The 56,160-nt window shown below is 47.1% G+C and carries 49 protein-coding genes and 1 tRNA gene; 26 read left to right on the top strand and 24 right to left on the bottom strand.

Translation table 11 applies throughout. The features are described from left to right. From BM607_RS22205 to rimK, 4 genes are all read left to right on the top strand, one after another. Window positions 1-1,220, top strand: a 1,220-nt coding sequence (locus tag BM607_RS22205; protein WP_249269611.1) for a PAS domain-containing sensor histidine kinase, incomplete at its 5' end; no start/stop codon positions are given. Next, window positions 1,217-1,651 carry a response regulator gene (locus BM607_RS17830; RefSeq protein ID WP_006079986.1) on the top strand — a complete coding sequence of 145 codons (435 nt, stop codon included), beginning with the start codon at window positions 1,217-1,219 and terminating at the stop codon, window positions 1,649-1,651. The genes BM607_RS22205 and BM607_RS17830, both read left to right, overlap by 4 nt. 9 nt (window positions 1,652-1,660) lie before the next feature. Continuing rightward, entirely contained in the window at window positions 1,661-3,394 is a 1,734-nt protein-coding gene (locus BM607_RS17825; RefSeq protein ID WP_071940002.1) for a GGDEF domain-containing response regulator, read from the top strand. A gap of 162 nt (window positions 3,395-3,556) precedes the next feature. Next, entirely contained in the window at window positions 3,557-4,462 is a 906-nt protein-coding gene (rimK, locus tag BM607_RS17820) for a 30S ribosomal protein S6--L-glutamate ligase (RefSeq protein ID WP_006079988.1), read from the top strand. Window positions 4,463-4,583: 121 nt separating this feature from the next. On the opposite strand, the gene BM607_RS17815 is transcribed toward rimK, so the two are convergent. The 4 genes from BM607_RS17815 to BM607_RS17795 form a co-directional block, all read right to left on the bottom strand. Beyond that, window positions 4,584-5,276, bottom strand: coding sequence for a TorF family putative porin (locus tag BM607_RS17815; protein ID WP_006079989.1), 693 nt, complete (start codon window positions 5,274-5,276; stop codon window positions 4,584-4,586). A 290-nt stretch (window positions 5,277-5,566) separates the two neighbouring features. After that, entirely contained in the window at window positions 5,567-5,839 is a 273-nt protein-coding gene (locus BM607_RS17805; protein WP_006079990.1) for an HU family DNA-binding protein, read from the bottom strand. 159 nt (window positions 5,840-5,998) lie between these two features. After that, the gene (locus BM607_RS17800) at window positions 5,999-6,796 is read right to left on the bottom strand and encodes a response regulator (protein ID WP_071940001.1); all 798 of its coding nucleotides are present in this window, start codon (window positions 6,794-6,796) and stop codon (window positions 5,999-6,001) included. An 83-nt stretch (window positions 6,797-6,879) separates the two neighbouring features. Continuing rightward, on the bottom strand, window positions 6,880-7,260 hold the full coding sequence (locus BM607_RS17795) for a hypothetical protein (RefSeq protein ID WP_071940000.1): 381 nt from the start codon (window positions 7,258-7,260) through the stop codon (window positions 6,880-6,882). 127 nt (window positions 7,261-7,387) lie between these two features. Between BM607_RS17795 and BM607_RS17790 the strand changes: the two genes are divergently transcribed. Further along, on the top strand, window positions 7,388-7,897 hold the full coding sequence (locus tag BM607_RS17790; protein ID WP_006079993.1) for a DUF4240 domain-containing protein: 510 nt from the start codon (window positions 7,388-7,390) through the stop codon (window positions 7,895-7,897). Between the two features lie 13 nt (window positions 7,898-7,910). Here BM607_RS17790 and BM607_RS17785 read toward each other — a convergent pair whose 3' ends face one another. Beyond that, window positions 7,911-8,225, bottom strand: a complete 315-nt coding sequence (locus BM607_RS17785; RefSeq protein ID WP_071939999.1) for a hypothetical protein — start codon at window positions 8,223-8,225, stop codon at window positions 7,911-7,913. 135 nt (window positions 8,226-8,360) lie between these two features. After that, on the bottom strand, window positions 8,361-8,669 hold the full coding sequence (locus BM607_RS17780; protein ID WP_012090285.1) for a hypothetical protein: 309 nt from the start codon (window positions 8,667-8,669) through the stop codon (window positions 8,361-8,363). Window positions 8,670-8,946: 277 nt separating this feature from the next. Between BM607_RS17780 and BM607_RS17775 the strand changes: the two genes are divergently transcribed. Continuing rightward, window positions 8,947-9,471 carry a DUF3016 domain-containing protein gene (locus BM607_RS17775; RefSeq protein ID WP_012090284.1) on the top strand — a complete coding sequence of 175 codons (525 nt, stop codon included), beginning with the start codon at window positions 8,947-8,949 and terminating at the stop codon, window positions 9,469-9,471. A gap of 45 nt (window positions 9,472-9,516) precedes the next feature. On the opposite strand, the gene BM607_RS17770 is transcribed toward BM607_RS17775, so the two are convergent. Together BM607_RS17770 and BM607_RS17765 are read right to left on the bottom strand one after the other, a co-directional pair. Continuing rightward, window positions 9,517-11,274, bottom strand: coding sequence for a GGDEF domain-containing protein (locus BM607_RS17770; protein WP_071939998.1), 1,758 nt, complete (start codon window positions 11,272-11,274; stop codon window positions 9,517-9,519). A gap of 160 nt (window positions 11,275-11,434) precedes the next feature. Further along, window positions 11,435-11,743: a hypothetical protein gene (locus BM607_RS17765; RefSeq protein ID WP_006079998.1), complete on the bottom strand. Its 309-nt coding sequence runs from the start codon at window positions 11,741-11,743 to the stop codon at window positions 11,435-11,437. Between the two features lie 48 nt (window positions 11,744-11,791). Between BM607_RS17765 and BM607_RS17760 the strand changes: the two genes are divergently transcribed. Then, window positions 11,792-12,694: a TraB/GumN family protein gene (locus BM607_RS17760; RefSeq protein WP_071939997.1), complete on the top strand. Its 903-nt coding sequence runs from the start codon at window positions 11,792-11,794 to the stop codon at window positions 12,692-12,694. A gap of 34 nt (window positions 12,695-12,728) precedes the next feature. Here the strand turns inward: BM607_RS17760 and BM607_RS17755 are convergent, their stop codons facing one another. Beyond that, complete coding sequence (locus BM607_RS17755) at window positions 12,729-13,502, bottom strand: methyltransferase domain-containing protein (protein ID WP_071939996.1); 774 nt, start codon at window positions 13,500-13,502, stop codon at window positions 12,729-12,731. A 415-nt stretch (window positions 13,503-13,917) separates the two neighbouring features. Between BM607_RS17755 and BM607_RS17750 the strand changes: the two genes are divergently transcribed. Further along, window positions 13,918-14,748, top strand: coding sequence for a MaoC/PaaZ C-terminal domain-containing protein (locus BM607_RS17750; RefSeq protein ID WP_011845701.1), 831 nt, complete (start codon window positions 13,918-13,920; stop codon window positions 14,746-14,748). Window positions 14,749-14,828: 80 nt separating this feature from the next. Here the strand turns inward: BM607_RS17750 and BM607_RS17745 are convergent, their stop codons facing one another. Continuing rightward, on the bottom strand, window positions 14,829-15,719 hold the full coding sequence (locus BM607_RS17745) for an aldo/keto reductase (RefSeq protein ID WP_071939995.1): 891 nt from the start codon (window positions 15,717-15,719) through the stop codon (window positions 14,829-14,831). A gap of 204 nt (window positions 15,720-15,923) precedes the next feature. On the opposite strand from BM607_RS17745, the gene BM607_RS17740 reads away from it, so the two are divergent. Beyond that, on the top strand, window positions 15,924-17,696 hold the full coding sequence (locus BM607_RS17740; protein ID WP_071939994.1) for a formate--tetrahydrofolate ligase: 1,773 nt from the start codon (window positions 15,924-15,926) through the stop codon (window positions 17,694-17,696). A gap of 153 nt (window positions 17,697-17,849) precedes the next feature. Here the strand turns inward: BM607_RS17740 and BM607_RS17735 are convergent, their stop codons facing one another. Then, entirely contained in the window at window positions 17,850-19,499 is a 1,650-nt protein-coding gene (locus BM607_RS17735; protein ID WP_071939993.1) for a mechanosensitive ion channel family protein, read from the bottom strand. A gap of 245 nt (window positions 19,500-19,744) precedes the next feature. On the opposite strand from BM607_RS17735, the gene BM607_RS17730 reads away from it, so the two are divergent. Next, window positions 19,745-20,074 (top strand): hypothetical protein, encoded by a 330-nt coding sequence (locus BM607_RS17730; protein WP_071939992.1) that lies wholly within the window; start codon window positions 19,745-19,747, stop codon window positions 20,072-20,074. A 120-nt stretch (window positions 20,075-20,194) separates the two neighbouring features. On the opposite strand, the gene BM607_RS22260 is transcribed toward BM607_RS17730, so the two are convergent. Continuing rightward, window positions 20,195-20,320, bottom strand: a complete 126-nt coding sequence (locus BM607_RS22260; RefSeq protein ID WP_086010635.1) for a hypothetical protein — start codon at window positions 20,318-20,320, stop codon at window positions 20,195-20,197. 290 nt (window positions 20,321-20,610) lie between these two features. On the opposite strand from BM607_RS22260, the gene BM607_RS17720 reads away from it, so the two are divergent. From BM607_RS17720 to rraB, 6 genes are all read left to right on the top strand, one after another. Beyond that, a complete protein-coding gene (locus BM607_RS17720; RefSeq protein WP_006084230.1) occupies window positions 20,611-20,901 on the top strand; it encodes a hypothetical protein in 291 nt (96 codons plus the stop codon). A gap of 82 nt (window positions 20,902-20,983) precedes the next feature. Further along, window positions 20,984-22,168, top strand: coding sequence for a hypothetical protein (locus BM607_RS17715; RefSeq protein ID WP_071939991.1), 1,185 nt, complete (start codon window positions 20,984-20,986; stop codon window positions 22,166-22,168). Continuing rightward, on the top strand, window positions 22,152-23,060 hold the full coding sequence (locus tag BM607_RS17710) for a zinc ABC transporter substrate-binding protein (RefSeq protein WP_071939990.1): 909 nt from the start codon (window positions 22,152-22,154) through the stop codon (window positions 23,058-23,060). The genes BM607_RS17715 and BM607_RS17710 overlap by 17 nt, the downstream gene beginning before the upstream one ends. A 4-nt stretch (window positions 23,061-23,064) precedes the next feature. Beyond that, window positions 23,065-23,865 (top strand): metal ABC transporter permease, encoded by an 801-nt coding sequence (locus tag BM607_RS17705; RefSeq protein ID WP_071939989.1) that lies wholly within the window; start codon window positions 23,065-23,067, stop codon window positions 23,863-23,865. A 161-nt stretch (window positions 23,866-24,026) separates the two neighbouring features. Beyond that, window positions 24,027-24,770, top strand: a complete 744-nt coding sequence (locus BM607_RS17700) for a 1-acylglycerol-3-phosphate O-acyltransferase (RefSeq protein WP_012090274.1) — start codon at window positions 24,027-24,029, stop codon at window positions 24,768-24,770. A gap of 306 nt (window positions 24,771-25,076) precedes the next feature. Then, on the top strand, window positions 25,077-25,490 hold the full coding sequence (gene rraB / locus BM607_RS17690; protein WP_071939988.1) for a ribonuclease E inhibitor RraB: 414 nt from the start codon (window positions 25,077-25,079) through the stop codon (window positions 25,488-25,490). Window positions 25,491-25,569: 79 nt separating this feature from the next. Here the strand turns inward: rraB and BM607_RS17685 are convergent, their stop codons facing one another. Both BM607_RS17685 and BM607_RS17680 read right to left on the bottom strand, forming a co-directional pair. Continuing rightward, a complete protein-coding gene (locus BM607_RS17685) occupies window positions 25,570-26,556 on the bottom strand; it encodes a sensor domain-containing diguanylate cyclase (RefSeq protein WP_006080017.1) in 987 nt (328 codons plus the stop codon). 18 nt (window positions 26,557-26,574) lie between these two features. After that, window positions 26,575-27,570, bottom strand: a complete 996-nt coding sequence (locus BM607_RS17680; RefSeq protein ID WP_006080020.1) for a response regulator — start codon at window positions 27,568-27,570, stop codon at window positions 26,575-26,577. Window positions 27,571-28,112: 542 nt separating this feature from the next. On the opposite strand from BM607_RS17680, the gene BM607_RS17675 reads away from it, so the two are divergent. After that, window positions 28,113-28,919 (top strand): crotonase/enoyl-CoA hydratase family protein, encoded by an 807-nt coding sequence (locus BM607_RS17675; RefSeq protein ID WP_071939987.1) that lies wholly within the window; start codon window positions 28,113-28,115, stop codon window positions 28,917-28,919. A 35-nt stretch (window positions 28,920-28,954) separates the two neighbouring features. Here the strand turns inward: BM607_RS17675 and BM607_RS17670 are convergent, their stop codons facing one another. Both BM607_RS17670 and rapA read right to left on the bottom strand, forming a co-directional pair. Further along, a complete protein-coding gene (locus BM607_RS17670; RefSeq protein ID WP_012090269.1) occupies window positions 28,955-29,857 on the bottom strand; it encodes a DUF3530 family protein in 903 nt (300 codons plus the stop codon). Between the two features lie 257 nt (window positions 29,858-30,114). Next, window positions 30,115-33,021, bottom strand: coding sequence for an RNA polymerase-associated protein RapA (rapA, locus tag BM607_RS17665; protein ID WP_071939986.1), 2,907 nt, complete (start codon window positions 33,019-33,021; stop codon window positions 30,115-30,117). 406 nt (window positions 33,022-33,427) lie between these two features. Here rapA and BM607_RS17660 point away from each other — a divergent pair, with 406 nt between their 5' ends. The 3 genes from BM607_RS17660 to BM607_RS17650 all read left to right on the top strand — a co-directional run bounded on the left by BM607_RS17660 (window position 33,428) and on the right by BM607_RS17650 (window position 41,300). Beyond that, window positions 33,428-34,822, top strand: a complete 1,395-nt coding sequence (locus BM607_RS17660; protein WP_006080025.1) for a PhoH family protein — start codon at window positions 33,428-33,430, stop codon at window positions 34,820-34,822. Window positions 34,823-35,037: 215 nt separating this feature from the next. Continuing rightward, entirely contained in the window at window positions 35,038-38,754 is a 3,717-nt protein-coding gene (locus BM607_RS17655; protein ID WP_006084221.1) for a response regulator, read from the top strand. Between the two features lie 137 nt (window positions 38,755-38,891). After that, on the top strand, window positions 38,892-41,300 hold the full coding sequence (locus tag BM607_RS17650; protein WP_071939985.1) for a zinc-dependent metalloprotease: 2,409 nt from the start codon (window positions 38,892-38,894) through the stop codon (window positions 41,298-41,300). A 20-nt stretch (window positions 41,301-41,320) separates the two neighbouring features. Here the strand turns inward: BM607_RS17650 and BM607_RS17645 are convergent, their stop codons facing one another. Beyond that, the gene (locus BM607_RS17645; protein ID WP_011845712.1) at window positions 41,321-43,129 is read right to left on the bottom strand and encodes a protein kinase; all 1,809 of its coding nucleotides are present in this window, start codon (window positions 43,127-43,129) and stop codon (window positions 41,321-41,323) included. Window positions 43,130-43,378: 249 nt separating this feature from the next. Here BM607_RS17645 and BM607_RS17640 point away from each other — a divergent pair, with 249 nt between their 5' ends. Continuing rightward, entirely contained in the window at window positions 43,379-43,720 is a 342-nt protein-coding gene (locus BM607_RS17640) for a hypothetical protein (RefSeq protein WP_006080029.1), read from the top strand. 102 nt (window positions 43,721-43,822) lie between these two features. Continuing rightward, complete coding sequence (locus BM607_RS17635; RefSeq protein ID WP_071939984.1) at window positions 43,823-44,479, top strand: thiopurine S-methyltransferase; 657 nt, start codon at window positions 43,823-43,825, stop codon at window positions 44,477-44,479. A gap of 253 nt (window positions 44,480-44,732) precedes the next feature. On the opposite strand, the gene BM607_RS17630 is transcribed toward BM607_RS17635, so the two are convergent. Continuing rightward, window positions 44,733-44,924, bottom strand: coding sequence for a bacterioferritin-associated ferredoxin (locus tag BM607_RS17630; RefSeq protein WP_006080031.1), 192 nt, complete (start codon window positions 44,922-44,924; stop codon window positions 44,733-44,735). A gap of 261 nt (window positions 44,925-45,185) precedes the next feature. Here BM607_RS17630 and BM607_RS17625 point away from each other — a divergent pair, with 261 nt between their 5' ends. After that, complete coding sequence (locus BM607_RS17625; protein WP_071939983.1) at window positions 45,186-46,760, top strand: PAS domain-containing methyl-accepting chemotaxis protein; 1,575 nt, start codon at window positions 45,186-45,188, stop codon at window positions 46,758-46,760. Window positions 46,761-46,864: 104 nt separating this feature from the next. On the opposite strand, the gene BM607_RS17620 is transcribed toward BM607_RS17625, so the two are convergent. Then, a complete protein-coding gene (locus BM607_RS17620) occupies window positions 46,865-47,800 on the bottom strand; it encodes a D-2-hydroxyacid dehydrogenase (RefSeq protein ID WP_006080035.1) in 936 nt (311 codons plus the stop codon). Between the two features lie 94 nt (window positions 47,801-47,894). Between BM607_RS17620 and BM607_RS17615 the strand changes: the two genes are divergently transcribed. Continuing rightward, window positions 47,895-48,227 carry a DUF3392 domain-containing protein gene (locus tag BM607_RS17615; RefSeq protein WP_006080036.1) on the top strand — a complete coding sequence of 111 codons (333 nt, stop codon included), beginning with the start codon at window positions 47,895-47,897 and terminating at the stop codon, window positions 48,225-48,227. A gap of 20 nt (window positions 48,228-48,247) precedes the next feature. Here BM607_RS17615 and BM607_RS17610 read toward each other — a convergent pair whose 3' ends face one another. The 5 genes from BM607_RS17610 to rsgA all read right to left on the bottom strand — a co-directional run bounded on the left by BM607_RS17610 (window position 48,248) and on the right by rsgA (window position 55,150). After that, the gene (locus BM607_RS17610) at window positions 48,248-48,970 is read right to left on the bottom strand and encodes a glycerophosphodiester phosphodiesterase family protein (protein WP_071939982.1); all 723 of its coding nucleotides are present in this window, start codon (window positions 48,968-48,970) and stop codon (window positions 48,248-48,250) included. Between the two features lie 14 nt (window positions 48,971-48,984). After that, window positions 48,985-52,188 (bottom strand): mechanosensitive ion channel domain-containing protein, encoded by a 3,204-nt coding sequence (locus tag BM607_RS17605; protein ID WP_071940050.1) that lies wholly within the window; start codon window positions 52,186-52,188, stop codon window positions 48,985-48,987. 68 nt (window positions 52,189-52,256) lie between these two features. Further along, window positions 52,257-53,138, bottom strand: coding sequence for a DMT family transporter (locus BM607_RS17600; RefSeq protein ID WP_071939981.1), 882 nt, complete (start codon window positions 53,136-53,138; stop codon window positions 52,257-52,259). Window positions 53,139-53,144: 6 nt separating this feature from the next. Next, the gene (gene asd / locus BM607_RS17595) at window positions 53,145-54,023 is read right to left on the bottom strand and encodes an archaetidylserine decarboxylase (RefSeq protein WP_011845719.1); all 879 of its coding nucleotides are present in this window, start codon (window positions 54,021-54,023) and stop codon (window positions 53,145-53,147) included. A 62-nt stretch (window positions 54,024-54,085) separates the two neighbouring features. Next, window positions 54,086-55,150: a small ribosomal subunit biogenesis GTPase RsgA gene (gene rsgA / locus BM607_RS17590; protein ID WP_006080042.1), complete on the bottom strand. Its 1,065-nt coding sequence runs from the start codon at window positions 55,148-55,150 to the stop codon at window positions 54,086-54,088. 112 nt (window positions 55,151-55,262) lie between these two features. On the opposite strand from rsgA, the gene orn reads away from it, so the two are divergent. Together orn and BM607_RS17580 are read left to right on the top strand one after the other, a co-directional pair. Next, a complete protein-coding gene (gene orn, locus BM607_RS17585; RefSeq protein WP_071939980.1) occupies window positions 55,263-55,808 on the top strand; it encodes an oligoribonuclease in 546 nt (181 codons plus the stop codon). Window positions 55,809-56,078: 270 nt separating this feature from the next. Continuing rightward, window positions 56,079-56,154: transfer RNA gene (locus BM607_RS17580), tRNA-Gly, on the top strand. Window positions 56,155-56,160: the final 6 nt, after the last annotated feature.

Below are 56,160 nucleotides of genomic sequence, written 5' to 3'. Positions count from 1 at the left end.
GATCGGAAGAGACCCAAGGTATCTGGCTGCAATTTATCGGTTGTGCATTCATTTTGGCGTTGTTTTATTCTGTGCTAATCATGGCGCGTAATCGATATAAAGAGTCATTGCTTACCTCTGAGCTAATCGCGAATGAAAAACGCTTTAGACTCGTCATTGAAGCCTCTCCAAGCGCACTATTTATGGTCGATAAGGCAGGGGTTATTACGTTAGTGAACACCCATGCCGAACGCTTATTTGGTTATGCCAGAGACGAGTTACTCGGCCGCTCTATCAATATGTTATTGCCAGACGCGCTGAGGGATGCGCATCAGCAGCACATGAATAATTACTTAGTGCAGCCCATTGCGAAAAATATGTCGATGCGGGATGACTTATTTGGCTGTTGTAAAGATGGCAGTCGACTCGCGATAGAAGTGGGGCTGACACCTATTCATTTCAGTAATGGCATTTTCATTCTCGCGACGATTAACAATGTGTCTGAACGTAAGCGCATTGAAGTCCAGCGTGCAGAACACATGCAAGAGCTTGAGCGGATTAATCAAGAACTCGACCGCTTTGCCTATATCGCCTCCCATGATTTGAAATCTCCACTACGGGGTATCGAGCAGTTAACATCTTGGTTAGCAGAGGATTTATCCGATAACACCAATGAAAACGTGCAGAAATATCTCGGGCTGATCCAAAGTCGTATTCATCGCATGGTGTTATTGCTCGATGGGCTATTGATGTTTTCCCGTATTGGCCGTGTCGATACTGAAACCACCGAGGTCAACAGTCGGCAACTGGCTGAAGACATGTTTGCGCTCGTCGCGCCGCCACAGGGGTTTGAATTAGTTCTAAAAGGGGAGTTTCCAAATTTCCATACTGTACGCGCACTGTTGGAATTGGTGATACGAAATTTAATCAGCAATGCCATTAAACACCATGACTTAGGCACAGGTGTGATCACTGTCTTATGTGAGGCCGCGGATAAACATTATCTCTTCAGTGTGATAGACGATGGCCCAGGTATCTCAAGTGCCTATCAGAATAAAGTCTTCGAAATGTTTCAAACACTTAAGCCTAGGGATGAAGTCGAAGGCAGTGGTTTAGGGTTATCACTTGTGAAGAAAACAGTTGAAAGTTTAGGTGGGAATATTCAACTCAAATCGCAGGGCAGAGGCTGTTGTTTTTACTTTACTTGGCCTAAGAAAATAGTGAAAAAGGAGCTTCTATGAGAGCAGCAGATCAATATCAACAGGTCACCATTTTATTAGTTGATGACGATGATGTGGATTACATGGCCGTGCAGCGGGCGATGAGGCAACTTAGGTTACTCAATCCCTTAGTGCGAGCACGGGATGGCATTGAGGCACTCGCAATTCTCACCAGCTTAGACACGATTAAAGGCCCGTATCTTATTTTGCTCGACCTTAATATGCCAAGAATGAATGGCTTTGAGTTTCTTGAGCGGATACGTTCAGATCCTTCACTTTCATCATCTGTCGTTTTTATGCTCACGACGTCGAGTACCGATGAAGATAGAATGAAAGCCTATAGCCATCATGTGGCTGGCTACATGGTTAAAACTGACATAAAGGACGGTTTTAACAATATTTTTAATATGCTTGAAGGTTACTGGCGAATAGTCGAGCTCCCATCCGCATAAGGTGAGTATATGGATTTACTACTGATCGATGATGATGAAGTCGATAGAACGGCAATTATCCGAGCACTTAGGCAGTCAAAGTTGACGTTTAATGTGATCGAAGCCAATTGTGCATTTGATGGTTTGAATCTTGCCTTAGAACGTCATTTCGACGGCATTCTATTGGATTATTTATTGCCCGATGCCAATGGGTTAGAAGTGTTAATTAAGCTCAATGCCATGACGCAAGATCAGACTGTGGTCGTGATGCTCAGTCGCTATGAAGATGAGAAACTGGCCCAGCGCTGCATTGAATTAGGTGCGCAGGATTTTCTGCTTAAGGATGAGGTAAACTCGCGGATCTTAACCCGTGCGATTCGCTACGCGAAACAAAGATCTTCAATGGCATTGGCGTTACGGAATAGCCATCAAAAACTAAAAGAGTTGGCCGAGCACGACTCGCTCACTAAGCTGGTTAATCGCTATGGTTTTGAACTGTGTCTTAATCGAGCGATCGCAAGGGCGAAACGCTGTCACGACTATTTAGCGGTTATCTTACTAGATCTCGATGATTTCAAAGCGATTAACGACACATTAGGCCACCAAACGGGTGATGTGCTGTTACTCAAAGTGGCGGCTCGATTAAGTGAAGTGCTGCGAGATGGTGACATTATTGCCCGTTTAGGTGGTGACGAATTTGTCGTACTCGTGACAGATAACGATTATAAATATTTCCCCATGATAGTGGCCAATCGACTGCTCAAAGTATTTGAGGATGAATTTTGCCTCGGTGATAACGATGTGCTTATCGGTGCCAGTATCGGTGTGGCTTTTTATAATGAAGCGGCTTCGAACAGTTCTGAGCTGATGAAATGCGCCGATATCGCCATGTATCGCGCTAAAAAGATGGGCCGAAACCAGATCCAGTTTTATTCCGAAGCCTTAGATAAAGAGGTGCGTTACCGTAATCATATCGAATCAAGTTTGCGTATGGCCTTAAAAAGAAATGAATTTAAGGTCCATTATCAAGCACAGGTTAATGCGAAAACCCATCAGATGGTGGGGATGGAAGCCCTTATCCGATGGCAGCACCCAGTGGATGGTATTATCGCTCCAGATCAATTTTTGCCTATAGCCGAAGAAATTGGATTAATGGATGACATTGATGATTGGGTACTTGAACAAGCCTGTACCCAGGCACAGGTTTGGTTAACCCAATTACAGCCCCTAGGCCAAGAATTCACTATCGCAGTAAACCTTTCAGCCTCTCAAATTGGAAATGAGAACCTGTTTGATAAAATTGTGCATACACTGACGAAGACAGGCCTGCCTGCTGGAGCATTAGAGCTTGAAATTACAGAAAATTGCCTTATTGAAGATCCCCATGAACATGCCAAAGTGCTCGATAGAATCGCCGGATTAGGGGTGCGTTTTGCCCTCGATGACTTCGGGACGGGTTTTTCGTCATTAGAACACATCAAACTGTTTCCGATCAGCGTGCTGAAAATCGATAAAAGCTTTGTCGCTTCCTACGATAAGGATGAAAAAGACACCCGATTACTCGCTGCTTTACTCAACTTTGCCTATGGGTTTAATGTTATTTCTGTGGCGGAGGGTGTTGAAACGTTAGAGCAAGCAGAGTTTTGTACTGCTCGCCATTGCACTGTTTTACAAGGGTATTTATTCTCGCGCCCCTTAGATGCCGCGGCGTTTGAGGCCAAGTATATTCTGCCACTACTAACCCAAACTCAGCTCCCAGTGTGAGAGGTCTCGAACTATTTCAATAGCATAGTGATTTCGTCTGGTGAGGAATATTTTCTTGCTTTACACTGAGCAATAGACAAATATCAGCCCCCTTTTTCTGTCGCTGTGCTTTTAGTGCCGCAGAATGGTTTATTCACTCATGCTTAAGTTGGTCACTCAGCAATGAAAATAGGTATTTTATCCCAATTCCCCCAGTTGTATTCGACACAACGTTTAGTGGAGGCTTGTCAAAGCCGCGGACATGAAGCGGTTGTGATCAATACACTGAACTGCTACATGAATATTAATTCCATCAAACCTAGCATTCATTATGAAGGTACTGAATTAGTTGGCTTTGATGCAATCATTCCGCGTATTCATGCCAGTGTGACTTTTTATGGTTGTGCCGTTGTTCGTCAGTTCGAAATGATGGGCGTGTATGCGGCGAATGATTCAATCTCTATTGCGCGTTCTCGGGACAAATTGCGGGCGCTGCAATTGCTCTCCCGTAAAGGGATTGGCATGCCAGTGACAGGCTTTGCCAATAAGCCGAATGACATCCCCGATCTCATCAATATGGTGGGCGGTGCTCCGTTAGTCATTAAGTTACTCGAAGGTACTCAAGGGATTGGCGTGGTATTAGCCGAGACGAAAACGGCTGCTGAGAGCGTGATAGAAGCATTCTTGGGGCTGAAAGCGAATATCTTAGTGCAGGAATACATTAAAGAATCCAATGGCAGTGATATTCGTTGTTTTGTTGTCGGTGACAAGGTCATCGCCTCCATGAAGCGCCAAGGACCCGAGGGAGATTTTCGTTCTAATCTGCATTTAGGTGGCTGTGGTGAGGTGGTTAAAATCACTGCTGTGGAACGTAAGATGGCGATTGCGGCGGTGAAAGCGATGGGATTGGTGGTCGCTGGGGTGGATATTTTACGCTCTAACCGTGGCCCTTTGATCCTTGAGGTGAATTCGGCGCCAGGCATTGAAGGGATTGAACAAACCACTGGGATTTCGGTAACTGAGCCCATTGTTGAATATATCGAGAAAATGGTCGCAGCCCGTAAAACCAACAGACCCATCATTGCCTAATGGATGATTGCGCTAAAACAACGCCACCGTTTAAGGTGGCGTTTTTTATGCTTAGAGCTTAGATGTTAGGCCTTAGGCCTTAGACGTAAGACGTAAGACGTAAGACCCTAAATATTAGACCTTAGAGATCAAAGCTGTAGGAATAGCCGAGTACTAGTTTGGCATCATCATCGGTGAGGTCGGTATCAGAAACCATAAATGACACTGTGCCCATGCTGGTATCTGCGCTGAGTGTGACGTTATAGTCGGCGTAGTTATCTTCGCCAAACCAAGATTGCACAACATCACCGCTTGAGTAGCCATAGTGTACTGATAAGCTGAGTTTTTCAGTGAGAGGCACAGAGACAGTTGCGGCAAGATAGCTGAGATCTTTATTATCTAACGGATCGGCGGCGACATCGTCACCGGCATTGATGACATGGGAGTATCCCAGTTCAAGCCACTTCCAAGTCACTGCAGCATGGAGTTCACCAAAATCAATGCTGCCAGGAGCGTCTGGATAGGCGTAGTAGAGGTAGCCAAAGTCGTAGCTGATGTCTTCGGTAATACTGCCGCCATAACCCGCGTAGAGATCCAGCTCGTAGCTCGTATCGTCACCAAAATCTACATTCGATGCCCAAGTGCCAGCATAGAAGCCAGAATCATGGCTGTAGTCAATTCCACCTTGGATTGCGACTGCATCGTTAGTTTGGGTCGCGCCGCGCCATAGGTAATTAGAGGTACCACCAATGTTGCCTGATACGGCTGCAAAGGCATTGCCAGCCAGTAACATTCCCGTCGATAAGGCCAAAACGCTGTACAGTGATTTCTTCATGCTCATCCCCTCGATTGACTTATTTATCGATTCACCAGTGGCACACTTAAGTAAGCAGTGGTCATTAGTGCATCTTGGTTTTTTTCTAAGAAGGGATTTGCTAATCACATGCCACTATTACAATTCTATGTAAAACAAGATATTAGAATATCAAGTGTTAGTAAAATGTTTTTATTTGCCAGTTTATGGGGCAGAGGCGCACTCTTGTTGTGCAAAAAATATTCAACGTTTCACTGGGATAGGGCAAAAAAAACGCCTCACAATGGAGGCGTTGTTTTGAATTTTCTAGCTTAGTTTACGCTGTCGCGTAGGGTCTTACCCGCTTTAAACTTAGGTACAGTCGCTTCAGCGATTTGAATTTCTTTACCCGTTTGTGGGTTACGGCCGGTGCGAGCTGCACGAGTCGCAGTTTCAAACGAACCGAAGCCTACGATGGAGATTTTGTCACCATTTTTCATTGATTCGGTAATGGCTGCTTCAAAAGACTTCAATGCGCGTGCGGCTTCTACTTTCGTTAGATCGGCATTTTCTGCAATTTTGGCGATAAGTTCAGTTTTGTTCATTTTTATTGTCTCTTCTTTCCGTAGATTTATTTGAAATAAGCGTGCCTAACATGCCATAAGGTTTAGCGCTTGGAAAGCCTTTTGCGTCTAAGGTGCCGGAGGATGTTCGGTAAAGCGCAGAATATTTGCCCAGTTCGTGACTTAAGTTTTATTCTGGTTTTATTCTTCTAACAGTTGATAGAGTAATTTTTTAACCAATTTGGGTTCAAAGGGCTTGTCGCATAAGGCATTCACACCCGCTTGGGACACATTGCTGAGGTGGGTATCGTTGGCTTCGGAAGACACCATCAAGATGGGAATATGCGATTGTTGGCTTTCATTGCGGATATACTGAGTCAGCGCAAGGCCATCTACGCTGGGCATATTGTAGTCAGTGATCACTAAGTCGAACATATTGTTTTTCATCAACTCTATGGCCTGTGCGCCATCTTCGGCCTCGGTAATCAGTTTCATCCCTAAGTTACCGATAGTGCGTTTAATAACGTTTCTTGCCATGCGGCTATCATCGACCACTAATACGCGCACATCCTGCACATCGAAATTACTGAGGTCGAGCTCATCGTGGCTGAGCAGATCGATAGTGGCATTTAAGGCTGTGGCTAAATGGTCGGCACTGAAGGGCTTAGGCAAGATAGCGACCACACCCGATTGACGGAATATCTCAAGTTGCTCACGGCGACACTCGCTCGATACCAGCATAAATTGAATATCTTTGCAGTCAGCGCTAGTCCTTAAGTAGCCTAAGAGAGCGATGGCGGTACCATCATCAAAATGCATCGCGCTGGCGATAAGATCGGGTTTGTGGCGAGCAATAATATCTTTAGCCGCTTCAATATTTTCTGCGGTTTGAATGCTGAGAATACCTTCCTGTTGTAAGCGTTGAATAATAATTCGACGCTGGATATCTGAAGGTTCTACCAAAAGAATCGAAAGTTCGCTGGGCGATAAATGGCTCATAGTCTACTTCAAGTTAAGAGTCGCAAGTATTTTATTGGGTCGCTAAGCTACGCGATTAGTAACAGCTTAGCAACAAATGTCCATTACTGCGTTTGACGGGTCAAATAATGACTCGTGACCTTAGAAAATGCGATCCAATATTGCAGGAGTAAAATGACAATAATGCTTATCGTCAGCGGCAACATAGGAATATTGTGACCAGAAACAATCACTTTTACATCTTCAGGGGTTATACGATAGGCAATAATCGCTGTAATGCCTAGGGCGGAAAATCCTAAGGTTTGCATGCCGATATAAATCTTCAATACTAAGCTCGACCACGGCGTGCGCATAATTATGCCAACGAGCACGGGGAGGACGCCTAGGGTGAATACATCAAAGGATTGCGTTGTCACAGCCCGTAAAAGTGCGGCAATGCTGAAGAGGCAATATAAAGAGATCAGTAGCATAAGACGTTTAGGCATAGATGTATGTGTAGACAGGTAGCTAAGAAGATGAGCAAGTGTAGGAAATGCCCTAATCCGAGTCCAGCATAACCTTAATATCGTGTAGAATATGCCTTTTTGCTAAAGGCTCTAATAGGTGAAGTTTATGACAGAAGTTGAGTTTTGGGGTTTAGTCACGCGAACGGAAGCGGCGCAATCACAGGAGTCTTTGACTCAAGCACTGAAGCAGAAACTCGCCGAACTGAGTAATGAAGAGTTAAAAGCCTTCGATAAAATCTTTGGTCAGCAGATGCGCCGGAGTTATTTGTGGTCGGTTTGGGGCGCGGCTTACATTATTACTGGCTGTGATTCTGAATATGCTTTTGCCGAATTCAGGTGTTTTTTGATTTCACTCGGCAAAGAAATCTACGATGGTGTGGTTAATCAGCCTGACACTTTAGCGCGTTTAGCCGCTTGGCCTGAGCGGGATGCCTATGCTTATCCCTTTGTGGATGAATACGATCTTATTGCTGGGCAATTATACGAAGATAGAACCGGTGATGAGCTGCCCTTTATGCCATCGGGCAAGGCGACGCCCGTGGGGAAAAAATTTAGCACTAAGCCCAAGGATTTAAAGCAACAATACCCTGAGCTCAGCGCCCGTTTTCCATTTTAATCTTGGGCATCGCTTATGAGCGTAAGCAGGCATTGGTTGTGACATCGAAGGTCATGCCGTATTTAGGGCAGATGTCATTCATAAACTCATGTTCTTGCGCGGTTAATTGCTGAGTAAAATCTTGCTTAAGTTGCTCAGTCATTTGGTTTTCAGCCGCATGTTGCGTCTTAGCCAATTTGCTAAAATGAGCGTTAACCGCCTGTTGTTGGCTGATGGTCAATGGTGCCGCATGGCTCGAAAGACTTATGCAAGTTCCGATCGTTAGCAGGGCTAGTAAAGCAAATTTACGTGAGTAAGAATTTGATAAATTTGCTGTTTTTAGGTTCATAGGTAAGCTCCAAGTTAAAAATTACGTTTAACACGTCAGTTCTAAATCGTGCATCCTTAGACGGTAAAGAAAACGAGTTGTACTGTGAGGGGCTTAGCTTATTGTATAAATATTGAACCTATGCTGAACGGTTAGTTAGCGCTCATTCTTCATTTCTTTGCATTGAAAGCCTTGCTTGCGTGTATCGAACTGGCACATAGAACCACATTCCCAAGGTACATCGTCGTAAAAGGCCGATTGTTCGCGTGCAAAATCGCGGCAGGTCTCATAGCTGTCAAAGTTATCCGTTTTTTTATACTTTCCAGAGTCATAACCATGGTTATAGATAAAGGCTGACCAAGTTTTAGGGCCGGTATTTTTATCACTCGGGGAGATAAACCAAATCGCACTAACCACGCAGGTAAACAGGATAAGAATGAACACAGGTACAACGGGGAATTTCATTTTTATTAAGTGAGCCATGTAAACAATAGCGGAAGGATAACGTTTTTTTTGTGGTTATGCGCGTAAAATGTTCACAAATTGATAACTATGCACTTACTTAGTGCAGTCTCGATACAAAAAGATACGTGTCAATTGTGGTTATCAGATAAAATTTACGTATTTATACAAAAGCTTACACAGCATTAGCTGTACTTATATCAGTTTTGCGTTAAGCTCTAGTTCAGGTTAGATTTTGTACTGTGGTTCTCAGAAAGTTATCTAGGCCTTGGAGGCAAACATGAAAATTCAGTCCCTTTTACTCGCAGGTGTATTAAGTTGCAGTGCGGCTTGGGCGGCCGATGAAGCGCCAGTGAATCCCGTCACCGAAGATGGGGTGGTTAAAATTGTTTGGCAAAGTCCTAAGGATTTTCGCGATATCAAATCATCTGGGGAAATCCAATCCCGCTATGAGAAGCGCTTATTTGAGACCTTAACAGAAAACATCAATAAAGAAGCGGCGAAGATTTTAAAGCCGAATCAAAAGCTTGAAATGACTATCACCGATGTTGATCTGGCGGGTGATATGCGCCCAACCTTTGGCGCGACCGCCAATGATTTACGCATTATTAAAGACATTTATCCACCGCGTATAACTTTTTCCTATCAAGTTTTAGAAAACGATAAAGTGATTATTGCGGGTGATGAAAAACTGACGGATATGGGTTTCATGGGGGGGATACAGTCTCTAAGTGACAAACCTTTTATGTACGAAACCAAAATGTTGACTGATTGGTTAAAGAAGACGATTGCCCCACAACTTTAATCGTCAATCCTTCAATTGTTAAATCGGTCACTTAAGACTTAAGACTCAAGCACTGAGCGCTTGAGTCTCGATAGTAAGGTGATTTTCTAACAGGTAAAATCCGTTATTCGCGGATTTTGCCTGTTTTTTTGCCCGGGCACTTAAGGTCGACAGGCTATGTTCATTGGCGTTAAAGGTCAGTGCTGGTGGCAAGATACCCACGCACAGGCTGATCAATTGATGGTAGCAGGCTTCGCCTTGTCTATCGTCGGCGAGCATCTCTTGAGCTTGCCAATGCTCGGCGCTGTAAAACAAATGCTTATGGGTTTCAAAGTCCGCTAGAATTCGTTGGCAACGGCTGATCATATGTTCACAGGTGCTGATAATCACAAAGTCATCGCCGCCCACATGGCCGATAAAGCAATTGTCACTTTTATATTTCAGTAACAGATTAGTCACTTCACAAATCACTTCATCGCCGCGACAAAAGCCATAAATATCGTTATAGGGCTTAAAGTTACACAAATCAAAATAGGCCAGGTAAAAGTGTTTCTTTTGGATTTTAAGGCGTTTTAATTCCTCCTGAATGGGCACATTGCCCGGCAAGTCTGTCAGAGGATTTGCATGGCGGGCCATCTTAATTCTGTGCTCTGTGATCCTTTGCAGTAAATCCTTAGTGTGGCCTATGCCGAGCAGTTTGCCACGGCGAAGTATGATGAACTGCTGAGCGACTGTATTGGCCGTCTCTGAGGTCAGCAATTGGCTCACAGTAGATAAGGGTTCGTTGGCCTCAATTTGGATGACCTGCGGGTCCATCACTTCACTTACGGCATGATTCTCATGCAAGGCACGACCATAGGGCGTACTGAAAAGTTCGAGTAAGGTCGCGCGGCTGATAATCCCCAGCGGCAACTGATTATCGACCACAACCACCGCCTGCAGTGCGGGTTGCGAGCTAAAGGTGTCACTTAAAAATTTGAGTTTGAGTGTGGGCGACACTGTGATGGCGTTCGTGCACAGGCTTTCGGCCGATTCGCTGTATCTAGGTTGAATCTGAGTATTGTTTGGCACTAAGGTCGCTTTCATCGCGCGGCAGGGGAGCACTTCTGGACGACCTAGCAAATAGCCTTGGCAATAGACGATACCCAGTTGTTTGAGTACGGCTAATTCCTCTTGCGTTTCAATCCCTTCAGCTATCACTTTGCAGGTTAAGCTTTGGCATAACTCCACAATCGAGCGGACAAACTCCTGTTTGACAGGGGTCGAATCAATTTCATGGATAAAGTGGCGGTCGATTTTGACATAGTCGGGCGACAATTCTGACCAGAGTCTTAGACCCGAATAACCTGCGCCTAAGTCATCAATGGCCGTTAAAAAACCTTGGCTACGATAATGATTCAAGCAAGATTTGAGTAAGTCGATATCATCGGCGGGATATTGCTCCGACAGCTCAATCACCACCTGCGATGGCGCTATGCCGAGTTGTTGCAACAGCTGTAAGGTCATACCCTTGGGATGCGCGGGATCTAATAATGCCTTGGGTGAGATATTGATAAACAGCTTGCCTTGGAACTGACGCAGCTTAAATTGCTCGAGTGAAATGCGCCGACAAAGGGTTTCTAACTCGCTTAACTTGCCTTCATGCTCTGCAGTCTGAAATAGCGGCACTGGGGAGTATAACGGGCTGTGTTCAGGGCCGCGACTTAGGGCTTCAAAACCGTGGATCTTATGTTCTAATATATTGAAAATTGGCTGAAATAAGGGATTAATTGCCGATTTAGAAATTATCTTATCGAGCTCTTTAGCCAGATCTAAACTTGTCATTACGTCAGCCCTTTCGTCTATGTGAGCGGAGTCTATGACTTAGAAATGACAAAATGATGACAATTTTGAGGGAGCTTAACGCCAGCTATGCGAGGGTTTTGAGTGGATAACAGATGAAAAGAGCTGAAGTCTACCGACGAGTTTCAGCTCTTAATTTTGGTTAGCTTTGCGTCTTAAAGGCCTGCAGCGTTTGCAGTAAAGCGCCGAGCTGGCGTACATAGGTTTCGAGTTCTTTAGGATCGAGTGCTTCATATTCTTCCATGCGAGTTAAGTCATCGACCAACTCTTGTACATAGGGCAGAAAACGATTACTCGAAGCGATAAAACCTTGTTCTGCCGTGAATATGCTGGTGAAGTTTCCATGGCCAGCTTTCTTTAGCTCATCTAACTTAGCGTCGGCGTCTATGGCTTGGCGATAGGCGATTTGAAGATTCTCTTTCAGTTGCTCTATAACCTTGGTATGTGGCATAACAGCGTCTCATTGCAAAATTTGCAGGAATTATAAGGGGCAAAGGATATGGCAACAAGCCAATGGCGATTAATTGCATCAATCTGTTTTCTGGCGTTGACGGGTTGGAGCACCAAAGCGGTGAGTGCCGAAACCGATAAGCCGCCATTTTATCAAGTGCAATGGCAAGGAAAGAGCGCGTATCTACTGGGTTCGATTCATATTGGACGTGCCGATTTTTATCCGTTACCCACCCAAATTGAAACCGCGCTTGGCAAAGCGAAGGGCTTAGTCGTGGAAGTCGATATGAATAAAGCCGATAGCAATGCCTTGCTGCGCCAATACGGCCGCGCCGATAAAACCAAAGGTTTAGATTGGCAGAGCCGAGATAAACAAACGGTTGAGAGCATGACGCCTTACTGCGCTGCCACGGCGAATGTTTGTCAGTCGATTCAATCCTTCGCGCCTTGGCTGCAAGCCACGCAAGTTAACTTAATACGTTATAACAACTTAGGTTACAGCACGGATTATGGCGTTGATATGCAGTTGATGGCCCGTCATGCGGCTTTACCTGTGTATCAGTTAGAAACCGCCGAGTCGCAATTTCAGTTATTAGCGTCCTTTGATAGCCAAGCGCAGTGGTCTATGGTGCGTGAGGCGATTAGTACGTCGGATGCAGATCTTTTATCGTTAATTGCGGCTTGGCGCTCAGGTAATGAAGCTGAGCTTGATAGCATAATGCAGGAGCAAATGGGCGGCGAGGGCGACACTGAGATGCTAGAGAAAATTCTCTGGCGGCGAAACCATGTGATGGCCGACGGCATTATAAAATTAATGGGCTCGACTGAAGTGACTGCACCATTATTTGTGGTGGTTGGTGCGGGTCATGTGGTGGGCGATAAAAGTGTGGTGCAACTGCTAGAGCAAGCAGGCGCCAAAGTGAGCGCCTGCAGGAAACAGACTTGCGAGTAATCGCTTAGGACACAGGGTTTATAACCATGCGGGTTCAAACTGCTGGGCTTTGCCCTAAAAAGTGCACATATCGGCCGAGGGAAATGTAGGGCTCGCGTTGTGAATACTCGAGCTCCATTTGCAGCAGTTTTTGATAATCGAAATCCACTGGCTGACTCTTTTTCAAATAGTCGTGGATCACCCGCACGCCGGACTGGCTGATAAGTGACATCTGCCACTCGTTAAACCACTCTTTAACCTCTTGAATATAAAGTGGATGTGTGGGTGTTAACCGCACTTTCTTTTTCACTTTTAAATCTGCGGCGACGTAATCGAAATTACCCGACACTAAGGCATGAAAACGCATGGCCTCTTTGTTGTAAAACATCAAAGAGAATATTCCCGCGGGTTTAAGCATAGTGAGTAGGCCCGCCATCGTGGGCTTAGCATCCGTTAACCATTCGACGACTGCATGGCACAATATGATATCGAAATAGCCATGTTGCTCAACTGACAGATCTTGAATAGGCGCATGGATAAGCTGGATAGCTAATGGTTCAGGCGAGGCATCTATCTGTTCTTGCGCTTGCGCCAACATCTCCGCTGAGATATCGCACAGCACCACTTCGTGGCCGAGGCGGGCTAATTTTTGGCTAAAGTAACCAAAACCGCCGCCCGCATCTAATACTCTGAGTTTTCTATCCCCCAGTTTTGCTAGCGCAGGTGCGAGATCGCGCCATAGTACGGCGGCACGAATGTCGCCTTTAGGCGTACCATAAATGTTTTTCGCAAATTTTTGCGCGAGCTTGTCAAAATTCTTATCTTGCACGTGATAACTAGGTTAAAGAGAGTGGAACTATAGTGTGGCACAGACGTAAATTTTTCGCACTCAGGAGATGTTATTGCCGAATCGAGATGGACAGATTTACATCGTGATATTTTAATCTATTGATTTTATTAGTAGTAATTATTCCTACTAAACTTAGGGATACACAGAACTCTGTCCTCTGGGTTATAATCACGCCGTTTTCGACAAACCTGACTCTATAGCTATCCATTCGGTGAGTCAGCATCAGCCCTTATTAAGACGCAGCGCGGCCTGTTTTACACTCGTTATCAACTTGATTGAGCAGACGTTACTCGTCTGTGCGGGGTAATTTATGGCAATGCATTTATGTGCCAAGGGATAGTTAATTAAAAGGTACTCAGACTTGAATAATGCATATTGTGTTGAATTGAACGCGATGCCGTCGCTGTTTTCTCTTTATCGCAAGATCTTCTTTGGCCGTAAGCCGGGTTGGGATCAGCAACCGCTGCCCCATATTAAGGTGACCGCGCCGCATGTGACTGTGTCTGAAACTAAAGTAAGCCAATACGCGCAGGTGTGTGGTTTTCAATTTGACGGTAAAGTGCTGCCGCCAACCTATCTCTATGTGATGGCATTTCGCCTGCATGCGGTGATTTTTACCCACGATGGCATCACTTTCCCGCTGCTTGGGATGATCCACCTTAAGAACCGCATTCAAGTGTATCGCCCAGTGACGGTTGACGAGACTTTCTCCCTCGAGTGCGCCTTGACCACAAGCCGTGAGACTGATTCCGGCTTAGAGTTTGAATTTGTGTCTAAGGCGTTTGTGGGTGAAGAACTCGTTTGGGAATCGCTATCCACCTATTTATATCGTATCGATGTCGCTGGACGCCGGGTTCGTCCACCTAAAGCCATTGATATGGCGTGGGAAACGCCGCAAAGCTGGCGCTTGAGTGAAGATTTAGGTCGTCGTTATGCTAAGGCGTCTGGCGACTATAACTTGATCCACTTGCATCCAGTGCTCTCAAAACGTTTTGGTTTTGATCGCGTGCTCGCCCATGGTATGTGGTCTAAGGCCCGTTGTTTGGCGGAGTTGATGCCAAGTATCGGCGATCGTCCATTTACTGTGGATGTGACCTTTAAACTGCCACTGTTGATGCCTGCTGATGTCGGGTTTGGCTATGAGCAGAACACCGATAATATGGTATTTGAATTACGTGACAGCAAAGGCCGTCGCCCGCATTTAAGTGGCGATGTGCAGTTTTAAGTCGCACTCAATAATGCATACAACAACGGCGCCTTCTGGCGCCGTTGTTATTTATGGTTGTTGCGTTTGGGAGGTAAAAATTAAGGTACGCTGTGACCCATAGATGCCTGCCAAATACTGAACCATTGCTGGCGATCGAGCTGGATCTCATTGGAGGCAACGGCGCTCTTGATCCGCTCGATATTACCACTGCCGATAAGCGGCACGGGTCGGCTTGGTAGCATACGAACCCAGGCATAAATCACTTGGCTGATATCTTGGGCTCCCACTTGCTCGGCGATGAGCTTGAGGGTTTGATGCAAGCGAACCGCCTGTGGATTTGTGGTTTCAAAAATCTTTCCACCCGCTAAGCACGACCAAGCCATAGGCCGAATACGACGTTGCTGGCATAAATCGAGCGTACCGTCGTGTAAGGTGCTCATCGCTAGTGGCGAGAGTTCCACTTGATTGGTGACTAAAGGGGCATCTAAGCGCGATTGCAACAAGAAGAACTGTGCATTGGTGAAGTTCGATACGCCAAAATGCTGCACTTTACCTGCTTGCTTGAGGATCTTAAATGCCTCGGCGACTGCATCGGCATCCATAAGAGGATCGGGTCTGTGGATCAGCAGCAGATCTAAATAGTCGGTATTGAGCTGTTTAAGGGAATGCTCGACGCTGGCAATAATATGCTCATAGGAGGTGTCGTAGTGATTAACGTAGCGCTCAGGGCGGCAGGCAAACGCGGGTTTAATGCCGCATTTACTGACAATTTGCATCTGTTGGCGCAGTGCAGGCTTTAAGGCTAATGCCTCGCCAAACAAGGTTTCGCATTGATATTGGCCATAAATATCAGCGTGATCCATAGTGGTCACGCCTAGTTCTAGGTATTGCTCAATCAGGCTAAGGCGCTGCATGGGCGTCATGTCCCAGCTTTCCATTCGCCAGAAACCAGCAACAAATTCAGAAAAAGTAAAATGGGACTCGCTCATGCTGTTCCTCTTTGGGACTGTGTGCTTTTGACTTATAGGGCGCAGGGCAAATTATTTGATGCAGATTAAGGAATCGCTCATTAACCCTTTCGATGGCTATATATCTTAAAGCCAATCACCTAATATCCGCCCTATTCAATGAGTGTTGTGCTTAGCAACCCCTCATACTAAACCAAAGCGTATCTGAAAGGGAGAAATCGACGCATGCTGACAGATATGGATATTTCGAGTCGCGCAAGCCTTAAAAATATCACCGAACTGGGCGCCGACTTAGGCCTGTTACCCGAAGAGATGATGCTATTTGGTCACACCAAAGCCAAGGTGGAGCTTAGCGTGTTGCAGCGTTTAGCGGGGCAACGCAAAGGTAAATTGATTATCGTCACCGCAGTTACGCCTACGCCCCACGGCGAAGGTAAAACGGTGACGAGCATTGGCTTAACGCAATCGTTAAATGCCATAGGCCAAAAGGCCTGTGCTTGTATTCGTCAGCCCAGCATGGGACCTGTGTTTGGGGTGAAAGGCGGTGCTGCGGGTGGCGGTTATGCGCAAGTGGTGCCCATGCAGGAGATGAACTTACATCTCACGGGTGACATTCATGCCGTCAGCAGTGCCCACAATTTAGGGGCGGCGGCGATTGCGGCGCGGCTATTCCACGAGGCGCGCTTAGGTAAAACAGAATTTGAAGCGCAATCTGGACAAGCGTTTTTGGCTATCGATCCCAACGAGATCCGCTGGCACCGAGTGGTCGATCATAATGATCGCTGCCTTAGGCAAATTCATGTGGGCTTAGGTGATAATAACGGCCCAGAGTACGAATCCAGTTTTGATATTACCGCCGCCTCTGAGTTGATGGCGATTTTAGCCTTAAGTCATGATTTGGCGGATATGCGGGCGCGGATCGGTCGTCTAGTGTTAGCCTTAAATACCCAAGGGCAAGTGATTACCGCCGAAGACTTAGGTGTCGCTGGGGCGATGACGGCCATCATGGCCGATGCGATAAAACCGACGTTAATGCAGACCTTAAATGGCTCGCCTTGTCTGATCCACTCAGGACCCTTTGCCAATATTGCCCACGGTAACTCGTCGATCATTGCCGATGATATCGCCCTTAGGCTGGCGGACTTTGTGGTGACTGAAGGCGGTTTCGGCTCGGATATGGGCTTTGAAAAGTTCTGTAATATCAAGGTTCGTCAATCGGGTCAGGCGCCAGCCGCCGCGGTGTTGGTGACGACTTTAAAAGCGCTGAAGGCCAATAGTGGCTTGGCAACTGAGGTGGATAGCAATGTATCAAATATCCATGTGCCAAACATCAGTGCGACAAACATCAGTGCGACAAATATCAATGCCCCAGATCAGGCTCGACTCGAAGCGGGCTTTGCAAATTTAAACTGGCATATCAACAATGTGGCGCGTTATGGCATTCCTGTGGTGGTTGCTATTAACCGTTTCGCCACTGATTCCGATGCTGAGTTGCAATGGCTAATGGAAGCCGTCAACGCGAGTGCTGCCTTTGGCTGTGAAATTAGCGATGCCTTCATCCAAGGGGAAGCGGGCGCTATCGCCTTAGCACAAACTGTGGTTCGCGCCGCTGAAACTGAGAGTCAGTTCAAGCTGTTATATCCAGATGAAGCGTCATTGGAAGCAAAGTTATCCACCTTAGCCGAAGTGGGTTATGGCGCTGCAGGCGTGAGTCTTTCTATCGAGGCGAAACAGCAGGCGCAGCAACTGACCGCGCTTGGCTATGGACATTTGCCCCTGTGTATGGCTAAAACGCCGTTATCCATTAGCCACGATCCTAGCTTAAAGGGTGTTCCTAAGGATTTTGTGGTGCCAGTGCGAGAGTTAGTGTTACATGCGGGGGCGGGATTTATAACTGCCTTAGTGGGTAATGTGATGACTATGCCAGGACTTGGGCTTAAACCGGGATACTTGAAAATCGATATTGATGCCAAAGGTGAGATAGTCGGTTTAGGCTAACGTTTAGATTCAAAACTAACATTTCAATGAAAACTCACGCTTAGATGCAAAAGCGCTGCAGAGATAAAAAAGGGCGAGCTTGCTGCTACGCCCTTTGACTCTGGTTTAACGTGCTAATGCTGGTTTAACGCTCTAGCGCTGGTTTTAGAAAGGTTACTTCGTGGTTTGATAGATATGCACATCGCGCTGCGGGAACGGAATGCTGATCCCTTCGGCGTCGAAACGCATTTTCACTTCACGGGTAATGTCCCAATACACTTCCCAATAATCTTCCGGTTTTGCCCAAGGGCGCACGATAAAGTCGACCGAAGATTCACCCAGCAGATGCAGCTTAATCGTCGGCGCAGGCAGTGCCTGCACTTTGGGATGCGCCTCGACGATGGATTTGAGAATAGCTTCAGCATGTTCGATATTGTCGCTGTAACCAATACCAAATGTCATATCCACTCGACGTTGGTGCTCGGCCGTGATGTTGTTAATAGTGTCGCCCCAAATCTTATTGTTAGGAATAATAAGACGTTGGTTATCCATGGTTTTAATCGTAGTCGAGACCAGACTCATGTGGCTTACTCGACCCGTGACGCCAGCGGCGTTGATTAAATCACCCACATCGTAGGGACGATAAATTAAGATCATCATGCCAGAGGCAAAATTCGACAGGGTATCTTGCAGGGCAAAACCAATAATCACACCCGCAATACCAAAGCCTGCGAGTAGCGGCCCAAGTTCGATCCCAAGCTGGGACAGGGCGACCAACAGTCCTATGGTAAAGACGGCTTTGCCTGATAGCGAGGTGAAGAAGTCTTGTAATAACTTGCTCAAATTCAACTTAGAATTGCTAACGGTATTCTTCACGATCTGTTTGGCTAACTTGCCGGCTAGACCCGCGATAATTAAGATCAAGCAGAATACAAACAACTTAAACACGACGGTAGGGCCATGATTTATCGCTTGTTCCTGCGCTGTATTCAGCCACTGCTCGACTAAGCTCGAGGCCACATCAAAGCTCAACACGTCCTGAGTAATATCGCCTGACACACTGAACAAGGTCTTTTTCAGCGCGGCGGTGTCTTGGCCTAAAGCATCGAGTAAGTTGATGTCGATATTTAAGCTTTGGCTATTTTGGGCCAAACGTTCCTTTAGCATCATCACATGGCTAGTTTGCGCCGACGTGACATCTTTACCGGCATTGGTTGCGGTATCGACCGCGGCTTGCAGTTGCTGCTGGGTGTAAGTCACTAAACTTTCTAGCATATCTGCACGCGCAATCAAGATTTGCAGCAGGGACTCTTGTGCTTCGCTAACATCTTGGCCAACCTGTTCGAGCCAATTGAGTGTCTCGAGTTGCTGTTTGTAATAGGTGTCTTTGTCTAATTCGCGCTTAGATATATCGAGCAGAATTGCATCATCTGTACCCGAGCCTAGTTGCTGCTCCAATTTATCAATGTTGTCATCGATATAGGTATCAATCTGTTGGATGTAGTTCAGTTGTCCTTGGATCAATGGCTGCAGAAAAGCACTGTCGATCGGCGTTGCTTCGAGCAAATCTTTAATCTTATTACGTAACTGTAACGTTTTGTTTTGAATGCGATATTCGACAATCGTTTTCAACTCACCTTTGGCATGTTTCAGCTTATGGATATCGGTATCGATAGCCTGTTGCAACATAGCCAGTTCGGCTTTGACCGCCACAGGTGTGGTTGATGTGCTTTCGGTTGCCGCGACAGGTTCGGCTTGCGCTGGGGATGAGAGACTTAATAATGGGATAAACAGGGCAAACACTAGAGCGAGGTAGCGATGCATAGGTGTGATCTTAAATAGAAATATGTCTGAGTATGATAGTGGCTGCCGGATTGACTGTAAAACGTCGTTGAGTGAAATTTGCTTCGGAGCTAAGGTTTTTTGTAGCAAGGGTGTATTTGGCTTACTGCTGGGCTCGTGGTTTTCCCCGCATTTTCGACAAGATTAGCCTTTTATCAGTATTTGCAGGCCGCACTCTGGCAGGGATCTGGTAAACTTGCGCATCGCTATTTAGGAATCGTGTTTTCATGTTGTGTTCCCATTGTAATCAGTACATCAAGGTCAGTGACATCACCCAACAAAGAGGCAAAGGCTTCGACGCCCAAGTGCGTTGTCCCTACTGCACCGCTTGGTTAGGCCGTAGCCCAACATTGGCTAAGCTTAAGTTATTAGGCTTTTATTTGAGTGTGTTTACAGCGGGATACAGTTATTTCGATGCCTCAGTGCGGCACTTTGCGATCCCTGTGATGATTTTTTCGCTGATGTTGTTGTTCGTGAGTCACTTTATGGACCAAGTGATCACCATTGAAGCGCCGGAACCCGTCGATGATAGTGACCAAAGACAGAAGTACCGATAACAAAGCAATAAGACAATCTGCTGAGGCAGAAATGATTCGAGCGCCTATAGTGGGCGCTCAAGGTATAGCGAAAAAGGAGTTTACCCAGGCGAATTACCGCCACAGAGTGTGACTCCAGGTTTACTGAACGACTTGTTCTTGGGCCGCTAAGGAATGCTCAACGTAATAAATTCCACCAAATATCACCACGCTGAAAATCACTATCCCTAAGATAAGCCCTAAGTTTTCACGAAAAAATGCTAGCATGAGAGTTGCCTTTTGGTGGTTAAAAACGGACGCCATATCGAGCTCAATTTCGCCGTTGTGCTCGCTGACATAAAAACTAAATACACTATAGTTACACTCACTTAAGCTAATCTTAAATGTACTCTTTTACCAGCACTCCCGTAAGGTTTCGCCGTTATGTACGAGGCAAGTTGCTGCTAAGATTACCCTGCTCAAATATCTTGTAACCTTTTGCAAAGTAATTACCTTATTGCAACTTGCTATGGCCCTGACATAGACTTATGCAACTTTTTAACTATGGGGACGACTGAGTGAGACTTAAACGTCACATTAGACGCACGATTTCGATATGGCTTTCGGCCATCTTGATATTGCTGTCTTTTGCCGCCTCAGCCCATAGTGTGACCCATCTTGACGATGGGGCTAAGACCCACTGTACCCTGTGCTTCCATCAGCACCAGCTTAACAAGATTCTATTGACCCAACCGCTGACGTTCAATTTAGGCGTGCAGCATTTCGATGTGGTCGAATTTGTTTTACCCCCCTCCATTTCTGAACACGTCAGTGTTTATCGCAGTCGTGCGCCACCTGCCACGCTCTAAATCAACTCAAACATTTTAACTTATTGTATTTCTTGATGACTTTATATTAGTCGTCGAGTGCTAGTTGTATTTTGGAGATATCATGACTGTTTTAAATACCCGAATTTCTTTGGTGGCTTTGGCGTGTGCGTTTGTTTCGCCTAGCCTATTGGCTGAAGATTCGAGCCTCACGAACCCAGCGATCAGTGCCGTATTAAATGGTTACTATCAAACGGGTGAGCGTCCATTAGCCGAGAGCCCGGATGGCTTTGGTTTAGGTGAGACCGAGCTGGCCCTGAGCGCCAATATCGATGATATGTTTTACGGTAAAGTCACAGCTGTGGTTGAGATGCATGACGGTGACACTGAGCTGAATCTTGAAGAAGCCTTCATTCAAACCATGGCGATGCCTGCGGGCTTTTCTATCCGCGGCGGTCGTTTCCTATCGGACATTGGTTACCTCAATAACCAACATTTACACACAGATTCTTTCACCGACCGTCCTGTGGTTTACCGTGCATTTTTAGGCGGCCATTATTTTGATGATGGTATACGTTTCAACTACGTAGCACCGACTGACTTGTATTGGACTATGGGCGTTGAAGCCTTTAAGGGCGACAGTTTACGTGCCGCCGATGAGCATGGTGAGCGTGAGTTTAAGAAGGTCGGCGTTTATACCTTGTACTCAAAAATCGGTGGCGACATCGGCGATAACAGCTCTTGGCAGGCGGGTTTAAGTTACCTGCGTAACGAGAATGGCCAAGTGACCGCCCATGAAGAAGGCGAACATGAAGATGAGCATGACCATGGTGATGAGCACGCAGGCCATAGCCACGCCGCATCTTACACAGGTAAAAATACCTATGGTGCTGATTTTGTTTATAAGTGGGCGCCTAACGGTAACTACAAATATCAGAATCTTACTGTGAGCGGCGAGTATTATCGGGTGAGCGACTTTACCCCTATCGATCTGTATCCTGAGGATGCGCCAAGCCAAGATTACCACCAAGGTTGGTATCTGAGCAGTGTGTACCAATTTACGCCGAGCTGGTCAGCGGGTGTGCGTTATGGTGAAGCGGATACCCAAGAGCTCCATGGCGATCATTTCCATGGGCAGAAGTTGAAAGAATCTGAGGTGAGTTTGGCTTGGCACTCTAGCCACTTCTCGACGGTTCGTTTCCAGTATACCAATCAAAAGGGTACTAACTTCGACGGAATTGAAGACGATAACATCTTCACTATTCAATACATTATGTCTCTGGGGGCTCACGGTGCGCATCAATTCTAATTTAGCTAAATTGGCCGCAGTGGCCTTATCTGTCACTTATACCGGTTTTGCCCACGCCGAACTGAACGTGTTTGCCTGTGAACCTGAATATGCAGCATTAGCGAAGGAGCTGGCTCCTACGGCGAGCATCTATTCGGCAACAACGGCATTGCAGGACCCGCACCAAGTGCAGGCGCGTCCGAGTTTGATCGCCAAAATGCGTCAGGCGGATCTTGTGGTCTGCGCTGGTGCCGATCTTGAAGTCGGTTGGTTGCCTATGCTGCAGATGAAGTCGGCAAACGCGAATGTGCGCTCGACCGATCAAGGCTTATTTTTCGCCGCCGATCAAATCGAGACCTTAGATAAGCTGGCCAGTGTCGATCGCAGCATGGGTGATGTGCATGCCCAAGGCAATCCACATATCCATTTTGACCCGACGCGGCTGTTAAAAGTCGCCACGGCACTGAGTGCTAAGCTGACTCAGTTAGATCCTGCTGGCGCGGCCGATTATCAAAAGTCACTGGCAGATTTTACCACTCGCTGGCAAGCCGCAGTCCCGCGTTGGGAAGAGCAAGCTAAGAGATTACAAGGTAAAAAAGTGATCGCTTACCACTCAAGCTTCAGATACTTATTCAACTGGATTGGTATCGAGCAAGTGGCAGATTTAGAGCCTAAACCGGGTTTAGCTCCGACTAGCGGCCACTTAGCGAGTCTGCTGACGCGCGCCGAACAAGGGGATATTCTGGCGGTGGTCGTGGCCTCTTATCAGGACGAGCGCGGTGCAAAATGGCTGGGTGAAAAAGCGAACTTGCCCGTGGTGATGTTGCCTATGTCTGTGGGTGGCAACGATAAGAGCCAAGATTTATTTAGCCTTTATGACAGCGTGATTTCCCTCTTAAATGGAGTGAAATAAACCTATGTTTGATCTTGAACTGATGTCGATTCTGTTGCCTGCATTGGCAGCGGGGATCTTAGTGTTGTCGACGCATATTGTACTTGGAAGACAAGTACTTAAGCGTGGCATCATCTTTATCGATTTAGCGATAGCGCAAGTTGCCGCCTTAGGCGCGATTGTCGCTCACATGGACCACAGATTAGAAGACATGCCGTTTGCTAATGTGTGGATGCCAGCACTGTTTGCCCTCGCGGGCGCAGGGTTTATCGCTTGGTTATCTAAGCGGATGGCGGGTGAGTTGGAGGCAATGATTGGCTGCTTTTATGTGTTGTCTGCGGTAGCGGCTATGTTGCTGCTGGCGAACGACCCACACGGCGCCGAGCTGTTAAAGCAATTGATGTCAGGTCAGATCCTGTGGGTGAGTTGGTCACAACTGATTTTGCCGGCAGTGGTGTATTCACTGGTGTTATTGGCGATATTCCTGCGTCCCCAGATGTTGGATGGTGCAGGGTTTTATCTGCTATTTGCGCTGGTCATTACCTTGTCGGTTGAATTAGTTGGCGTTTATCTGGTGTTCAGTACCTTGATATTGCCCGCTTTAGCACTGAACAAGTACCGCGGTAAAGGTCGGTTATTTTACGCTTACCTCGTCGGTTTGTTGGGCTATGTTCTAGGATTAGTCCTGTCGGCGACGTTAGATCTGCCCAGCGGTGCGGCGATTGTCGCGACTTTGGCCGTGAGCGCCTTAGTGATCCGTTTTGTGTTAGCTAAAGCTGCGCCTCAGGCAACGGGATCTGAAATCCTGCCAAAGCACCACGCTTAGATAAATATTGATATAAAAGCCCATCTATACACTGGATTTTCAGTATATCGATGGGCTTTTTTGCTTGCTTGTTAGCAAGTCAGCTTACAGATGTAAACAATATATTGAGTCCCAAAGCCATGGTGGATATACTGTCGCCACTTTTATAGTCGGAGTAAATCGTGCTTTTAATCGTCAGATCAATGCTGTTGGCGGTGTCATTGTTGCTTGCCTTTATTTTTGGTGGCTTAGTGTGTTTATTAAGACCTCGGCACCGCGACAATGTACATATGTTCGCCAAGATCTTCTCATCGGTCGCTCCGATCCTTGGGATCAAAGTGATTGTACGTCGACATAAAGATGTGCAGGATGGCCCCTATATTTTCCTCGCAAATCATCAGAATAACTTCGATCTTTTCACTCACACGACAGCGGTACCTAAAGGGACTGTGAGTTTGGGCAAGAAGAGTTTGGCGTGGATGCCATTATTCGGTCAAATTTATTGGTTGTCAGGGAATATTCTGATCGACCGCAAAAACCGTCATAGTGCCTTTGATACTATGGCGAAAACCGTGGAAAAAATTAAACAGAAGAATTTGTCTGTGTGGATTTTCCCTGAAGGCACACGTTCTCGTGGGCGCGGTTTGTTACCTTTTAAAGCGGGCGCTTTCCATACTGCGATTGCGGCGGGAGTGCCTGTTGTGCCGGTATTGGCCTCGTGCCAAAGCCACATTAAGCTCAATCGCTGGAATAACGGTGTAGTCATTATCGATATGATGGCACCTGTGCCGACAGCTGGTTTAGATAAAGCCGATGTGAAAAACTTTTCTGCGCAAATCCATGCCAGCATGTCGGCGAGATTTGCTGAGATAAATCAAGAGGCGGCAGCACTTATGGGTAAAACTCTCGCGAGTGATGACGTATAATATACCCAAGCTACCTGAAGATACGAGTTTCAGAGCGCCTAGGGTGCTTCAATTCAAGGTGCATCAATGAAAGAATGTCGGTCACCTTTTGAATTGATGCAACACGGAAATGGAGTGCCCTAGGCGCTCCGTCCCGGCGGGTTTTAACGCACTTTATGCTGAGTTGGTTATTTTTAACTTAGCCCACTAGGTCTGCAAATAACCGCCTTGCCTAAAGTGCGTTAAATTCCCGCTGAATCCTGCATCTTCAGGTTGTTTGGGTATAATGCCAATTTGAGCCAGATTTACCTTAACGGAGACAAATCCATGTCTATTGAAAGTCAGTTAAAAGCCCAACTTGCAGAGAATCGTGACATAGTGCAAGCCCTGCTTGACGATGGCTCAGAGCCTGATGCGGAATATATTATTGAGCATCACTTTTCATCGACCAATTTCGATCGTCTCGAAAAAGCCGCAGTAGATGCCTTTAAATTAGGTTTTGAGGTAAACGACGCTGAAGAAATGGAACTGGAAGATGGTTCAATTATTTTCTGTTTCGATGCTGTCGCGCACCACAAACTAGAAGTTGAATTACTGGATAAAGCCGCAGAACAACTGCTGCAATTAGCAGTAAAACAGAAAGTGGAATATGACGGTTGGGGCACCTATTTCGTCGGTGATGAAATGGATGACGACGAAGAAGATGAAGACGACGAAGAAGATGATGGTTTCCCTCATTAATTCGTACGTGAATATCTAATCTGTACCGTTTTAAATAAAAATGCCCATCTATGATGGGCATTTTTATTGGGTGAATATGTTAGTCTTGGGTCGTTTTGTTCACACTGGTACTGGTATGCAAAACGCTGCAATTACGGCCTTTTTGCTTGGCTTCGTACAGCGCTTTATCGGAGCAAGAAATCCAGCTTGAGCTGCTGGTGATGTGGGAACCAATTTCGCACACACCTAAACTCACAGTCACAGAGATCTTCAGGCTTTCATACAGAATGACGGATGCGGCGATTTTTTCCCTGAGTCGCTCGGTGAAATACATGGCATCGGCGCCGCTGGTTTTGGGTAATACGACTGCAAATTCTTCGCCGCCATAACGTCCGGCGCAATCGGTCTCACGCAGGGATTGGCTGAGTAAGTGGGCGATATGCTGGATCACTTTATCACCCGCAACATGACCATAGCTGTCGTTGATATGTTTAAAGTTATCGATATCTATCATCACTAAACTTGCCATGCCTGAGTAGCGGGCATATATATCGTACTCATGGTCTAAACATTCTTGCCAATGGCGACGGTTATGCAGCTGAGTCAGGCCATCGGTTTGGCTTAGGCGCTCGAGTTGCTCGTTCGCGGCTTTAAGTTGTAACTTGTTGATGGCGATATCAGTCACATCATAAATAATCACGCTGATATGGGTCACTTGTCCTGTGAGCGATGCCAGTGGCAACAAGGTCACGTTTTGGTACATGTAGTCAGCACGGCCCGTGATCGGGCGGTAGTTTTTAAATTGGAAAACGTACGGCCTTTGTTCCCAGCTGATAAAAGCACGGTTTTTAAGCATAAAAACCGATTCCATTTTCTGCTTTAACCAAGTGGCGGGCAGATCGGGGAAGCGGGTAAACAGGTTTTGACCTTTGATCGAATTAGGGGAAACACCGCTGTGATTCTCCATAAAACCGTTCCACAGCTGGATATTGTAATGGCGATCTAATACCACTAATCCCACCTCTATGGTTTGCACCATATCGATGAGCCAGTGTAGTTCGTTCATTGCGCTTTGGTCATTTGACATAGGATAAAATCCAACTGGTTAATCGAGTAAATAGCCGAGTTTATAGCTAAGTGTGGGGATAGAATCCTCGGTGAAGAGCAGTAACAAATCGCATTGAATATTATGATCTTCAATCCGATAGTTGATCTCCATAGCCAAAGTTCGCTGCCATTTCTCTGAATTATCATGGATCAGATCGTTAACCGTGCAGTGCCGTCCTAGCACGACAGGGTGAGCCTGACTAAATTTCATGTCGAGCTGTTCAGAAATGCCGTTAAGGAAGGCGCCGATCAGCACGTTTCCGGTATCGATCAGGACTTCTATCTCAGTATTTTTATCTTCAGGATTGGCTAATCCCATCAGCTTGGCCATGTCCTTAAAGCTGGAATCATGGAACAAGAGCAGGGCTTCACCCGCAATCCCCGCCCCAATAAAACCTTGGCAAAGAGCCGATACGGTCGAGCTTTCTTCCGTAGCCTTGAGTGCCATGGTCAACTCACTCACCTCAAGCACGTTCACATTGGGGATGGGCAGTAATACGAATACATCGAGTAACTTAGCTAACAGATCGGCGGCGCGGCCCATGGCGACGTTGGCAATTTCTTGGCAAGCGTCACGCATATCGACTTTGATCATCGGGACTTCGTCGGCGATATCTTTCTGCGTCAGGGTTAAGATGCCGTAATCTTGCAAAATGTTGCTGATGGCATCGGCGCTAACGGGTTTTTGAATAAAATCTAATGCGCCTAAGGCTTTGACTCGCTCGTGAGCTTTGATTTGAATGTCGCCAGAGACCACAATGATCAGCGCGGGGAGATCCTGCTGCTGCACAGTTTGCAGTACTTCATAACCGTCCATCACTGGCATGTTGAGATCGAGAAACACCACTTCGCCTTTTCCGGCTCGGATAGCATCAAGGCCTTCGGCCCCATTGGTCGCATAAGTAATTTCCACATCCCACTCTTTTGGGAGCGTGCGGGCCATTTGCTTACGCGCCATGGCGGAATCGTCACAGATGAGTACAGATATTGACATGCTGACTAGTGATCCTTATTTGCCCATTAATTGAAGATAACACTTATTTTTCAGGTCCGACTGACGAATTGCGTTCTTCGGGCAAGTCTGATTTATATCTTCTAGATGTAACTTATAGATATTATTGATTAATTTCGTTTTTTCGCTGACATTAAAATTTGACTCATTATTGAATCATATGATGCAAAATCTTAAATCGAGCTGGCTAATTTTTAGCAAATAACAAGGATGTAGCGCATAAAAAAGGACGATTGAGTCCATTTGTTTGTGGCTTTATCCTTAGCGGCAAGTACAGTGCTACATAAGTGTTGATGTTGGCGGCGAGGTAACTTCATTGCCGAGTTCGATAAGTCTATCTCATCGAAAGATACATTAGGATTACCGCACGTAGTGGCGACAGCCTAACATAAGTTGCCTTCAGTCCATGTTTGAATTGGCAATATTTTGACTCAAGTCAAAAAACAGGCTCATGTTATATCTTTTAGTGAATTATTCCAAACGTGTTAACATTTATTCTGGACTGACCAGTAACGGAATATTTCATGAGTGGCCAAAGTGTACAAGTCAAAATCGATGATGGCATCGCCTATGTGTTGCTTAATCGTCCTGAAAAAATGAATGCGATTAATTATTTAATGTTTAGTGAGCTCGACCGTGCGATTAAACAGATCAAATCCAATCGTGGGGTGCGAGCGGTGATCGTCTCGGGTGCGGGGGGCAATTTTAGCTCTGGGCTCGATGTCAAAAGCGTGATGTCGGCCCCCATGCAGGCGGTAAAATTACTGTTTAAGGGCTTACCGGGGAATGCGAACTTGGCCCAGCGGGTGTCATTAGGTTGGCAAAACTTGCCCGTACCTGTGATTGCCGTACTTGAAGGCTGTTGCTATGGCGGCGGTATGCAAATCGCCTTGGGCGCAGATGTGCGCATTGCCAGCCATGACTGTAAGTTATCGATTATGGAAGCGAAATGGGGACTCGTGCCCGATATGGCTGGGTTGGTCGCGTTAAGGCAAATCATGCCTAAGGATCAAGCCATGCTGCTGAGCCTGACGGCAAAAGTGCTTGAGGGCAATGAAGCGCAGGCCTTAGGACTCGTGACGCAAGTGAGCGAGACGCCGATGGAGTCGGCTCAACAATTGGCGCAGCAACTGATGCAAACCTCACCGGATGCGGCAGCGGCCATCAAACTCAGCATTAACCGCAGTTGGACGGCTTCAGTGCGTAGCCTGCTTTGCCGTGAGTCGATTAGTCAGATTCGGTTATTGTTAGGCAAAAATTGCAAGATAGCGGCGACGCGTCAGCTGAAAGATCCGCAGAAACCTTATCAAGATCGTCAGTCGGGTTGGTAATGCTATTTTGTCTGAATTAGCTTAAATCGCCGTTGTTACTGCGCGCCGCTCATTCGGGCGGAAAAGCCTTTAATCGCATTTAAACAATTCTGCCATGCGCTCTCGTTATCTAAATTGAGCGCTAAGCTGGTTTGGCGGTAGTTAGGGCTTTTTAAGGTCACGGCTAAAATCTTACGATTAGCGGCCGTTTCTAATGAGGCGGGATGACCGTCTGGCGATTGGATATCTAAAATCGGCAGCGTGAGTTTCGCCAGTTGCTCCGCGAGTGCTTGGTTGAGCTTTTCATCCTCGCGATAGGGATTGATGACGATCAGCACATCGGGATCGGCAATCTTCTTTTGGCTCAATAGGCTAATCAATAATCCTGCGCTTTGGTCGGCGGTGATCAAAATGCGTTTGCCCGCATAGTCTGCGCCGACCGCATCTAATTGCGACATGCTTTGGACCAGAAAGTCTTCCTGCTCTTGCAGATGTTTGCTGTTATCTTCGGGCTTGATTTTAGGGCTAGGTTTGTTGGACGGTGAGCTTAATTGCGCGGCGCCGGGCGAGGTGACTTCGGTGGCGGCGGTGGCAAAATTGGCCGCAGGCAGTTCAGTTGGCGGGGTTAAACTTAAGCTGGCCCAACCGGCAGGATTGATATTACGGCGTACAAACGCCATCAATCCCGGTGCATCTGCCGTGCCGTTAGTGGCGGGCAGAATGATCGCCGCACCGAGTTTCTTTTTTCCTTCCCATGGTCGCACCAACAAATCGTAGGGCTGATTGTCTATGGTAATTTGTTTGACTTCATTCTCAGGTAAATAGCGGTTATTTAATTTTTTGGCACTGACTTCTGCTGGCGTTGGCGTTGGCGTAGCTGTTGCTGGGTCTGCCGCGCGGGAAGAGATGGCTGTGAAACCAAGTAGGAGGCAAAAGAGAAGCGAAATAATGCGTGCCATAGAATTGATAACCACCTGTGTAGTCTCATTAATTCATCAGTGCTTGAGTATAACCTGAACAATTACCAAAAAGTGAACTTTCCTCGCCAAAGAGTCGCGCCTCATCATTTGGGATAATCACGTTAATTGGGAAGACGCTGCTGAACATCAAAAGCCGCTTATTATAGAAAACCACTTTGAATCGAAAGCCACAGGGCATAAAAAAGCCCAGCGCTTTGGCTGGGCTAATTGATGGAAACCTGTGGTTTAGCTCGGGACTATACGTGGCTAACGAGCACCATACGGATCGCATCGAGTTGTAACTGGCTGGCATCCAGATAAGTGTTTAACTCTTGCATCTGATTGCGCACGTATTCCAATTCTTCCTCACGGATATTGGGGTTTACCGCCTTAAGTGACTCTAAACGACTCAGCTCAGCGCTCAGTTGCTGAGTCATTTTCTCTCTGGCTTGGGCGACCATTTCATCGACAACCACTTGAGCATATTCTTCACCCTTAGCAAATAACGGATGCAGAATTGGCTGAGATGCGGTGACTAACTTGCCGCCAATGTGACGATTCACCGCGCTTAATTGCTTATCGAAACTGGCGTAATCCACTTTAGCCGATAGATCGTTACCGTTTTTATCCAGCAACACGCGAATGGGTGTAGGCGGTAAATAACGGTACAACTGGCTCGACTTAGGTGCTGAGGCATCGGCCATGTAGATGAGTTCTAAGAATAAGGTACCTGCTGGCAGGGCTTTATTCTTTAGAATTGCGACGCTGGTGGTGCCAGTTTCAGAACCTGTGATCAGATCTAGCCCCGTTTGCACCAGCGGATGCTCTTGGGTGATCAGCGCAATATCATCGCGTGATAACGCTGTGTCACGATCAAAGGTCACTGTTACGCCATCTTCTGGTAAGCCAGGGTAAGTTGGGAACATCATGTGCTCACTCGGGCGCAGAATGATCGAGTTTTCACCCTTATCTTCTTGATCAACACCGATAATATCCCACAGACGGATCACTGAACCGATCAAATGGGTATCACCATCATTCTGGGCGAGGCGCTGGACGATAGCCATTGCCTTCTCGCCGCCGTGTGAGTTGATTTCCAGCAGCTTGTCGCGGCCTTGCTCCATGGCGTGCTTGAGTTCTTTATAACGGCTCTGGGTGTGATTGAGCAGGTTTGTCAGCTCGTCGCTGTCATCAACCACAAGCACGTTTAACAGATCTTCGGCAAATTCACTGTAAAGCACATGGCCACTCGGACAAGTCAGTTCGAAGGCATTCAGCCCTTGGTGATACCACTGCATCAAACGTTCTTGGGCGGTGTCTTCAAGGTACGGTAAGTGAATTTGGATATCATTTTTCTGGCCGATACGATCTAAACGACCGATGCGCTGTTCCAATAGATCTGGGTTTAGCGGCAGATCGAACAGGACTAAGTGACTGGCAAACTGGAAGTTACGGCCTTCAGAACCAATTTCAGAACAGATCAACGCCTGTGCGCCGCCTTCCTCTTGAGCAAAGTAAGCGCCAGCTTTATCGCGCTCGATAATCGACATGCCTTCGTGGAATACAGTCGCTTGAATCCCTTCGCGGGTGCGCAGGGCTTCTTCTAAGCTCAGGGCGGTTTCCGCTTGGCTGGCGATGATCAGCACTTTTTTGCTGCGGTGTGATTTTAAGAACTCAATTAACCAATCCACACGGGGATCGAACTTCCACCAACTGGCGCTGTTATCTTCAAATTCTTGATACAGCTTTTCAGGGCTCAGGGCTTGCGCCGCTTTCGCCTCTAATGACTTGTGTCCGCCCATCATGCCGCTGACGCGTGCGGCTGTTTGATATTGATCTGGCATGGCGTGTGGGTAAGCGTTAAAGAAACGCTTAGGGAAGCCTTTTACCGAGGCACGACTGTTGCGGTACAAGACGCGGCCAGTACCGTGACGGTCGAGTAATTCTTGCAGTAATTCGCTGCGAGCAGCTTGCTGTACTTCGGCATCAATGCCGTCGGCTTGGATTAAACGAATACTTGGGCTGATGTCTTTCTCGCCCAGTAATTCGGTCAAGCTGTTGATGGCGGCGTCGGGTAATTTAGCGTTGCCAGCCAGCGCTTCGGCGGCAATGGCTACGTCTTTATAGCTGTCTTCTTCGGCTAGGAAGGCATCGTAATCGTAGAAACGATCCGGATCGAGCAGGCGCAAACGGGCGAAGTGACTTTCATGGCCAAGTTGATCCGGCGTTGCGGTTAATAGCAAAACACCTGGGATCACTTCGCTTAATGCTTCAACCACTTGATAGGCGCGGCTTGGCGCTTCTTCGGTCCATTCTAAGTGGTGTGCTTCGTCAACCACTAACAGATCCCAATCGGCATCTAGGGCTTGATCGAGACGTTTTTTCTTACGCAGTAATTCGAGTGAACAAATCACTAATTGTTCTGTATAGAAAGGATTGTCGTGATCGGCATAGGCTTCTACACAACGATCTTCATCAAATACCGAAAAACGCAGGTTAAAGCGGCGCAGCATTTCCACTAACCACTGATGGCGCAGAGTATCGGGCACGATAATCAGGATGCGTTCGGCGCGGCCAGTAAGCAGTTGTTGGTGAATAATCAGACCCGCTTCAATGGTTTTACCTAAGCCCACTTCGTCGGCCAGCAGTACACGCGGCGCATAGCGACGACCGACTTCATGGGCAATCCACATTTGATGCGGAATAAGCCCAACACGTGGACCTTGCAGACCAAGCAAATCCGATGAGGCCAGTTTGTGGCGCAACATTTGGCACTGATAACGCACACCAAAACGGTCGAGGCGATCGATTTGGCCGGCGAATAAACGGTCTTGGGGTTTATTGAAACGAATATTGTGGTTCAGCAGGGTTTCACGCAGGGTAACTTGCTCGCCTGTCTCACTGTGAATGCCGTGATAGATCACTATCCCGTCTTTCTCGGTCAACTCGCTGACCGCAAGGCTCCAGCCTTCATGGCTTTCAACCGAATCGCCGGGATTGTATATAACGCGTGTCAGAGGGGCTTCTGCTCGGGAGAACATGCGATTCTCACCCGTGGCAGGGAATAAAACAGTGACCATACGGCCTTCTACTTGAACCACAGTTCCTAAACCAAGCTCTGACTCGGTATCACTTATCCAACGTTGACCTAAGGCGAACGGCATCTTAAATTCTCATTTCTAGGCGGACTCTAACAAAGGGCGCGTATGTTATACCAATACTCGTGATATTTAAATCGCCCTCTCACCCGTTAGAGCCTAATTCCCAGAGTGCTAGATTACAAATTGTACAAGCGACAAAATTGTCGTGCCAGTACATGAAATTGTCACGCTAATGTCACATCCGCGGTTATACACTGCCTCGAGTCTGTATGGTAAACAATGGTTGCTGTATTGTTATCTCGTGAATTTGGTGCCAATATCAACTTAAGGTTTAAGTGCGAGTAAAGTTCTATCAACTTGAACCTTATGATCATTCTTTGCCATATGCTTTGCCAGTAATAGGAGTTGGGTAACTTTTATTGAGACTCAAAAGTTTGTTTAAACTTTAATGAAGCACTCTGGAGGCGCCATGGAACAAGACGACAGAAAGTTGTTTGTACTGGATACCAATGTGTTACTACATGAACCTTTGGCGATCTATTCGTTTAAAGAGCACGATGTGGTCATTCCGATGACAGTGCTAGAAGAGTTGGACCAGATTAAAGATCGAAAGAGTGATGTGAGTCGGGATGCTAGAGTTGCCATTAGGGCATTGGAAGATACCCTAGGTGGTGAAACTACCCCTGAGCAGATTATCAATGGTGTCCCTTTGCCCAGCCGAGAGGGTCATGCCGATGCGGTCGGTTCGCTCTCCATCTTCCCCGACCACCTTGTTGATTTTACCTTAGGCGCCCTGCCGGGAGATGGAAACGACAATCGCATCATCAACACCGCCCTACATCTGCAAAACCTGCATCAACCCCGTACCGTTGTCTTAGTCACCAAAGATATCAATATGCGCCTCAAAGCTAAGGGCGCGGGCATTCAATTGGTTGAAGATTATCGAACTGACCAGTTGATCGACGACATTCGCTTCCTCAGCAAAGGTTTTTACCAGTTCGAAGGTAATTTTTGGGAGCACTTGAACAAGGTCTCCACCGAGCGCCACGGTAGGCACACTGTGCATGAAGTGCCGCTCAAAGATCTCGAAAATGATAAGTTTTACATCAACCAATACCTTATCGACACTGAGTCTGATTTTTGCGGTCGCGTTACCGAGCGCACAGACACCCATCTGCACATTTTAGATCTTGGCCGTGAGCGAGTGAAAAACCTCGAAGCGTGGGGCGTTAAACCTAAAAACGTCTATCAAGGCATGGCGCTGCAAGCATTGCTCGATCCTGATATCGATCTGGTGATCTTAACCGGCCCCGCCGGTTGCGGTAAAACCTTACTCGCCATGGCGGCGGCGTTGGAACTGGTGGTCGAACGTAATCGCTACGACAAAGTGATCGTCACCCGTAACACCCCAGAAATCGCCGAATCTATTGGCTTCTTACCTGGCACCGAAGAGGAGAAGATGATGCCGTGGCTGGCCGCCATTACTGATACGCTCGAAGTGCTACACAAGAATGATGTTAATCCCACGGGTAGCATGAACTACATCATGGAGAAGGCTAACATTCAGTTTAAGTCGATCAACTTTATGCGTGGGCGTTCGATCCAAAACTCCATCGTGCTACTGGATGAATGTCAAAACCTTACCGCCTCGCAGATCAAAACCATGATTACCCGTATGGGCGAGGGCACAAAACTGATTTGTTGCGGTAACTTAGCGCAAATCGACTCTAACTACTTAACCGCAGTAACCTCAGGTTTAACCTACATTGTTGAACGTTTTAAAGACTTTGAAGGCAGCGCCAACGTGTATCTCAATGGCGTGGTGCGTTCACGCTTAGCGGAATACGCCGAAGAGCATCTCTAAAGAGTGTCGGTTTATTTTAGAGTAATCATTAAGGCCTCAGATATTGAGGCCTTAGTTTTATAGAGTAGTAGATTTTTAATCGACTTATCAGTGGTATGAGTAGCCTTTTTCCAGCAATTATTTTATGTGATTGGTAGTTTCTTCCTGCTACTATATGGAGCTCATAGCTTTTGCCGCCGTTGGCTGAAATCAAGCGCTGCAATCAAGGGTAGTGGATGAAATCGAGTGAGCCGGATCTGCAACTAAAATCGCCGATCCAGAAGAACTACAACCGTGCCGTTTTTTATACGTACATTGGCGTTATCGTCATGTCTTTGTTGACCGCATGGATGTTTTTCGACCGTCAAAAAGCGCAGCAGATGGAACAGCGTGAAGAACAGGTTCAGCGCCATGTTCTGCAAATCGATTTGTTACTCGAGTCGAGTATTAGAGCGGTAAAAAGCTTACGCAACGTCGCCGTGGATCATTTGCGCTTAGGCGAACTCGTGCGTAAAGAACGTTTACCCCAATACGGTAAATTCAACGAAAGTGGCCAGTATTTTACCTTAGAACCTAGCTACGCCCAGAGCGGTGAGCCTTTTACTAACATGGGTAGGATCACTGGCGCAGGTTCCCTCGATGGCCGCAGCGACAAGTTCTATCAAGAGCTTGAGATGTTGTTTGAGCTGTCACTGTCATTCCCCGTCGCTAAAGAAGCCGCGCCGAAAGCCTCGGCAATTTATTACCTGTCAAAACGTAGGATCATGTCCTACTTCCCTTGGTCGAATGACGATCAACGTTTTAGGGACGAATTACTCAACAAGAAACAGTTCCAATATGCCACCCCGGCAATGAACCCGCAGCGCAGTGTGTTTTGGAGCGAAGCCTATGTCGACTCCACGGGCAAAGGCTTATTGACCACTTTAGGTGTGCCCGTTTATTTGGACGATGAGTTCATTGGCTCAATTAACTTAGACATGACGCTTGCCTCGTTAGCACGGCAAATTCGGGTCTACTTTAAGATGCCGGGCACAGTGATTTTGCTCGACCAACAGAACAATATTTTATCCCACAGCGATTTTGATAGCTCAGACATCAATCGGGTTTATCACATCAGCCAACGTATTCCCTCTGAGCTGCATTCTTTGCCTGAGTCGGAATTGTTCGATGCCCACGATGGCATCATCCGTAACGGCTATTACATTCACTCGGTTGCCCTGCATAACGCACCTTGGCGTTTACTGTATTTGCAGGATGAAGACGACCTATTCCAAGACTCGTGGGAAAAACTGCAGCTGACCTTTATTTTAGTGGTTATCGCCCTGTCTGTATTGGTGACCATAGTGCATTGGCAGACACGTCGATCTTTTGTGAGTCCAGCCTCGCGACTACTGTCGCATCTTGAGGGTTGCTCGCAAGAACCGCGTAAGCCACCGGAGAAAATCACCCGCGGCTGGGAACCTTGGTTCTTGCTGGTGAGTCGGATTTTTGAGGAAAACAAACAATATACCCACCATTTAGCGGAGCAGAATAAGCGGCTCGATAAGCTAGTTGCGCGGCGTACTGAACGCTTAAAAGACACCACAGAGCGGCGTGAACGCGAATATGCGCTGCTACGATCCCTGCTTGATTCGATCCCCGAAGCCATTGTCTTTAAAGATAAAGAAGGCAACTATTTAGGTTGTAACAAAGCGGCTGAACGCATGCTGGGTTACACAGAGAGCGAGATGATAGGTTTATCATCTGAGGATCTGACCTCGCCAGAAATGGGCATTCGTATCCGCGCCGAAGACGAACAAGTCCTAAAAGATCGCACTCCGCTGCGCTACCAAGAAAAGGTTGAGCTTGCGGGTAAACCTGTGCTGCTCGATACCCTTAAACTGCCTTTCTATAATCGCCGCGGCGAACTGCAGGGCCTGATTGCCGTGTGGCGTGATGTGACGCGCGAATACGAATCCGCCGAACAATTGCGCCTGTCCGAAGAGCGTTATCACTTAGCTATGGATGCGGTGGAGGATGGCCTGTGGGATTGGTATTTAGACTCTGAACAGATCATTTGTAACCCAGCGTATTATTCTATGTTGGGTTACAAAACCAATGAGTTCCCAGCTCTTGTGTCGACGATTGATGAATTATCCCATCCCGACGATCGGATTCGCGTTGAGGAATACCGTGCTCAGTATCTCGCGGACCCTGTCGGCGCTTACGAAATCGAATTCCGTATGTTGGGTAAAAATGGTGGCTATCACTGGGTGTTATCCCGTGGCCGTGTGGTGGAGTTCACCGCCGAAGGTCAGCCTAAGCGTATGCTCGGTACCCATAAGGATATTACCCGCCATAAGAGTAACGAAGTGGCGCTTTTGGAAGCCAAGCAAGACGCCGAATTAGCTAACCTCTACAAGAGTGAATTCTTGGCCAACATGAGCCATGAGATCCGCACGCCGATGAACGCCATTATCGGTATGTTGCAGTTGGCGCAGCGCACTTCGTTAACGGCGCAGCAGAAAGATTACCTCGAAAAAGCCGGTTTCTCGGCGCAATCGCTGCTGAGGATCATCAACGATATTCTCGACTTCTCTAAAATTGAGGCGGGTAAGTTGGAGCTTGAGCGGGTGCCATTCCCGCTGGATAAAGTGCTCGATCATGCCCTCGATCTCAATGCGCTCAAGGCACAGGAGCAGGGCGTTGAGTTACTCTTATATGCCCCTGTGACGGCGGGACTCATTCTTAAGGGTGATCCACTGCGTTTAGGCCAAGTGCTGATTAACCTGTTATCGAATGCGGTGAAATTTACCCAATCAGGCGAAATTGAGCTGGGTTGTGAAGATGTCGGCGAGCGTGATCATCGGATTACCTTGAAGTTCTGGGTGCGCGATACTGGTATCGGCATAGGTAAAGATCAGCAGGATAAGTTGTTTGATGCCTTTGCCCAAGCCGACGGTTCGACCACCCGCAAATACGGTGGCACGGGCTTAGGTTTATCGATCAGCAAGCATCTGGTGTCTATGATGGGCGGTAAGATGCAAGTGCAGAGTGAGCTTGGGGTCGGCAGTACCTTTAGCTTTACCATCAGCTTTGAAATTGCCGAAGCCGCTAAGATTGAGCCTTTAGTCGTGCCGGAAAAACTCAATAGCCTACGCACCTTAGTCGTTGACGATAACCCGACTGCACTGCAAATTTATTCGACCTTGATGCGAGATTTCCACTTCGAAGTCGATACCGCCGCCAGTGGCGCCGAAGCACTTTATAAACTGTCGCGGGCGCCAATCGATCTGCTATTGCTCGACTGGATGATGCCAGAAATGGACGGCAGTGATGTGGTCAGCGCCATAGATACTATGGTCGCCGAAGGCCGCTTAGCAAAACGACCAGTGATTATCATGATGACGGCCTATGCAGCAGAGCCTTTGCAGCATGAAGTCGATAGTGCCAATGTGTTCGCCGTCCTGCAAAAACCCTTCAAGGCATCGAGCTTGTTCGATGAGATCATTGCCGCCTTTGCCGATGAGCCGAGATTGAATGTGGTTCAGCCTATGGTTGAAGTCCAAGTTGAAGACGGAGAACACACAGGTTTAGTGCTACTGGTGGAAGATAATTTTATCAATCAGCAAGTGGCGACTGAACTCCTTAAAAGTGCAGGCTATGAAGTGGTGCTGGCTGGCAATGGCCAAGTGGCGCTGGATACCATCGACTCGCGGCCGTTTGATGCCGTGTTAATGGATATTCAAATGCCAGTGATGGACGGGTTAACGGCCGCAAGGGCATTGCGTGAGCGTTTTAGTGCCGATGAACTGCCTATTATTGCCATGACTGCCCATGCCATGTCGGGCGATAGGGAAAAGAGTTTAGCGGCGGGGATGAATGCCCACATCACTAAACCCATAGTACTCAACGAATTATTTGAAACATTAAATCACTGGATCAAACATAAGAATCAGCATCAGAATCGTTAATTTATTTGCTCGGGGCCAGTGATGGCCTCGCATTATTTACTTTAAATCAATTGCTTGAGATAAGCAGTCATCAAAGATGCCAATGACTTAAACGATTTATAAGGTAAATAACGCAGCCAGCCGTATCAGGAGGAAAGATGAAACCCCAAAGTTTAGCCTTAGCCTTATCCATAGTGCTGTTAGGATTTCCCACCGTTACCGTCGCAGCAGCCGCGCCTAGCGCCAAGATCATTAAGCAAAGCCAAGAGGCGAAAGGGTTTCTTAATCTCTATTACGAGGATTCTCAGGGAGAGTTATACCTTGAGGTCAATCGCTTAAATCAGCCTTTTCTCTTCGTCACTAGTTTGCCGCAGGGCGTAGGTTCGAACGACATTGGTCTCGATCGCGGCCAACTGGGTCAGACCCGCATGGTGCAGTTTGAGCGCCAAGGCCCCTATATTTTACTCAAGCAACTCAATACCAAATATCGTGCTAATACCACTGACGCTGCCGAGCAAAGAGCGGTTGCAGAAGCCTTTGCCGATTCTGTGTTATGGCAGGGTAAAGTGATTGATGGCAAGCCAGATCTGGTGGCGATCAACGATCTGGTGCTCAATGATTTACACGGCGTATCTTCCGTATTGCAACAAACAGAGCAGGGCAATTATCGGCTGGATCTGAGCCGTTCTGTCATCCTACCCAAAGGGATAAAATCCTTTGAGAAAAACGCCGATGTGGATGTGCAACTCACCTTTAAAGGCGATGTCGCAGGCGCGCAGGTCGCACAGGTAACCCCCGACGGCACTTTAATGTCGGTGCGGATGCGTTATTCCTTTGTTGAGCTGCCTGATACTGATTATCAGCCGCGGGCTTATCACCCGATGAGCGGCTATTTGTCAGATGAATATCAAGACTATGCGACGCCCTTTGACCAACCTTTAGTGCAGCGTTTTATCCTGCGCCACCGTTTACAGAAAGTGCATTCTGGCCCTGCGCCAAGCGAAGTCGTTAAACCTATTACTTATTATCTCGATCCCGGTGTGCCTGAGCCGATACGGTCTGCCTTGCTCGATGGCGCGCGCTGGTGGGAGACGGCTTTTACTCGCGCCGGATTTATCAACGGCTTTAAAGTTGAGTTATTGCCTGCAGATGCCGATCCGCAGGATATTCGCTACAACATGATCCAATGGGTGCACAGGGCGACGCGGGGTTGGTCCTATGGCGCTGCACTGACCGATCCTCGCACCGGTGAAATCATTAAGGGTCAAGTCACGCTCGGCAGCTTGCGTGTGCGGCAGGATTACTTGATTGCCAAAGGCTTAACCGCAGGCTGGCAGGATAGAGTGGCGGCCGAGAAAGCGGCGACAGCCTTGTCGCTGGCGCGTGTTCGCCAACTGGCTGCCCATGAAGTTGGCCATACCTTAGGGCTTGATCATAACTTTGCCGCTTCGACCAATCAGGATGCCTCTGTGATGGATTATCCCCATCCGAAAATCCTGCTAAAGGGCAATGATATTGATATTTCAGCGCCTTACACTACAGGTGTTGGCCCTTGGGATGATTTTGCTATCGCCTATGGCTATAGCGAACAAGGCGATGCTCGCACCCAACAAGCGTTGCAAGTCGACTTACTGGCCGATGTGGCGAAACGTGGCTTACGTTATATCGGTGAGGCCGATTCTCGCCAAAAGGATGCGAGTCAGGCCTATGCCAGTTTGTGGGATAGTGGTGACGATCCGATCGAGCAACTAGGTAAGCTCGACAAAATTCGCACTAAGGCGATTGCGGGATTCTCCAGTGCAGCCTTGTTACCCAATGAGCCACTGGGCGAGCTAACCGATGCCTTTACGCCAATTTATTTGCTGACGCGTTATCAAATCGATGCGGTTGCTAAGTTTATTGGCGGCACTGACTATAACTATCAATCTATCGGTGAAGGCAGCCGCTGGAGCTATATTGCGCCGCAGTTGCAGTTAACGGGTTTAGACGCACTGCTTAAAACCTTAGATGCGGCGAGTTTAACTGTGCCGCAAATCTTGCTCGACAGTTTAGTGCCAAAGGCGGGGAATTATCATGCTACGCGGGAATCCTTCGACTCAGGTTTAGGCGCAATTAACGATCCTCTTGGTATGGCTGAAGTATTTAGCCGTCATACCGTGAGCTTGCTATTGATGCCTAAACGTTTGAACCGTGTCAGCCAAGCATCCATGGCGGATAGCGAGCAGTTATCGGTGACGACATTACTGGATAAGTTATTCGCGGCGACCTTGTATCAAGAGGACAAGCTTGGGCTGGTCGAAGGCGTGTGGATGCGAGTGAACGCTGTGGTAATTGATGAAGTGCTGGCAACGCTGCACAATCCTCAAACCTCACCAGAGGTGAGGGCTGCGATCAACGATCGCGCTCAGTTTGTGATTAAGCAATTGAAAGCAAAGTCGAATCGAGCGAATGCAAGTCTTGCGGCCCATTATACTTGGTTGCAACAGGGTCTGGCTGCGGGCTTAACCGATGCTAAGGTTAAGCTGATCCCTAAGCCGTTAACCTTACCGCCGGGATCGCCGATTTAATCTTATGAACATAGGCGCCATTAGGCGCCTATTTCTTTTGGATTTTTCGGATAAAAGTGATCGGCTTTACGCTCTAGATGGGTAAAGCGGCGGGTGTTTTTGTAGGGCAGTTTCATAAAGCCCGACACGCCGTGGCCTTGGATTTTGCCGACATGATGCAAGATGCGATCGAGACTCGCACGAAACGCCGCTTGCTTACGTGGATTGAGCAGCTTCAAGTAACTGTGGATCTTTAAGTGATTCGGCAGTGCCTCAAAAATGATGCAGCCTGTGTGGTGAATTTGGTTGATGCGGGCTAATTCTTCCATGATCTCCACCGGCAATTCGAGGTTTTCGTCGGGATCTTTACCGTCTTCGAAGTAAGAGTGTAACCGTGACTTATCTTCTAAGGTGGGCACATCACCGACTTCAAAGGGCAATTGCAGATCGGCGCTGGCAACAAACGGCTCGCTGATATCTGTTCGCTCGATATGCAGCGTGTCTTTGGCGTTAAAGAAACAGGCCTTAAACACCCCGATACGTTTAATTCCCCGAGCGAGATCTACCATATTGTTGACCGCAATAATTAAGGCACTTTTTTGTTTTGCATCGTAAATCGCAAGATTGGAGTCGATAAACACGCCGGTTTCTTGCCAGTGGATCGCGAGACCGCCCACGATTGGATATTGAGCTAACCGACCCACGGCGGCGATAAAACCTTTTTCGGTGTCGCCCATGCCCGCGAGGAAGTTGCGGTAATATTTTTCGAGCTGAATATCATCCATCTTAGCGATAGGATCTTGGGCGTTATGTTCCTTCAAAAAGGACTTACGCGAACTGTAGCTGACGGTTTCAACATCTTTGTCGCGGGATTGCACCCACACAGGAATTTCACCCTGTAACTCAGCTTTGGGCAGTTCTGGTAAATGCAGTCTGTGGCTGTGGCGCATACTTTTCAAAAAGTAATCGCCGGCAATGTTGCGCTGCTTAGGATCTGTGCTGAGCATGCCCTCTAAGGTACGGGCTAATTCCATTGGTAAGCCAATGCTGGTGGGCGAGATAACTTGTGCGCCGAAGCGGCTTGCTTGGCCTGAGGCGAGGGCATACAGAGTTGCTGCTACACCTTGCTCATCGAAGCGCGGGCTGGAGAGTGCCCCATTGAGTTGCTCTTCGCCGATAAAGTACACATCGCCCATACGGGCGTTGGTATGTTGTTGATCGCTCGACATTAACGCCATCACATTGTCTTCGACGGGCTTGTTATATTCATCCCGCTGGGCAAACACCGCCGATCCCCAATCGATCAACGATAAGTGTTGTTGTTCAATGTCGTAAACCAGATTAGAAGGTTTGATATCGCCGTGCACTAAGGGCTTGCCCGTGCGCAGGTAATACAAGATATCGGCGAGTTGGCGGGCGATGCTCATGACCATAGCTGTGGGCAGGGCGCCCATGCGGCGGCAAAGTTGGTCGAGATCTTCGCCTTTTGCCCGTTCCATCACGAGTATGCCTTGCTTGCCGACTCGCTCAAATTTGATCGCGCCCGGCACATTGGGATGTTTGAGTAAGGACAGCATAAAGGCTTCTTCTTCGAGCCTATCTTGTATATGTTGCGGCAGATTAATCCGCGAGAACTTAAACACATGGGCATCGCCCGCTTGATTGATACCCGCAAACACGAAACCGTAGGCGCCTTTGCCGACCAATTCGATATCGGTATAACCTAACTTGCTCAGCTGCTGTTTACAGAGGCGGATCCACGCCTTGTGTTTACGGGCATCATTGGCTTTGAGCAAGTAAATGGATTGCTCTTCAGAAATATAAAAATGCTGCAGTTGAGGTGTTTGCAAATTGTGCTCCTTGTTTTGTTCATTTAACCAGTAAGCGGGGGCGATAATCAAATAGCGGCTGGCTTTATTTTAGGATTCAGAGCGGCATTAGTGATCAGCGTCAGGCGCGGCTTACCTAACCGATCATTTCGTCACTGACTTTGACTTACATCAAGTTAAATCCTCGCGACTATAGGTAATCTTTGGGACATGAGATGGATTCAGTTTTTGTTAATTAACCCACAGACAAAGTGCAGCTAAGGAGGGCATATGCCCACCCAATATAAAGCCTTGTTGATCGAGCTATTGGAATATCCGCGTAAGCGAATTTTGCAGTCAATGGAAGTGACCCATTGCCCACATGCGGTATTTTTTAATGATAGCGACGAGCAATGTTTAACTTGTCATCAGGGCATGGAATGTATCTGGATGAACCAGAACGACGAGCTGGTGGCCGTGAACGAAAAATCGATTGCCGAGTTAAAACAGCAGTTGTTGATCGCCGTGGATTTTGTTGACTCATCGTTAAGCCCGCACCATTTATCACGGCGTCAATGTCAGTGTGATAACTGTGTTTGGCTGCGTAAAGTGCAAGCCACGTTAGATCAGTAAGTGAGTCTTTACATTGCTGAGTTTGTCGAATGGCAGTCAGCTTTGCATCCGCTTTAAAATGTCATTAGAGTAAGGACAACTTTAGCGAATAGAGATAAACCCATGGAACCCGGTTTTTGGCATGAAAAGTGGCACCAGCAGCAAATAGGTTTTCATCAGCAAGACATCAATCCTTTCCTGGTTAAGTATTGGCAGAAGCTTGGATTACCCGCAGATACGCAGGTTTTTGTGCCCTTATGCGGCAAGTCGCTAGACATGTGTTTCTTGGCCGAACAAGGGCATCAGGTCATAGGTTGTGAGTTGAATGAATTGGCGGTGCAGCAATTTTTCAGCGATAACCAACTCGAGATGACGCAAACGACCGTGGGTGAACACCAGCATTATCAAACCGAACAGATCAGTTTGTATCAGGGTGATATTTTCACTTTACCTAATGCTATCACTCAAGAAGTGACAGCATTTTATGATCGCGCCGCGTTGATCGCATGGCCAGAGAGCATGCGTGCACAATATGCCAAGCAGCTCGCGAGTTTGTTACCTAGCGGCAGTGTCGGCTTATTAGTGACCTTAGATTATCCGCAGGAAGCCTTAATTGGCCCACCTTTCGCCGTATCCCCAACTTGGGTTGAGCAGCATCTGAGTGATGACTTTGACATTGAAGTATTAGCCTCCCAAGATGTGTTGGCTGACAATCCCCGCTTTATTAAAAAAGCCGTGCCTTGGCTTAATGAAGCCGCCTATTTGTTGAAACGTAAGTAGAATTGGCTCGAAAATGGATCTGCAACCCCATTGAATGATCAGCAGTATTGGAGCTTAGAGTTCAGTGGGGGCTTGTCATTAAAACATCATATCTAAAGTTTAAACTGGCAAATTATTTAAGACGAAGTGACGAATAGAAAGCTTTGTTGTCGCGGGACTTTTTGGATTGAGTTTGCTTGAGTCAGCGTAGTTTTAGCTTGTCGGAAGTGTGTTCGTTAGCGAGTTCCCCTTACCACCCTATTCGCGATTGAATTTACGCGACTTCGTAATAATTAGGCTCACGCTCTAATTGATTCTGGATGATCTGTACCGCCATTCTTGCACACTTGCCACATTGATCGGCAACACCTAAGCGCTTTTTCACGTCAGCAAGCGAGCTATCGCCCTGGCTTACGGCATTTTTAATTTGCGTATCGGTGATCGCATGGCAAAGACAAACGTACATATATTAGTCTCCAAAAGAATTGCGCTAATTCTAAATGAAAACGCTTATCAAATGCAATCATGATTTTTGAGTGATTTTCATACATTAACGTTTTTGTTACATGGCGCACGTTTTATCGTCTATGCTAGATGTGTTTTAGCATTACACTGCTAGGCAGTTTTAGAAGTAGGTTCAGGAATATAGAGTCAGGGTGATGATGCCTCACGGATGGATAACTCATGGATGAATAACGAAGAATTAATCAAAGATCCATAAGGTTTCATGAGAACTAATCTACCAGTTACACAGCGAGAATATGATTATCCAGCGGATTGGATTTTATTGTCGACCACGGATACTCAAAGTCATATTACCTACGCCAACCAATCCTTTTGTACCGTTGCCGGTTTTGAACTCGATGCCATGTTAGGCAAGCCTCACAACATGGTGCGTCATCCAGATATGCCTCCCCATGCGTTTGAAGATATGTGGCGCTGCATCAAAAAAGGCGAGCCTTGGAAAGGGATAGTGAAAAATCGCTGCGCCAATGGCGATCACTATTGGGTTGATGCCTATGTCTCACCGATTTCAGTTAATGGTAAAGTCGTTGAGTTTCAATCTGTACGCACTAAACCCACCCGCGAGCAGGTTAAGCGTGCAGAAACGGCTTATGCAGAGTTGAACAAAAAGGGCAGTGTCAGCGCGTTAAAACGTACAGTGAGCATGCCCGCCAAATTGCTGTTACTAGCACTACTTGCCATGCTGCCGATGCTTTACCTTGCTTTGCAAATTGGCTTAATGGGCTTTATTGCCCTAGCGATTAGCATTCTAGTATTGCTGGTGGGCGGTAATCTGGTGCTGAGTCGTTATTACGCTATCGTGGCTAAGGCAAAGCATATCTACGATAACCCCTTGATGGCGCATATTTACAGTGGAAGCTCTGATGATCTTGGCGCGATTGATTTGGCGCTCCAAATGCAGACCTCTGAGCTTAAGTCGATTCTGGGGCGTGCATCGGATTCGTGTTTTAACGTTTCTGAACAAGCCAAAATATCTGCCGCCAAGGGTAAACAAATCCAGAGTACCAGTCAGGCTCAATTGTCTGAAATAGAGCAAGTTGCTACGGCGATGCAGGAGATGACCGCCACATTAGGCGATATGTCTTCCAATTGTGCCGATGCCGCCAGTGCCACGCAAATGGCATCCGCTGAAACCATCAATGGTGATAAAACCGTGTCGAGCACCATTAGCTCGATTCAAGCTATGGCGGAGCAACTGCAACAAACGTCGAAGGTTATTACTGAGTTAGAAGCCCACAGTAAAGATATCGGCACTGTGCTAGATGTGATTCAGAGTATTGCGGGTCAGACGAATCTACTGGCATTAAATGCCGCGATTGAAGCGGCGCGTGCGGGTGAGCAAGGCCGTGGCTTTGCCGTTGTTGCTGACGAGGTTAGGGCATTGGCGCAACGTACTCACGATGCCACCAAGGAAATCCAAAGCATGATTAACCTGTTGCAGCAGGGGACCAATAAAGCTGTAGTCAGCATGCAACAAGGCGTGGTTGCCGCTTCCCAATGCATTTCAACGGCGGATTTAGCGGGTACGGCATTGCGTACGATTCGTGAGGCCATTTCGACCATTACCGATATGACGCACCATATTGCCAGCGCGGTTGAAGAACAATCGAGTGTGGCAAATGAGATGAATCGCAGCGTGGTGAATGTGTCGCAATTTACCCATTCTAGCCATCAACTTGGCAGTGAAATGGTCGGCTTGAACGATGAAGTGACTCGCGAGATGGATTCTCACTCAGTCTTGGTTGATCAATTCTTAAAGCGCAGCTTTAGGGTGTAATCACCTAAAACTTAAGATAAAAAGGCAATAGTCTGACTATTGCCTTTGCTTTTTCTGATCCCTGACTCAATTTCAATTCTCTAACTTAATTCCTGAGCGCTAACTCAATAGCCCTTACTAAAGTCGATTCGATTCTGCAGTGTCTCACCGCTAATGTAGCGGCGATAGTTTTGGCTAAAAATCTCGACGATTTGTGCGGGATGGCTGGGCGCAGAAATATGCGGCGTAATGATGGCATTTCCCCGCTCCCAAATGGGATGGCTATTAGGTAAAGGTTCTTGAGCAAAAACATCTAAAACCGCTTGTTGAGCAGGTTTAGCGATAAGCTGGATATTGAGTGCATCGAGATCGAGTGCATCACCGCGGCCAACGTTAAACAGCACAGCATCATCTTTTAGCTTGCCTAAGGTATCAGCGTTAAGCAGGCTTTGGGTTGCCGGAGTGCTGGGCAGTAAATTCACTACCACATCGGCTTGCGTTAACGTCTGGGCTAAATTGGCCATCGCTTCAATAGCATCAAAACCTTCAACTGTATTACCACTACGATTGATCCCTGTGACATGCATGCCAAAGTGCTTTGCCGTCTTCGCGAGATGCTGGGCAATTGAGCCAGTACCGAGTATGAGTAATCGCATTCCTTGTAAACTTGAGTGGCGTATGGGAGGTTGAACTTGCCACTGTTTTTGCTGTTGCTGCTGGCGATAAAAACCATGACCACGGATATGCGCGAGTAAATAACCGAACACAAACTCACTCATCAGCGGGCCAAAAATGCCTTTAATATTGGTGAGTTGATAGTCTTTTCTGCCCCTTGGGCTCATCAGAGCATCTATGCCTGCAAAGCTTGATTGTAACCATTGCAGATTTTTAGCATGGGGCAATAGGGGCGCGGCGAGTTTAGGTTCGGCTAACCAAATATCAGCATCAATTATGCCCGCTGGATTATCGTCGAGTATCTCTAAATCAGGGAGTTCCTGCGCCTCAATCAAATCGCGATACTGTTGATTTGCCTTCGTTAGCAAGAGTAACTTGTGCCCCATGGCGTCTCCCTTTATGCTTGGTTATTGTTATTTTTCAATGTGCTGTCGTGGCCACTTCGAGGGATTACGCAGCATCTTTTTAGGTTGAGTCATTATGGATCAGTTAGTCGCCCTTATTGCCCAGTTGGGTAACATGCTTCGCCCTTGGGCTTTTGATATTGCTACCGCTATGGTGGTGTGTCTTATTTTGGTTTTTTCAGCGGATGTCAATCGTATCCTAAGGCGTCATTTGTTGGGGCATTCTTTTGTGCTGCGAACATTTGTTTTTATTATTGTGAATGCCTTTGGCTATGGCCTATTGATCGTGAAAGCCACGCCTTGGGTGGCAAGACACATAGTGGCTATGCCATCCCATTGGATGTTTCTGTTAATTGTGGCCATGTTTATTTTTATCGGTTATTGGGCTCAGCGAAATAGCCAAGCTTAATATCGATATCAAGGTTGTCGTTATTCAAAGTAACCAGAGTAATCGGCCGTGGCCACTTGAGCTAAGGCTTGCATGGCACGGTCGGGATAATTGCTGAACACACCATCGACGCCCATCTGCTTAAGTGCATGAATATCATCGCTATGATCGACCGTATAAACATAAACCTTAGCGCCTCTGTTGTGGGCGTCATCCACTAATGCTTGGCTGATAAAGCTGAGATCTAAGTGCAGCGAGTAAGCATTTAGCTCTCCGACCACAGCAGCATTATCAAGTGGAATACTGGCCAGCAGCGGCGCGACTAAAGCCTCGGGCAAAGCTTGTTTAAGTTCGCGCAGATAGGGGTGGTTAAAAGAAGATATCAGTAACTGCTCCTGGGTAAACCCAAGCTGACTTAAGGCCTTTGGATATAAATCGATTAACGGCGTGACGGTATTAATGCCTTTTAATTCAATATTGACTATGCAGCGCCCCGCAATCAGCTCAAGTACTTGCCATAAGGTTGGTATGGGTTCGCCTTTCACATTGATGCTCGCCAGATAATCCTTACTCACTAAATGGATCACGCCAGAGCCCGAGCTTTTATTATCAAGCCTTCGGTCGTGGAACACGACTAACTCACCTTCGACATTATGCACATCGAGCTCGACGGCCTGAGCCCCTAATTCTAACGCCTTAGCCATGGCGGTTAAGGTATTTTCGGCCTGATAACCGCTGGCGCCGCGGTGAGCAAAAATAAGCATGTTCTGCGATCCTATTAGCTTCTAATAATGCCTTGTTGCTCTCGACTTTGACCATTCTTAATATGGATTTCCATCTGCGGATAGGCGAGTTCGAGATTGTTTTCTTTGAGTTTTTTAGTTACTCGTTTATGTAAATCATGGCGCAGTGGCCAACGTGCCGACATATCTTTGGCATATGCGCGCACTTCATAATCTTGGGTGTGTTTACCAAAGCCGGCAAACCAGACTTCAGGTTCTGGGCTGGCAAGTGCATCTTCACACTCTTGCACCGCTTGGTACAGCGTCGCTTCGACTTTGGCGGGATCAGAATCCCGCGCCACCGACACATAAACAATGACCCGCGTAATAGGATCTGACAAAGACCAGTTGATCAGCTGCTCTGTGATAAAGGCTTTGTTCGGGATGATAATTTCCTTTCTATCCCAATCGATAATCGTTGTCGCCCGAATTTGAATTTTACTCACGGTTCCCGTTAAATCGCGAATCGTCACTGTGTCGCCAATCCGCACTGGCTTTTCAAATAAAATGATCAGACCCGAAATAAAGTTGGCAAAAATCTCTTGTAAACCAAAACCTAAACCGAGCGACAGTGCGGCAATCAGCCATTGCAACTTAGACCATTCCATCCCGAGATTAGAGAAGCCGATTAATAGTCCTAAGAACACCACCAGATAACGACTGACTGTTGTGATCGCAAACCCTGTGCCGGGGGAGAGATCGAGCCTTTGCAGGATCATCAATTCAAGTAAGCCTGGGAGATTGGTAGCAATCATCAGCGAGAAACCAACTACTATTAGGCCAAACATCAAGGACTTCATGGTAATGGGCAATTGTTGTTCTAGGCCATTAACGCTGGTATTGGTCGTCCACAGCGTAATGCCATCGAGGAAAGAAAACAGCGCCGTATGGGTTTGAGTCCACAGACCAATCAAACTGGCTAAAAAGGCCAATAACAACAGCGAACGCACTAGGCCGAGGGATTGGCTCGAAATGGTTTCCAGATCGACCACGGGTTCTTCGTAGGTATCGAGTCCATCGGCGGAGAGATGATGGGTTTCACCTTTTTCCCGCTGGGCCAAGCGTTCGGCACGTTTTGCCTTAGCGCGATCGAAGGCGATACGACGACGTTCAATTAACATCCAGCGTTTGATCAGTTGGTATAACAGCAAGAAACCCAGACCAAGTACGATCGACAATTGCAGTTGTAACAGCATTTGGAAAGCGGTGAAGTAGTAACCTCTAAAGGCTAATCCGGCACTCAACAAAGGTACAGAAATCAGCAAGGTCCAGAGGATTTTCTGAATGAGTTTTTTGTTTTTACCGTCTTTCTTCGCATCCGAGTTTTTACGGCTAAGAATTAAGATGTCTTTGTATAACAAGAATAAAACGATACAGAAAACAATAAAGGCACCACGGCCTATGCTGTTGCGCACCAGTGAGGTGTCGAGTACTTCGGTAAAGCCCATCAAGCCCAATAATGGACTGGCGACCAGCACAAAGTGTCTGAGTCGTGATTGTCCGGCTTGGATGAGTTTCGAGGGACGTTTGAAATGGCCCACGAGTACGCCTTTGTCGAGCGTCAGAATAAAGATGAAGCGATACAAGAGGTAAACTAAACCAATCGCCAGTATGCCCATGCCCACTGCTTGCACAAAGTTGCGATCGGATTGATAAAAAATCAATCCCGCCATGATCACTGGGAAAGGTTTTATCAAGGCATAACTGACACTGCAGGCGAGTGCCTTGAGTGTGTAAATGAATTTATCTTGGGTCACATTGCCCACATAAGTGGTGTAATGATTTAGCAAGCGATTGAATTTAGGCGTGATTAAGTCCTGTACGACTAAACACAATACCAGCAATATGATCCACCAAGACCAATAATCGTTTTGCTCTTCCCACGCTTTACCCAGCTCATCCCACTGCGCTTGCTGCACTAGCCAAACCGCGCTGCGCTCAAGGTCGGTCAGCCATAATTTACTGATACTGGCAGCATTAGGCACCCAGAATAAATGCTCGTTAAGGGTATTTTTAAGGGTGAGATGTTGCTGGCTCAGTTGTTGATAGTTGACCTTCAACTTGCCTAATTCACTCAAGTATTGGTCATAGCTTTGCATCAGCTGCGAGATCAAACTTTGCTGCGAGTGCAGTAGTTTAATCTGTTGCTCATTGTACAAGCCGGGCTGTTCTAATTCTTGATCATTGAGGGCTTGTTGCTGCTCTAAATGATATCTGTCTAAGCGCGCATCGGCGATCAGAGTTTGCAGTTTTTCGTGGTTTGGCGGCTTAGGCAGCGATTGCAACATCTGCAAAAAGCGCTCACCAAAGGCGGAGTTCATTTTGACCCAAGTGATCTGTTCTTGGATGTTCGCCAACTGTTTGGCTTGGGATTGATATTGGGTTTCTGCCTGTTCCTGCTGCTCGACCACATTATTGATCTGTAAGGTTAAGGTTTGCAGTTTTTGGCCATAAATCTGGTTAGTGTCGGCAATATTGCGGGTAATGGGATCGAGGACTTTGTCCGTGTTGACTAAGTTTTTGGCTAGAGTGGCATCGGTTTGTTGCTGACGTTGTTTATTGATCGCCTTGTTGATGGTTTCAATCAAGGCTTCTTGCTGCACGAGTTGTTGCCGTACTAGCTGTAATTGTAATTGCGTCAGTTCAATGCGTTTTTGGCTGCTGGCGAGTTCAGCCTCATTGGTCGCAAGGCTTTGTTCAAAGAAGAGTCGTTGAGTTTGTTGTAACTCACCCGTTGGGGTATCAAGTGGGGCGAGTTCAGCCTTTTTGTTTTGGGCGACACTCTGCCTCGCGCTGGCGATCACTGTGGGTAAGTCGTTGTGGCGCTGTAATAAATCGTTTACTTGTCGGCCAAGGGTAGATTCGCTTTCTTTAAGCTCAGACAAACGAATATAGGCCATCGAAGCTTGCTGGCTGAGATCTGTGCCTTTTTCCAGTGAGAGAGGTTTATAGGCTTCTTTCAGTGCTTGGTTGGTGCGCTTCTTGTGTTGTTCAAAATCGATTTGCGCCTGTTGGAAACTGGTCGCACTGGCGGCGAGCTTCTCTATGTTAATTTTTAGGTCGTTAATTTGTTCATCAATGCTGAGATTTTGTTGCTGATCTTGCTTGTTCATGCCAAGACGTTTGTCCAACTGCAAAGGCGAATTGGCTAGGACGGAAAATGAGAAAAAAGCAATAACGAACAATAAAATACGTGGCATATGGGCTAAAGACATTTAGGGGCGAAAGACGCTCCATATTAGCCAAATTGCGTTGAGATTGGTATGTTTCAGGCGTTCTTTTTTCGCCGCTGTGACTGGTGCGATTGATGGGTTTCGAAGATGGCGGTCGCGACTATGATAGTGCCGCCGATTACGGTATTGAGATTGAGCTCTTCACCCAAAATAATCAGCGCTAACATGGCGCCATAGAAGGGCTGTAAGCAAGAGACTAGCCCAACCGTTTTGGCGCTGAGTTGCCTCAGTGCGGAAGTGAATAGCGCATGGGGCGCGGCGGTAAAGACGACGCCGAGTAAAATAATTAACCCCCACACTTCGAGTGAGATGCTGTTCAGTTCCGTTTGGTGCCAAGGCATTAGGAACACCACGGCGACCAAGGTTTGGTAGAACATGGCATGTGGGCCGCTGTACTGGGAAAAGTAGCGTTTGTGCAATAAGTTACGGGCGGTGAACAAGATGGCGGACACTATGCCGATGGCAATGCCCAGCGTAGTGTCGTTACCTAAATTGGCCTCAGGGATGAGTAATATCACCCCTATCAGCACTAACACACCGCTGATCATATCGAGTAATTTTATTTTACTGCCTGTCAGCAACGGCTCGGCAATCACTGTCATCACCGGATAGGTGAAAAACGCAATCATGCCAATGGCGACCGACGAGAGCTGCATGGCGGCAAAATACGTGACCCAATGCAGGCTGACAATAACCCCAAGCCCGATGGCGACCAGATAATCTTGTTTGCTGGCCAGCGTTAGCCGTTTACGGCGGAGTTTGACTAGCAAACCTAACACAGTGGCGGCGACGATACAGCGTAGGAAGGTGATGTCTAGGGCGCTGAGTGGGATTAATTTAGAAAACAAAGCCGTGCCGCCAAATAGCAGCACAGCTAAATGTAATTCAATTAATCCCGAAGGTTTAGCAGAACTCAAGAAGGGTTAATCCGCTTGCTTAACGTCTTTCAGGTTAGCGAAGGCTTGTCCCATGCGCGTTACAGCTTCGGCTTCGACACCTTCAGCAAAGGTCGCGATAGCATCTTTAGCAAACAACATCACCACAGTACTGCCTAACTTGAAGCGGCCCATTTCCTCACCTTTGTCTAAGGTAATGGCATCGGGGCCTTGGGTTGGATATTCCCAAGTGAAGACTTGCTTACCTGTCGGCGGCGTGACTGTGCCTGCCCAGACCGTTTCTATACTGGCAACAATCGTTGCGCCAACCAATACCATGGCTAATGGACCTAATTCGGTTTCGAAAATCGCCACTACACGTTCGTTACGGGCAAAGAGACCGGGTACGTTTCTCGCCGTTAACGGATTCACTGAAAACAGTTCACCAGGTACGTAAGTCATTTTTGATAACGTGCCTTTAATCGGCATGTGGATACGGTGATAGTCTTTAGGCGCCAGATAGATAGTCGCAAAATCACCGCCTTCGAAGCGTTTAGCATCTTCAGCTTGATCGCCAAGCAGGGTTAAGGATGAATAGTGGTGACCCTTAGCTTGGAAGATGCGGCCGTTTTTAATTGGGCCTAATTGGCTTACTGCACCATCGACGGGATGCACCATGATATCGGCGTCCATATCTAACGGACGAATACCGGGTTTAAGGGCGCGGGTAAAAAAGGCATTAAAGCTTTTATAGGCTTCAGGCTCACTCTGCGCCGCTTCGCTCATATCAATTTTATATTGCTTGATAAACCACTTGATAGCGGCCGTGGTTAACGCGCCCGCTTCGGCTGCGGCGAGTTTACCCACTAAACGAGATAATAAGTGTTTCGGCAGCATGTACTGCAGCGCAATTTTAACTTTATCCAATTTTAATTCCTTTTCTTACTGCTCAATCTTTGCTGAGACTGTTGTTATTTATCAATAAGTCGCTATTCGTCAGTGGCCGCGCGGAAATGGCGGGCATGACGTTGTTCATCTAAGCTGGCGATAATTTTATGGTAATTATGAAAGCGATCTGCGCTGATCTTGCCTTGGCTCAGGGCTTCTTGCAGTGCACAGCCGGGATCGTCACCGTGTTTACAATCACGGAACTTACACGCGCCAAGATACTCGCGAAACTCGATAAAACACCAGCCTACACGTTGCGCAGGAAGATGCCAGAGGGCGAATTCGCGCACGCCTGGGGAGTCGATTAAATCGCCGCCACTAGGCAAGTGCAACAGTTTGGCTGTGGTGGTGGTGTGCTGACCTAAACCTGAGTTATCGGAAACATCACCAATCACCAGTTCTGCATCGGGTAATAGGGCATTGATGATCGATGACTTACCCACACCAGATTGGCCAGCAAATACGCTGACTTTATCTTTGAGTATGTCTTTAATGGTATCGATACCATCACCTAACTTGCTGCTGACCTTATAAACTGGATAACCAATATCTTTATAACGCTGCAGCGCTTCATCGATTGCCTGCGCTTCATCGGGGTTGAGCAAGTCAATTTTATTCAAAATGATGATAGGCGGAATATCAGTATCTTCGGCAGCCACTAAATAACGGTCGATGATCTGGGTAGTAAAGCTTGGCAACACCGAGGACACAATCAAAATCTGGTCGATATTCGAGGCGATGATTTTCACGCCATCGTATAAATCTGGGCGTGTGAGTGATGAGCGACGTGGATGAACGGCTTCAACAATACCTGCGATGCCGCTATTGGCTTGGCTCTCAATGGCTAAGCGTACGATCACTTTATCGCCAGTGACTAAACTGGTGACGGCACGGCGAATATTACAGCGCACAACTTGGCCGCTTTCGGTTTCTATGTCGGCATGTTGGCCAAAACGAGAAATCACAGTACCGGGCTGTTCTTGCCCCAGTGAACTATCCTGTAACTCTGGCGTATTTTTTTCGCCACTGTCACGATTGAGTCGCTTCTCGTGATTAGCACGCATACGGCGTAATTGACCTTGGCTTAGGGGTTTCTTTTTACTCACTGATTCGTCTTCGTCAATTAGGTGATTTTTTGTGTCGGAAAAAAGCAGTATGATACACGCTCTTGAATAAAAAAGCCTGAATTTAGGCTAACTGACATGATAAGGCTGATTTATGACGGCAGATGTAAATAATCTCATTTGGATCGATTTGGAAATGACAGGGTTAGAGCCCGACGTCGACAGGATCATTGAAATTGCCACTTTAGTGACAGATCAAGAACTCAATATTATCGGTCAAGGTCCAGTTATCGCGATTCATCAATCGGATGATGTGCTGGCCGCTATGGATGATTGGAATCAAAAGCACCATGGTGAGTCAGGGTTGATTGACCGCGTTCGTGCTAGCCAAGAAACCGAAGCGCAAGCCGTGGTTAAGACGATTGCCTTCTTAGAACAGTATGTTCCTAAGGGCGCTTCTCCAATGTGTGGTAACAGTATTGGCCAAGATAGACGCTTCTTAAATCGTTATATGCGCGAGCTGGAAGATTATTTCCACTACCGCAATGTGGATGTCAGTACGATTAAAGAGCTAGTGAAGCGTTGGAGCCCAGAAACTATGGCGGGCTTTAAGAAGCAAAACACTCACCAAGCACTGCAGGATATCCAAGAGTCGATCGCTGAATTGCAGTATTATCGCAGCAAAGTATTTAAAATTTGACCGATCAGTAGATAAATATGCAAGAAGGGGTTGCAGCCGCATGAATTTTTCATATAATGCGGCCTCAACTTTTTGATGCGAACAGAGATGTACGGTCATTTAGATTGAATGCGAGATTAGCTCAGTTGATAAAGGTTGATAGACGATACCTTTGTTAATGTTGAAGGCAAATGTAGCAGCGATACAAAAGGCGACATTAGCTCAGTTGATAAAGGTTGATAGACGATACCTTTGTTAATGTTGAAGGCAAATTTAGCAGCGATACAAAAGGCGACATTAGCTCAGTTGGTAGAGCGATACCTTGCCAAGGTATAGGTCATCGGTTCGAACCCGATATGTCGCTCCAAATTCT

Origin of the sequence: Shewanella sp. SACH, from assembly GCF_001887095.2 — a bacterium.
GTDB lineage: Bacteria > Pseudomonadota > Gammaproteobacteria > Enterobacterales > Shewanellaceae > Shewanella > Shewanella baltica.
Note: the sequence above shows the minus strand (reverse complement) of the source record. Positions and strands in the feature narration are given on the sequence as shown.

Excerpts from the sequence above, each read along its gene's own strand:
- BM607_RS17830 (WP_006079986.1), top strand. The coding sequence starts at position 1,217 with ATGAGAGCAGCAGATCAATATCAACAGGTCACCATTTTATTAGTTGAT.
- BM607_RS17825 (WP_071940002.1), top strand. The coding sequence starts at position 1,661 with ATGGATTTACTACTGATCGATGATGATGAAGTCGATAGAACGGCAATT.
- rimK (WP_006079988.1), top strand. The coding sequence starts at position 3,557 with ATGAAAATAGGTATTTTATCCCAATTCCCCCAGTTGTATTCGACACAA.
- BM607_RS17815 (WP_006079989.1), bottom strand. The coding sequence starts at position 5,276 with ATGAAGAAATCACTGTACAGCGTTTTGGCCTTATCGACGGGAATGTTA.
- BM607_RS17805 (WP_006079990.1), bottom strand. The coding sequence starts at position 5,839 with ATGAACAAAACTGAACTTATCGCCAAAATTGCAGAAAATGCCGATCTA.
- BM607_RS17800 (WP_071940001.1), bottom strand. The coding sequence starts at position 6,796 with ATGAGCCATTTATCGCCCAGCGAACTTTCGATTCTTTTGGTAGAACCT.
- BM607_RS17795 (WP_071940000.1), bottom strand. The coding sequence starts at position 7,260 with ATGCCTAAACGTCTTATGCTACTGATCTCTTTATATTGCCTCTTCAGC.
- BM607_RS17790 (WP_006079993.1), top strand. The coding sequence starts at position 7,388 with ATGACAGAAGTTGAGTTTTGGGGTTTAGTCACGCGAACGGAAGCGGCG.
- BM607_RS17785 (WP_071939999.1), bottom strand. The coding sequence starts at position 8,225 with ATGAACCTAAAAACAGCAAATTTATCAAATTCTTACTCACGTAAATTT.
- BM607_RS17780 (WP_012090285.1), bottom strand. The coding sequence starts at position 8,669 with ATGAAATTCCCCGTTGTACCTGTGTTCATTCTTATCCTGTTTACCTGC.
- BM607_RS17775 (WP_012090284.1), top strand. The coding sequence starts at position 8,947 with ATGAAAATTCAGTCCCTTTTACTCGCAGGTGTATTAAGTTGCAGTGCG.
- BM607_RS17770 (WP_071939998.1), bottom strand. The coding sequence starts at position 11,274 with ATGACAAGTTTAGATCTGGCTAAAGAGCTCGATAAGATAATTTCTAAA.
- BM607_RS17765 (WP_006079998.1), bottom strand. The coding sequence starts at position 11,743 with ATGCCACATACCAAGGTTATAGAGCAACTGAAAGAGAATCTTCAAATC.
- BM607_RS17760 (WP_071939997.1), top strand. The coding sequence starts at position 11,792 with ATGGCAACAAGCCAATGGCGATTAATTGCATCAATCTGTTTTCTGGCG.
- BM607_RS17750 (WP_011845701.1), top strand. The coding sequence starts at position 13,918 with ATGCCGTCGCTGTTTTCTCTTTATCGCAAGATCTTCTTTGGCCGTAAG.
- BM607_RS17745 (WP_071939995.1), bottom strand. The coding sequence starts at position 15,719 with ATGAGCGAGTCCCATTTTACTTTTTCTGAATTTGTTGCTGGTTTCTGG.
- BM607_RS17740 (WP_071939994.1), top strand. The coding sequence starts at position 15,924 with ATGCTGACAGATATGGATATTTCGAGTCGCGCAAGCCTTAAAAATATC.
- BM607_RS17735 (WP_071939993.1), bottom strand. The coding sequence starts at position 19,499 with ATGCATCGCTACCTCGCTCTAGTGTTTGCCCTGTTTATCCCATTATTA.
- BM607_RS17730 (WP_071939992.1), top strand. The coding sequence starts at position 19,745 with ATGTTGTGTTCCCATTGTAATCAGTACATCAAGGTCAGTGACATCACC.
- BM607_RS22260 (WP_086010635.1), bottom strand. The coding sequence starts at position 20,320 with ATGCTAGCATTTTTTCGTGAAAACTTAGGGCTTATCTTAGGGATAGTG.
- BM607_RS17715 (WP_071939991.1), top strand. The coding sequence starts at position 20,984 with ATGACTGTTTTAAATACCCGAATTTCTTTGGTGGCTTTGGCGTGTGCG.
- BM607_RS17705 (WP_071939989.1), top strand. The coding sequence starts at position 23,065 with ATGTTTGATCTTGAACTGATGTCGATTCTGTTGCCTGCATTGGCAGCG.
- rraB (WP_071939988.1), top strand. The coding sequence starts at position 25,077 with ATGTCTATTGAAAGTCAGTTAAAAGCCCAACTTGCAGAGAATCGTGAC.
- BM607_RS17685 (WP_006080017.1), bottom strand. The coding sequence starts at position 26,556 with ATGTCAAATGACCAAAGCGCAATGAACGAACTACACTGGCTCATCGAT.
- BM607_RS17680 (WP_006080020.1), bottom strand. The coding sequence starts at position 27,570 with ATGTCAATATCTGTACTCATCTGTGACGATTCCGCCATGGCGCGTAAG.
- BM607_RS17675 (WP_071939987.1), top strand. The coding sequence starts at position 28,113 with ATGAGTGGCCAAAGTGTACAAGTCAAAATCGATGATGGCATCGCCTAT.
- BM607_RS17670 (WP_012090269.1), bottom strand. The coding sequence starts at position 29,857 with ATGGCACGCATTATTTCGCTTCTCTTTTGCCTCCTACTTGGTTTCACA.
- rapA (WP_071939986.1), bottom strand. The coding sequence starts at position 33,021 with ATGCCGTTCGCCTTAGGTCAACGTTGGATAAGTGATACCGAGTCAGAG.
- BM607_RS17660 (WP_006080025.1), top strand. The coding sequence starts at position 33,428 with ATGGAACAAGACGACAGAAAGTTGTTTGTACTGGATACCAATGTGTTA.
- BM607_RS17655 (WP_006084221.1), top strand. The coding sequence starts at position 35,038 with ATGAAATCGAGTGAGCCGGATCTGCAACTAAAATCGCCGATCCAGAAG.
- BM607_RS17650 (WP_071939985.1), top strand. The coding sequence starts at position 38,892 with ATGAAACCCCAAAGTTTAGCCTTAGCCTTATCCATAGTGCTGTTAGGA.
- BM607_RS17640 (WP_006080029.1), top strand. The coding sequence starts at position 43,379 with ATGCCCACCCAATATAAAGCCTTGTTGATCGAGCTATTGGAATATCCG.
- BM607_RS17635 (WP_071939984.1), top strand. The coding sequence starts at position 43,823 with ATGGAACCCGGTTTTTGGCATGAAAAGTGGCACCAGCAGCAAATAGGT.
- BM607_RS17630 (WP_006080031.1), bottom strand. The coding sequence starts at position 44,924 with ATGTACGTTTGTCTTTGCCATGCGATCACCGATACGCAAATTAAAAAT.
- BM607_RS17625 (WP_071939983.1), top strand. The coding sequence starts at position 45,186 with ATGAGAACTAATCTACCAGTTACACAGCGAGAATATGATTATCCAGCG.
- BM607_RS17620 (WP_006080035.1), bottom strand. The coding sequence starts at position 47,800 with ATGGGGCACAAGTTACTCTTGCTAACGAAGGCAAATCAACAGTATCGC.
- BM607_RS17615 (WP_006080036.1), top strand. The coding sequence starts at position 47,895 with ATGGATCAGTTAGTCGCCCTTATTGCCCAGTTGGGTAACATGCTTCGC.
- BM607_RS17610 (WP_071939982.1), bottom strand. The coding sequence starts at position 48,970 with ATGCTTATTTTTGCTCACCGCGGCGCCAGCGGTTATCAGGCCGAAAAT.
- BM607_RS17605 (WP_071940050.1), bottom strand. The coding sequence starts at position 52,188 with ATGCCACGTATTTTATTGTTCGTTATTGCTTTTTTCTCATTTTCCGTC.
- orn (WP_071939980.1), top strand. The coding sequence starts at position 55,263 with ATGACGGCAGATGTAAATAATCTCATTTGGATCGATTTGGAAATGACA.